The organism is Halalkalibacter sp. APA_J-10(15) (assembly GCF_023017105.1).
Lineage (GTDB): Bacteria > Bacillota > Bacilli > Bacillales > Bacillaceae_D > Halalkalibacter.
In genome coordinates, this window is the sequence record NZ_JALKEV010000009.1 from 173014 (window position 1) to 213452 (window position 40439).

At 36.7% G+C, this 40439-nt stretch carries 39 protein-coding genes and 1 riboswitch (1 of these 40 running past the window's edge); of the genes, 9 read left to right on the top strand and 30 right to left on the bottom strand.

Annotation, left to right across the window (positions count from 1 at the left end; genetic code table 11):
* A protein-coding gene (locus MW695_RS12510) for an alkaline phosphatase family protein (protein WP_247105685.1) crosses the window boundary here: on the top strand, positions 1-753 show its end. Its footprint begins 813 nt before the window's first position; 753 of the gene's 1566 nt are visible here — the last part of the coding sequence; its start codon lies beyond the left edge, outside the window; it ends in the stop codon at positions 751-753.
* A gap of 179 nt (positions 754-932) precedes the next feature.
* Here MW695_RS12510 and MW695_RS12515 read toward each other — a convergent pair whose 3' ends face one another.
* From MW695_RS12515 to MW695_RS12525, 3 genes are all read right to left on the bottom strand, one after another.
* Complete coding sequence (locus tag MW695_RS12515; protein ID WP_247105686.1) at positions 933-1829, bottom strand: superoxide dismutase; 897 nt, start codon at positions 1827-1829, stop codon at positions 933-935.
* Positions 1830-2041: 212 nt separating this feature from the next.
* On the bottom strand, positions 2042-2620 hold the full coding sequence (gene scpB / locus MW695_RS12520) for an SMC-Scp complex subunit ScpB (RefSeq protein ID WP_247105687.1): 579 nt from the start codon (positions 2618-2620) through the stop codon (positions 2042-2044).
* On the bottom strand, positions 2617-3378 hold the full coding sequence (locus tag MW695_RS12525) for a segregation/condensation protein A (RefSeq protein WP_247105688.1): 762 nt from the start codon (positions 3376-3378) through the stop codon (positions 2617-2619). The genes scpB and MW695_RS12525 overlap by 4 nt, the downstream gene beginning before the upstream one ends.
* 217 nt (positions 3379-3595) lie before the next feature.
* Between MW695_RS12525 and MW695_RS12530 the strand changes: the two genes are divergently transcribed.
* Positions 3596-4132, top strand: a complete 537-nt coding sequence (locus tag MW695_RS12530) for a DUF309 domain-containing protein (protein ID WP_247105689.1) — start codon at positions 3596-3598, stop codon at positions 4130-4132.
* Between the two features lie 270 nt (positions 4133-4402).
* On the opposite strand, the gene MW695_RS12535 is transcribed toward MW695_RS12530, so the two are convergent.
* The 6 genes from MW695_RS12535 to MW695_RS12560 form a co-directional block, all read right to left on the bottom strand.
* Entirely contained in the window at positions 4403-4750 is a 348-nt protein-coding gene (locus MW695_RS12535; RefSeq protein WP_247105690.1) for a GNAT family N-acetyltransferase, read from the bottom strand.
* 188 nt (positions 4751-4938) lie between these two features.
* Complete coding sequence (ribH, locus tag MW695_RS12540; protein ID WP_247105691.1) at positions 4939-5406, bottom strand: 6,7-dimethyl-8-ribityllumazine synthase; 468 nt, start codon at positions 5404-5406, stop codon at positions 4939-4941.
* A gap of 16 nt (positions 5407-5422) precedes the next feature.
* The gene (locus MW695_RS12545; protein ID WP_274169705.1) at positions 5423-6646 is read right to left on the bottom strand and encodes a bifunctional 3,4-dihydroxy-2-butanone-4-phosphate synthase/GTP cyclohydrolase II; all 1224 of its coding nucleotides are present in this window, start codon (positions 6644-6646) and stop codon (positions 5423-5425) included.
* Positions 6647-6665: 19 nt separating this feature from the next.
* Positions 6666-7316, bottom strand: coding sequence for a riboflavin synthase (gene ribE / locus MW695_RS12550; RefSeq protein WP_247105692.1), 651 nt, complete (start codon positions 7314-7316; stop codon positions 6666-6668).
* 1 nt (position 7317) lies between these two features.
* Positions 7318-8403: a bifunctional diaminohydroxyphosphoribosylaminopyrimidine deaminase/5-amino-6-(5-phosphoribosylamino)uracil reductase RibD gene (ribD, locus tag MW695_RS12555; RefSeq protein ID WP_247105726.1), complete on the bottom strand. Its 1086-nt coding sequence runs from the start codon at positions 8401-8403 to the stop codon at positions 7318-7320.
* Positions 8404-8602: 199 nt separating this feature from the next.
* A riboswitch (FMN riboswitch) is annotated at positions 8603-8756 on the bottom strand.
* Positions 8757-8872: 116 nt separating this feature from the next.
* On the bottom strand, positions 8873-9979 hold the full coding sequence (locus tag MW695_RS12560) for an MGDG synthase family glycosyltransferase (protein WP_247105693.1): 1107 nt from the start codon (positions 9977-9979) through the stop codon (positions 8873-8875).
* A gap of 184 nt (positions 9980-10163) precedes the next feature.
* On the opposite strand from MW695_RS12560, the gene MW695_RS12565 reads away from it, so the two are divergent.
* Positions 10164-10328, top strand: a complete 165-nt coding sequence (locus MW695_RS12565; RefSeq protein ID WP_247105694.1) for a hypothetical protein — start codon at positions 10164-10166, stop codon at positions 10326-10328.
* 146 nt (positions 10329-10474) lie between these two features.
* On the opposite strand, the gene MW695_RS12570 is transcribed toward MW695_RS12565, so the two are convergent.
* Positions 10475-11359 carry a diacylglycerol/lipid kinase family protein gene (locus tag MW695_RS12570; RefSeq protein ID WP_247105695.1) on the bottom strand — a complete coding sequence of 295 codons (885 nt, stop codon included), beginning with the start codon at positions 11357-11359 and terminating at the stop codon, positions 10475-10477.
* A gap of 108 nt (positions 11360-11467) precedes the next feature.
* On the opposite strand from MW695_RS12570, the gene MW695_RS12575 reads away from it, so the two are divergent.
* Together MW695_RS12575 and MW695_RS12580 are read left to right on the top strand one after the other, a co-directional pair.
* On the top strand, positions 11468-12559 hold the full coding sequence (locus MW695_RS12575; protein WP_247105696.1) for a class II aldolase/adducin family protein: 1092 nt from the start codon (positions 11468-11470) through the stop codon (positions 12557-12559).
* A gap of 37 nt (positions 12560-12596) precedes the next feature.
* A complete protein-coding gene (locus MW695_RS12580; RefSeq protein WP_247105697.1) occupies positions 12597-13826 on the top strand; it encodes a zinc-dependent alcohol dehydrogenase in 1230 nt (409 codons plus the stop codon).
* Positions 13827-14067: 241 nt separating this feature from the next.
* On the opposite strand, the gene MW695_RS12585 is transcribed toward MW695_RS12580, so the two are convergent.
* On the bottom strand, positions 14068-14364 hold the full coding sequence (locus MW695_RS12585) for a Dabb family protein (protein WP_247105698.1): 297 nt from the start codon (positions 14362-14364) through the stop codon (positions 14068-14070).
* A gap of 105 nt (positions 14365-14469) precedes the next feature.
* Positions 14470-14850: a hypothetical protein gene (locus tag MW695_RS12590; RefSeq protein WP_247105699.1), complete on the bottom strand. Its 381-nt coding sequence runs from the start codon at positions 14848-14850 to the stop codon at positions 14470-14472.
* A gap of 153 nt (positions 14851-15003) precedes the next feature.
* Between MW695_RS12590 and MW695_RS12595 the strand changes: the two genes are divergently transcribed.
* Complete coding sequence (locus tag MW695_RS12595) at positions 15004-16020, top strand: LLM class flavin-dependent oxidoreductase (RefSeq protein WP_247105700.1); 1017 nt, start codon at positions 15004-15006, stop codon at positions 16018-16020.
* Between the two features lie 60 nt (positions 16021-16080).
* Here MW695_RS12595 and MW695_RS12600 read toward each other — a convergent pair whose 3' ends face one another.
* From MW695_RS12600 to MW695_RS12650, 11 genes are all read right to left on the bottom strand, one after another.
* Positions 16081-16341 (bottom strand): YciI family protein, encoded by a 261-nt coding sequence (locus tag MW695_RS12600; RefSeq protein ID WP_247105701.1) that lies wholly within the window; start codon positions 16339-16341, stop codon positions 16081-16083.
* Positions 16342-16427: 86 nt separating this feature from the next.
* Positions 16428-17210: a TerC family protein gene (locus MW695_RS12605; protein WP_247105702.1), complete on the bottom strand. Its 783-nt coding sequence runs from the start codon at positions 17208-17210 to the stop codon at positions 16428-16430.
* Between the two features lie 19 nt (positions 17211-17229).
* Entirely contained in the window at positions 17230-17514 is a 285-nt protein-coding gene (locus tag MW695_RS12610; protein ID WP_247105703.1) for a DUF1232 domain-containing protein, read from the bottom strand.
* A gap of 459 nt (positions 17515-17973) precedes the next feature.
* A complete protein-coding gene (locus tag MW695_RS12615) occupies positions 17974-18897 on the bottom strand; it encodes a manganese-dependent inorganic pyrophosphatase (RefSeq protein ID WP_247105704.1) in 924 nt (307 codons plus the stop codon).
* A 279-nt stretch (positions 18898-19176) separates the two neighbouring features.
* Entirely contained in the window at positions 19177-20448 is a 1272-nt protein-coding gene (locus MW695_RS12620; protein ID WP_247105705.1) for a TraB/GumN family protein, read from the bottom strand.
* Between the two features lie 189 nt (positions 20449-20637).
* Positions 20638-23121 carry a beta-mannosidase gene (locus MW695_RS12625; RefSeq protein ID WP_247105706.1) on the bottom strand — a complete coding sequence of 828 codons (2484 nt, stop codon included), beginning with the start codon at positions 23119-23121 and terminating at the stop codon, positions 20638-20640.
* 339 nt (positions 23122-23460) lie between these two features.
* Positions 23461-23910, bottom strand: a complete 450-nt coding sequence (locus tag MW695_RS12630; RefSeq protein WP_247105707.1) for an SMI1/KNR4 family protein — start codon at positions 23908-23910, stop codon at positions 23461-23463.
* 2 nt (positions 23911-23912) lie between these two features.
* Positions 23913-24971 (bottom strand): FUSC family protein, encoded by a 1059-nt coding sequence (locus MW695_RS12635; protein ID WP_247105708.1) that lies wholly within the window; start codon positions 24969-24971, stop codon positions 23913-23915.
* A gap of 55 nt (positions 24972-25026) precedes the next feature.
* The gene (locus tag MW695_RS12640) at positions 25027-25653 is read right to left on the bottom strand and encodes a hypothetical protein (protein ID WP_247105709.1); all 627 of its coding nucleotides are present in this window, start codon (positions 25651-25653) and stop codon (positions 25027-25029) included.
* A gap of 130 nt (positions 25654-25783) precedes the next feature.
* Positions 25784-27205: an NAD-dependent succinate-semialdehyde dehydrogenase gene (locus tag MW695_RS12645; RefSeq protein WP_308446088.1), complete on the bottom strand. Its 1422-nt coding sequence runs from the start codon at positions 27203-27205 to the stop codon at positions 25784-25786.
* 151 nt (positions 27206-27356) lie between these two features.
* On the bottom strand, positions 27357-27701 hold the full coding sequence (locus MW695_RS12650; RefSeq protein WP_247105710.1) for a YolD-like family protein: 345 nt from the start codon (positions 27699-27701) through the stop codon (positions 27357-27359).
* Positions 27702-27855: 154 nt separating this feature from the next.
* On the opposite strand from MW695_RS12650, the gene MW695_RS12655 reads away from it, so the two are divergent.
* Positions 27856-27999, top strand: a complete 144-nt coding sequence (locus MW695_RS12655) for a hypothetical protein (RefSeq protein ID WP_247105711.1) — start codon at positions 27856-27858, stop codon at positions 27997-27999.
* Here MW695_RS12655 and MW695_RS12660 read toward each other — a convergent pair.
* Positions 27984-28631 (bottom strand): SIMPL domain-containing protein, encoded by a 648-nt coding sequence (locus MW695_RS12660; protein WP_247105712.1) that lies wholly within the window; start codon positions 28629-28631, stop codon positions 27984-27986. The genes MW695_RS12655 and MW695_RS12660 overlap by 16 nt on opposite strands.
* Before the next feature lie 161 nt (positions 28632-28792).
* Positions 28793-29641: a Cof-type HAD-IIB family hydrolase gene (locus tag MW695_RS12665; RefSeq protein ID WP_247105713.1), complete on the bottom strand. Its 849-nt coding sequence runs from the start codon at positions 29639-29641 to the stop codon at positions 28793-28795.
* Positions 29642-29784: 143 nt separating this feature from the next.
* Here MW695_RS12665 and MW695_RS12670 point away from each other — a divergent pair, with 143 nt between their 5' ends.
* Together MW695_RS12670 and MW695_RS12675 are read left to right on the top strand one after the other, a co-directional pair.
* Positions 29785-30543 (top strand): NADPH-dependent oxidoreductase, encoded by a 759-nt coding sequence (locus MW695_RS12670; protein ID WP_247105714.1) that lies wholly within the window; start codon positions 29785-29787, stop codon positions 30541-30543.
* An 80-nt stretch (positions 30544-30623) separates the two neighbouring features.
* Positions 30624-31376 carry a hypothetical protein gene (locus tag MW695_RS12675; RefSeq protein WP_247105715.1) on the top strand — a complete coding sequence of 251 codons (753 nt, stop codon included), beginning with the start codon at positions 30624-30626 and terminating at the stop codon, positions 31374-31376.
* Between the two features lie 411 nt (positions 31377-31787).
* On the opposite strand, the gene MW695_RS12680 is transcribed toward MW695_RS12675, so the two are convergent.
* The 5 genes from MW695_RS12680 to MW695_RS12700 all read right to left on the bottom strand — a co-directional run bounded on the left by MW695_RS12680 (position 31788) and on the right by MW695_RS12700 (position 40117).
* Positions 31788-32414, bottom strand: coding sequence for a spore coat protein (locus MW695_RS12680; RefSeq protein WP_247105728.1), 627 nt, complete (start codon positions 32412-32414; stop codon positions 31788-31790).
* Between the two features lie 429 nt (positions 32415-32843).
* Positions 32844-35600: a phosphoenolpyruvate carboxylase gene (gene ppc, locus MW695_RS12685; protein WP_247105716.1), complete on the bottom strand. Its 2757-nt coding sequence runs from the start codon at positions 35598-35600 to the stop codon at positions 32844-32846.
* Between the two features lie 323 nt (positions 35601-35923).
* Positions 35924-37438 carry a glycine betaine uptake BCCT transporter gene (locus MW695_RS12690; protein WP_247105717.1) on the bottom strand — a complete coding sequence of 505 codons (1515 nt, stop codon included), beginning with the start codon at positions 37436-37438 and terminating at the stop codon, positions 35924-35926.
* Between the two features lie 338 nt (positions 37439-37776).
* Positions 37777-38853: a sn-glycerol-1-phosphate dehydrogenase gene (locus MW695_RS12695; RefSeq protein ID WP_247105729.1), complete on the bottom strand. Its 1077-nt coding sequence runs from the start codon at positions 38851-38853 to the stop codon at positions 37777-37779.
* A gap of 301 nt (positions 38854-39154) precedes the next feature.
* Positions 39155-40117, bottom strand: coding sequence for a glycoside hydrolase family 43 protein (locus MW695_RS12700; protein WP_247105718.1), 963 nt, complete (start codon positions 40115-40117; stop codon positions 39155-39157).
* Between the last annotated feature and the right edge of the window lie 322 nt (positions 40118-40439).

Consider the following 40439-nt stretch of genomic DNA (forward strand, 5'->3'; position numbering starts at 1 on the left):
CCTTATGCAATTGACGACTTTATTAAAGTTGATCATGATGTACAAACGATTTTAAATGCATATGAAAGTTGGGAAGACGCTCTTACTAAAAATACTTTTATCGTATTAGGGGATCATGGACAAAGTGAACTCATTCATAATAAAGAGTCTGTAGGAATTGAACTCGAATCATTAGTATATCCATATTCAGTCGCTTCGTTATTTGAATCACCTAGTAGTGGGGACATCATTATAGCGAACAACCATCGCATGGCTTATTTTTATTTGAATAATGAAGAACTTACATTTTCCCGAGTCAGCGAACTGTTATTACAAGATGATCGTATTGATCATATCGCCTGGATAGAAAATGATGAAGTCGTTTTACAAAAACAAGGTATCAAAGGTTATTTACGATTTAAAGAAGGCGGAGTATTACAAGATGACTATGATCAAAACTGGACACTTAATGGGAATAGAAACATCGCTCATATTTCAGTAAAAGACAATTATATTAACTATAATGATTATCCGGATATCTTTCACCAGCTCGACTCAGCATTAAAAAGTCATGACAACACATTAATTGTTACAGCTAAGCCTGGGTACACGCTGAAAACGGAAGCTGCACCCGTTCACGTTGGTGGTGGTGAACACGGTGGTCTTCACAAGACAGATACATTAACGTCTATCATTGTTTCTAGCAAAGAAAACCTGCCTGAAAAACGAAGGATGGTCGATTTATTTGACTATTTCCACACTTTTTTTAATTAAATGTTCGTAACCGTTATGTGTTTTAAGAGGATTGATACGGTTGTTTAAATCAGGCGCAATGTTGCAAAGCAATCGCCACTCGAAACAAAGGTGATGAGAAAGCCGATTTGAATACGTTTACTTTAAACGTATTCATTGCCCCTTCTAAGAGTGGAGATTGCTTTCTCATTTATTGATCTCTAATATGGTGTCCACTTTACCTTCCGTGCTTCTTTAAAACGTTTTTCTACTTCTGGCCAATAAACAACGTTCCACCATTGCTCGATATATTTATTTCTCTCATTTTGATAGCGTAAGTAATAAGCATGTTCCCATACGTCTAATACTAATAACGGAATGACATCTTGCTGCGTTAGATTTTGGTGTTTTTCAGCTTGTAAAATTTCTAAACGATGTGCTCTCGGCGACCATACTAAAAGCGCCCATCCACCTCCCTCTACATGTTCAGCAGCCTGCGAAAATTGTTCCTTCATCTTGTTAAAGCTCCCAAAATCTTGTTCAATTTGTTTCTTTAACATACCTTCAGGTTGTCCGCCACCATTTGGATTCATCACTGTCCAAAATATCGTATGCAAATAATGACCAGCACCATGAAAAGCTAATTCTCTCTTCCAATGTTTAAGCAAATCATAATTCCCAGTTTCCCTTGCTTCTTTGACTTTTTTCTCAGCTTTATTCAATCCATCAACATAGCTTTGATGATGCTTCATATGATGTAACTTCATTGTTTGGCGATCAATGTATGGCTCCAAATCCTCGTAACGATATGGAAGAGGAGGTAATATATGCCCACCAATTGGAACAGAATGATCCCCTCTCTCTACCTCCTTTTCTCGTTGTAGATTATGCCAACTTTCGTAACAGTTCATTGCTAAAGTGTATAATTGCTGATTCTCATGGTCCTTAACGCCTGATTTACTTTTTTCTAACTCATTGATTAACTCGTTCATAGACGACGTAAATTCACCATCGTCTATCACTAATGTTTCATCTCTGTTATAACATATCCGTTTTAACTCTTCTGCCCATTTTAAAACATCGTTAACATACTGTGAATGAATAGTATGAGTTTCCATCTTCTCCTCCTTACCATTTAATCCATTCATTATATGATGATAAGAGGTTGGTTCATGTAAAAATACACGAATTTTTTATGATTCTTCCTTTTTTGTTTCAATTTAAGGGCTTCACCATTATACGTTTCGAAATAGATGTCGTTCTCCAATAACTTATAATCTAAAAAAAGATATGTCAAAGGCTCAATGAACCTTAGACACATCTTTACCTATTACTGAATTTCTTCAAATTGCTGTAAAAATAAATCTGCCTCATCTTCCAATGAACCGTCATCGACTTCATCAGGTAATGGCGGTAACTCTTCTAGAGACTTCAATCCAAAATGGTCAAGAAAAAAAGATGTCGTACCATACAGAATAGGTCGACCCGTACCTTGCGCTCGGCCAACTTCTTTTATAAGTAATTTCGCTGTTAATGATTGTAACGCCTTTTCTGATTTTACTCCTCGAACATCCTCTACTTCCATTCTTGTAATAGGTTGTTTGTAAGCAATAATAGCTAATGTTTCAAGAGCAGCTTGTGAAAGCTGTGATTGGATAGGCGATGTAGCAAGCCTTTTAAAATAAGGGGCATGCTCAGCTCTAGTAGCCATGCGAAAAGCACCAGCGACCTCAACAATTTGAATCCCTTTTTTTTCATCTTCATACTTAAATTGCAAACTAGTGACCGCTTCAGCCGCTACTGTTGTATCAAGCTCTAATACTTCTGCTAGTTGCTTAATTGTAATCCCTTCATCACCAACCACTAGCAATAATCCTTCTATAACCGCTTGGAGTTCACGAAAAATCAATGTAGATTCCCCCCCTCAACTCGGTAGATCATGATGCTTGTGAAATTTTCATCTTGTATGCAGCGAACCGATTTTGTTTTCATCAACTCCAAAACAGCTAAAAATGTCATGACGATTTGTCCTCTATCCTGTTCATAAAATAGCTCTTCAAAGTGAACCGGGCGATTTAATTGACTCATTCGGTTAAGTACAAATTCAATTTTTTCTTCGATAGAGTACTCTTGGCTTTTTACAGTTTTCGTCTTAGGAGCCTGTAAAGCTTTACGTTTCGTTAGCTTTTGATAAGCAGCAAGCATATCAAATAATGTGACTCCTTGAATCGCCAACTCTCTCTTTTCTGCTTCAGTTATAAATTGATCTAATTCATCAGGTGCACGAGTATAGGTAAGGCTTCTTTCTTTTTCCTTCTCCTTTAACTCATTTGCTGCTTCCTTATACTTTCGATATTCGATTAAACGAAGCATTAATTCCTCACGAGGATCCTCCTCTTCTTCCAATACCCACTCTTCCTCAAATAACTCCTCCTGTTTCGGGAGAAGCATTTGGCTCTTGATGGCTAATAATGTAGCAGCCATCACTAAGTATTCACTGGCGATGTCTAACTCCAATTCTTGCATTGTTTCAATATACGTCATGTATTGATCAGTTATTTGTGCAACAGGTATATCATAAATATCGACCTCTGCTTGATTAATTAGATGCAATAACAAGTCGAGCGGTCCTTCAAATGCATCAATCTTTACACTATATGAATTCAATATAACCACCACTAGCTTCTAGACTATCTACGAAATTATACCACACATTCAATAAATGGAGAACATATCTTCTAACCACACACTAAAATATACTCACTCTGTTCGATTCACTTTTTTGCATATGTTACAATATTCTAATATGGGGAGAATTACATGTATATAAAGTGAATCGTTATTTTGTTCCCATTTGTGATCCAACGATTAAAAGGAGACAATTATGTACCCTATTAAATATTTAGATTATTTAATTCATTATCATATTTATCGTGATTACTTTGAATGTCACGAGATTTTGGAAGATCATTGGAAAGAAGTGACAAATCCGTTAGTGCATAATCAATGGGTTGCGTTAATTCAATTGGCAGTTGGGCATTACCATCACCGACGAAGTAATGATAATGGCGCTAGACGACTGTATAAGAAATCCTACCATTTATGCTCTCTTTATTCTGATGAATTAAATCAACTAGGTTTAAATACAACTAAACTATTAAGAACTATTAAAGCAGTTGAAGCACAATTGAGAATGAATGAATTTCACGATGTTCATCTACCAATGTCACAAGATTTGTTAGCAGCTTGCAAAAAGCGTTGTGAGGAATTAGATGTTCAATGGAATTTGACTTCAGTCCCTTTTGTACCAAATTTTATTGTAAATAAGCATTCTTTACGAGATCGTAGGGAAGTCATAGATGAACGTGAGAAGCAATTAACGAGGAGAGTAAAAGACAGGGAACTTCCCTTTAATGAATAACTACTTTTCTTAATTGCGAAGTAAGTTGATCTGAATGTACTTTAAGGAAGAAACAACGTGTAACACACGAAGCCGACTCCGTCCTGGACCACTGAAAAAGGATAAATCAACTTTTTCAGTGCCATTAACTAGCAATGTCTTCATTCGTTGCTCGCTTAATACGAGAAACCCATTCGTATCAAGCTTTTAAAAATAAGAAACGGTTTCGTTTCACATAATTCTGAAAGGGCACCGAAAAGTTTGATTTCAACTTTTTCGGTGCCCTTGTTCTTAGGACTCCTCTTCTTCACAGGCGAGCATAAATGTTTTCGTTACATCAGTTGGCTTCAAGTCACAAGGAAGCATGAGTTTTAACTGTTCAAGCATCCTCTTTCCTATTCCTTCTTTACGGTGTGATGGATTAACAGAAATATGCCGCAAATACGCATCCCCATTCTCAATTGAAACACCTACTACGCCAACAATGTCAATCTCTTTCCAAACATACAATTTCCAACTCGAACTCTCTGCATACAAATCCATTGTCTGACGTAACTGTTTTAAATCTTTTTCGGTAGGCATGAAGGAGAGCAAACCCATTGCAATTTTTTGATGGCTTTTTTTATATGGTATTAGCATAATAAAACCTCTCAACACCTTATCTACTAAGCAATAAAAGTTGTATTCATTTTACTACATCTTGTAACAGTTTATCATAGTTATCTATGCTGCTACGCGGATCTTCCCGAAAAAAATGTTACAACTACATTACAGCCTATGCAAGAAAATTGAAAAAGGTAACACCAACCCTTTTTGAGAAACCTCTTTTATTCAAAGTTTTTCCCTAAATTGGCCATTTCAATTGCAGCTGTCGCAGCATCCCACCCTTTGTTACCTGCTTTCGTTCCAGCTCGTTCTACAGCTTGTTCAATTGTATCTGTCGTCAAAACTCCAAAGATAACTGGTTTACCTGTAGAAAGTGTTAATGACGATACTCCTTTTGCAACTTCACTGCAAACATAATCAAAGTGAGGCGTCGCACCTCTAATGACTGTCCCTAATGTAATAACGGCATCATAACGTTCTGAATCAAGCATCTTCTTTGCTGCAAATGGGATTTCAAATGCACCAGGTACCCAAGCAACATCAACATCTTCTTCTTTAACACCATGTCTCTTGAGAGCATCCTCTGCTCCACCTAATAATTTACTTGTAATAAACTCATTAAACCTTCCTACAACAATCCCTACTTTTAAACCAGTACCAACTAAATGTCCTTCAAATGTTTGTCCCATCTTGTATTCCCCCTCGTTACTTTTTAAAATGTAGCATATGTCCTAGTTTTTCAGATTTTGTCTTTAAATAACGTTCATTATCTTTGTTATGCGGTAATTGCAACGCCACACGTTCAACAACTTCTAAATCATACCCCTTTAAGCCCGTTATCTTACGTGGATTGTTCGTTAGAAGGCGCATTTGTCTAACGCCTAAATCACGTAAAATTTGTGCTCCAATACCGTAATCACGTAAATCCGGAGCAAAACCAAGCTTTTCATTTGCTTCGACCGTATCATAACCTTCTTCTTGTAATTTGTACGCTTTAAGTTTGTTTATCAAACCAATACCGCGTCCTTCCTGTCTCATATAAAGTAAGATTCCTTTTCCTTCTTCCTCTATTTGAGCAAGAGCTGCATGTAACTGTGGTCCGCAATCACAGCGATGAGAGCCAAACACATCGCCTGTTAAACATTCAGAGTGTACACGAACGAGCATAGGCTCTCCTTCAATAATGTCTCCTTTCACAATTGCAACACTTTCTTTCCCTTCAAGAACATCTGTGTAGCCAATTGCTTTGAAATCTCCAAAATCTGTCGGCAGCTTAATTTCAATTTCTCGTTTTACTAATTTATCTTTTTTACGACGATAACGAATTAAATCTTTGATCGTAATCATTTTTAACTGGTGCTCATCAGCAATAGCACGTAATTCAGGTACACGTGCCATCGTACCATCTGCATTCATAATTTCACAAATGACTCCTGCTGGTTTTGCACCTGCTAGACGAGCTAAATCGATCGCTGCTTCAGTATGACCTGCCCTTCGTAAAACGCCACCTTTTTTCGCTACTAGTGGGAAGATATGACCTGGTCGTTTGAAATGGTGCTTTTCTGCATGCTCATCAATAAGAGCTCTAACTGTAACCGCGCGTTCCTCAGCTGAAATGCCCGTTGTTGCTGTATAATGATCCACACTTACCGTAAATGCCGTACCGTGTGGATCTGTATTGTGATCAACCATCGAAACAAGATCAAGCGCTTGTGCTCGCTCCTCTGTAATTGGAGCACATACTAATCCACGACCATGAGTGACCATAAAATTAATAACTTCATCTGTTGTTTTTTCAGCAATTGCGACAAAATCACCTTCATTTTCTCGATCCTCATCATCACACACAATCACGACTCTACCCTGTTGTAAATCCTCTAATGCTACTTCTATAGAATCAAATATCATTTTCTCGTCAGCCTGACTCATTTATTCTCACACCCCTATCCTATTTGAAGCCATGTTCTACTAAGAAGCTGTCAGTTAATGATGAGTTGGGTCTTTTTGAATAACGTTTTGAAATAAAATGTTCAATATACTTTCCGACCATATCACACTCGATATTAACCATGTTGCCAACGTTTTTGCGACCTATTGTTGTTTCATCTAACGTATGTGGAATAATCGAGATCGTAAAACTACCTTCGTCTACTGCGAAAATTGTCAAGCTCGTACCGTCAACTGTGACTGAACCCTTTTCAATCATATATCTTCGTAAGTTCTCAGAAACACCAATACGATAATAAACTGCGTTGTGGTCCTGCTTCTTAGAAAGAATTGTACCAGTACCATCTACATGACCTGAGACGAAATGGCCACCAAAACGTCCATTAGCGCTCATAGCTCGCTCTAAATTTACTTTCGATCCATTCGTCATTCCTCTTAAACTTGTAGCTCTTACAGTCTCAGGCATTACGTCAACTTCGAATGATTGGTCTGTAAATTGAGTTACCGTTAAACAAACACCATTAACTGAAATACTGTCACCAAGCTGCACATCTTGCAAAACTGTTTTAGCTTGAATGGCCATCACCATCTCATCCCCTGATTGTCTAACATCTTTAATTGTTCCCACTTCTTCGATGATCCCTGTAAACATTTTAGTTTCCCTCCTTCAATCGAGAAATAATCTTAACATCGTCACCAACTCTAGAAACATCAATCATTTCAAGCACAAGTGCTTCCTCTACTTCTTGAAAGCCTTCTCCACCAATAGAGGTTGGAGCAAGTTTACCACCAAATAATTTAGGGGCAACATAAGTGATCACCTGATTGACAGCTCGCTCTTGCAAAAAGCTACCGTTAATCTCCGCACCACCTTCAACAAATACAGATAAAATTCCACGTTTCCCTAATTGCTGTAAGGTAGATTTAATAGAAAAATCTTTTATACAAATGACCGTTACGCCCTGTTCTTCTAACTCCTTGCGTTTTTCAATTGGTGCTTGTTCTGTCGTTACAACCCAAGTAGGTGCTTCTTTATCTGTAACAAGCTTTGAATGAATTGGAAGTCGCAAATTCCGGTCTAAAACAACCCGGATAGGATTAATACCACCGTTTGGTAGTCTTGTCGTTAAGGATGGGTCATCTGCCAAAACAGTTCCAATTCCTACAAGTATCGCATCATGAGTATGTCGATATGTATGAACATCTAACCTTGCCTCTTCACTCGTAATCCATTTGCTTTTACCAGTTACGGTTGCAATTTTACCATCTAACGTAATAGCTGATTTTAACGTCACAAACGGGACCGCATATTTCATAAAATGAAAAAAGACATCATTTAATTGAATAGCTTCCTGCTTACATACACCTGTTATGACTTTAATCCCAGCTTGTTCTAAACGTTTAATACCTCTTCCAGAAACAGCTGGGTTGGGATCTACAGTAGCAATCACAGCTCGTTTAACCTTCTTCTCAATAATCAAATTTGCACAAGGTGGGGTCTTACCATAATGACTACATGGCTCGAGTGTGACATATATTGTCGCACCTTCTGCTTTATCACCTGCCATGCTTAATGCCTGAACTTCAGCATGACCTTCTCCAGCTTTTAAATGTGCCCCCATACCGACAATCGCTCCATCTTTCACAACAACTGAGCCAACCATAGGATTAGGTGATGTTTGACCTTTTGTACTTTCAGCCAATTTCAAAGCTAATTTCATATAGTCCTGATCATTCAACATCAATTCACCTCTCTTTTATCAGGAACTGCTTCTTAATTCTTACATTCCTACTAAAAAAAGCCCTAAGCAACATTGCTCAGGGCTTTTTAAGAGATCACGAAATAAACGTCAAAATGTTTATTTTTTGACGAGGACAGTTAAAAAAAGGTATACCTCCCCCTCTATAAAAAAGGGGTATGAATCCTTTTCTACTGCTTCGCTCCTTCTCCCATCCAGACTTTCACTGTCGGTCCCGGATTTGCACCAGGTCCACCGACTTCAAATACATGAAGCCGGGTCACGGACTAAGAAGTGAATGATTCACTTTCATCACCGCCGGTAGGGATTTTCACCCTGCCCCGAAGGAATATTTATACAATTAGGAATTCAAACATAGTTTGAATAATCGAATCATACCACTTAAATTTCAAGAAATCAAGAAATTTAACTCGACGGTCTTCATATAAATCCTGCTCCTAATATGACGTTATTCTTCAAGTAAAGATAATATTCTCTGGACAATATTATTCGCAGCATTAGGCTGCTTCAATTTACGAGCACTGTCTCTCATTTCCATTGAAAACTCATTTTCATACAAGACTTGTTTTAGTATTGCGGGTATATCTTTCTTATTATTAGCCTTCTTTGCAGCACCTACGTTAATAAGAAATTCAGCATTTTGCTCTTCATGCCCTGGCACAGGGTTATAAATAACGATTGGTGTTTCACAAGCTAGCGATTCAGCCATTGTCAATCCTCCTGCTTTAGAAAATATCGCATCGCTTGCTTTTAAATACAGTAAAAAATCATCCGTAAATTCTATTATGTTAATGTCATGTTTACTTTCAATAACTTCTATTTCCTTTTTCATTCTTCTATTATGACCAATCATACATAACAATTGAATGGGCTCTTCCAATGTATTTAAGGATGTAATCGCTTCTGTGTAATTCGTTAACCCCATACCTCCTCCAGCGATTAATAACACCTTTCTATTCTCACATATGCCCAAACGCTGTCTGCTGTCATATTTAGTTTTGTTCAATGACATATGACTTTTTATAGGTATTCCCATCGTAAAAAAGAGGTCTTCCTTTACATTATGGCGTCTCGCAAACTCTGACACGTTAGGATCTATTGTGAAATAAGCATCTATCTCTGGTCGGATATAAGCAGGGTGCAAAACAAAATCTGTAATGACTGTATAAAAAGGTACCTTTAACTGTCTTTGTTTTTTTAGTTGAGCTAAAAAAGCTGTTACAAAAGGATGAGTTGAAATCATAAAAGAACAGGATGAATGTTTCACGATATGATGTAATTGTCTAATAAATAACCTAGCAAACTGGTCTAAAAACAAATATAGTGGTACTTTTTCAGCTCTAAAATAAATATTTTTCCATATTAGAGGCTTCTTTTTCAATAAATGAAGATAACTTTTCAGCATACAACTATGAAGTACCGGACTTATTGAATAAAATGTATCTATAATTTTCGGTTGAAATCCTTGTTTTTCAAGTTCGTGTTGGAGAGCCATGGCCGCTTGATTATGTCCATGCCCGATCGATGCAGAAAAGATTAGTGGTTGAGGCTTCATATTTATTTCCCCTCTTTCCAAGATGACTGACACTAGATGTATGATAGTTATTTTTTGAACGTTAGAGAGGAATCATTCATCGTTATGAAAAATGGTTCATTTAAACATCTGTTTTTAAAATAAATTACATATTATTTCAATCATTTACCATACTATCTTTAAAATCAATGGAAGGATGAATGAAATGCAAAAATCTATGCACACCTTCAAAGAAATTTTAAAGGAAATCATTCTAAATTTTGTTCAACAAGAGTATGAGCATTTATTTAGTCGAAATGTTAATAATAAAGAAGGGATAAACGAACCGATAGATGATAATTGTTTTCTTATTATTAAGACTCCGAGCTAAAACATCGATTCTCTCTATTCAATTCTTCGATTTAAGGTGAACGATGTTGAACAAAGCCGTAAGTGAGGTATCTTATGCTGATGCATGACAGAACCTCACTATTCGGATTTTTCTTTCATGAAACTCTTTTTTACCATTACCCTTGATTATACAATGTTCAATGCTCCCTCTTTAATTTCCATACGAATAGGACTTTCCGAAATAATTTCTCCATCACTTTGAACTAAAACAGGTTTATCCGAATGAATAAAAACTTCTTTACCGGTTAAGACTTGAACATTTCTATGTAGGACATGCGTTCCATTATAAGCTCGTACAAATAATCGTATCAATCCCCATTTACTTAGTCCATGAACGATACAAATATTTAAAAGGCCGTCATTATTAACCGCTTGTGGACAAATACTTATTCCTCCCGCATAATTTGGTGCATTGGCAACTGCTACAAGCCAAACATCAGAAAGAGCGAACTTCTCTCCATTAACGGTTAACGATATCTTCGTAGGTTGATACGTTCTTAGAACTTCTAACATACTAACTACATAAGAAAAACCACCTAATCCAAAATGATTCAACCAACTCTTATATTTAGCCTCATTTGCAGTCTGTGCGACTTTTCCGTCAAACCCAACTCCTGTAACGGTCAAACAATAACGTTGGCCTAAGTGAAGTAAATCGACTTTTTTTTGATCATGAGAGAAAACACGTAATAATGCTTTTCGATATTGTAAAGGAATACCTAAACAGCGTGCAAAATCATTTCCTGATCCTGCAGGAATAACACCTAAAGGAATTTGTGTATACGCAAGTGCCGTTGCTACCTCATTAATCGTACCATCGCCACCTATCACGACAACGGCTTGTAACGAATGAGCTAGGAGCTCTTTTGCAATCTCGGTCGCGTGTCTTGGCCCTTTTGTAAAACGAACAACAAATGGTTTATTTTCTTCAGTCAATACCCTTTCTACTTTCTTCCATACTCGATTCCCTCTTCCATTACCAGAAGCTTGATTCACAATGAATCCATACATGAGATGCTCCTCCTAAAAAAATCAAAGTCTAATCTAGTGTATATTTTCGGCTATTATTGAGAATATTATCCATATGGTAAGAAACTTAATAATGATGGAGGTTAAACATTGAATACATTCACTTTCAGTAATATACCTAAAGATATATTTTCTAATTGGCTCATAGAAGGAATAAAACAGACCTTTTCTGCTAGAGGTTATACATCCTTAACGTCAACAGAAGAACATACAAAGCTTGTGTTCAATTTCGCTGATCCAAAAATGCCCGTTCCTTTTCGTAGAAATTCGCAAGGAACATTTGTCGTCTCAATTATTCAAACGGATCAATATCCTAAAGATATCCATAAGGAAGCATATCCTTATTTAGTTCGCACTCTTTCTAATCATTTAATGTATATTGTTCATAGTCAAAAAAGGATACATCTATACTTTTTAACGCCTGAACAAGGTCTTTATACAATCACACACGATCGAAACGAATCAGAAGCTCGTTTTTTTCAGAAAGTATTCGATCGATTAGAACCATTAGCATCATCACAATTAATCATTAATAATGACTTTTATGAAAATCTACCCAAATCTTTATGGCATGGTGATGAAATAACCAATTCTTTAAGTCGTTCAGGAGAAAAGTTAGCGAAAATGAATCTCTTACCTGCCCCGTTCCCATTAGAGGAAGTGTTATCACACAGAGATATGAGGCATTTAAAGAAGTTATATGGGATTGGTGGCTTAAGCTACGGTAATTTAAGCGCGCGAAAAGACAGAGAAACATTTTGGATGAGTGCTAGTGGAATTGATAAGGCTAATATGAGAAATATTGGTCAAGACATTCTCTACATTTCCGGCTATGATCCAGAAAAAAAAGCAATGAAAGTTAGTATACCGCCAAACATTAAACCAAAGCGAGCATCAGTCGACGCCATTGAACATTGGATGATATATAAAGAGCACCCAAACGTAGGTGCTATCGTTCATATTCATGCTTGGATGGACGGTGTGCAAGCAACACAATTTAATTTCCCGTGTGGCACAATTGAGCTTGCGCAAACAGTAGCAGATCTCGTTAAACAATCAACTGATCCAACACGTGCAGTTATTGGATTAAAAAACCATGGTTTGACTATTACTGGGAGAAGCCTTGAAGATATATTCGAGCGAATTGAAGGTAAGGTGCTCCCGCAAGTACCAATGCTTTAACTATAACTAACTTTATATGAGAAAAGCAGGTGTGACCATGAAAGCACTACAATTCGATCTAAACATTCCAAAATACGTATTTTCTAAAGCGATCGGAAAAATGAACTCAGCGCTTTTTATTGATTCTCCCTTTTCCTGTCTCCAGCTGAAGGATTTAGAAAGACCCAAATTACCAAATAATGACTGGGTTGAAGTAAAAATAAAGTACGGAGGAATTTGTGGAAGCGACCTTAATTTAATCTATTTAAATGACAGTCCATCCACCTCACCATTCGTCTCCTTTCCTTTTACGATGGGACATGAGCTGGTCGGAACTATTTCTAAAGTTGGTACGAACGTTGAAAATATCTCGAATGGTCAACGTGTCGTTATTGACCCTGTTCTATCTTGTGAGGCGAGAAACATAGCACCAAGCTGTGAGGAATGCAGTAAAGGTAATTATAATCTGTGTGAGCATATGAATAATGGCATTATTTCTCCAGGGTTATTAACTGGCACTTGTAAAGATACTGGTGGTAGCTGGGGAGGTTATCTTGTCGCCCATAAAAGCCAAATTATTGCTCTGCCTGATACGATTAATGATGAGAATGGTATATTAATTGAACCATTCAGTTGCGCCTTACATGCGGTTCTACGTAATAAACCAAAAGTAACTGATACAGTAATCGTTATTGGCGCAGGAGTGATTGGATTATGTGTCATTGCTGCCATTCGAGCATTAAAGATTAACTGTAAAATAATCACGCTCGTTAAACATCCATTCCAAGCTGAATTAGCTAATCATTTCGGCTCAAATGAGGTAGTCTTTCTGTCACGTCAACATGATTACATTTATAAAGCTGCAAAGTCATGTGATGCGACTGTTTTAAAACCAATTATAGGTAGTCCCATTGTGAATGGTGGAGCTGATATAATATACGAATGCGCTGGAAACCCCAAAAGTTTACAGGATTCGTTTCGTTTCGCTCGAAAGGGAGGTAAAGTGGTTCTCATTGGCTTGGCTAGCTTCATAGAGAAATTAGATATGACGATGATTTGGCTCAATGAACTCGAAATAAAAGGGAGCTTTGCTTATAGTAGTGACTCTTTTCAAGGGAAACAACGGAAAACATTAGAGATCGCTGTAGAATTATTGAAAACGAATGAGTTAGATTTGTCTCCTTTACTTACCCACAAATTTCCTTTAGAGAACTACCGCGAAGCATTGTTCACCGCTGGGAATAAACATAAAGAAAAAGCGGTTAAAGTCGTATTTGAACCAAGTTAAACAAAAAAGTACATATTAAAAACACTGAAAAAGTTTGATTTTAAATTTTTTTGGTGTTCTTTCAGCAATGTACGAAACCGTTGTCTGTATTGAAAGCTTGATACGAGCGGGTTTCTCGTATCAAGCGAGCAATGAGTGAAGCCATTGCTAATCAAATCAAAAACACTGAAAAAGTTTATTTGTACTTTTTCAGTGGTCTCTAACATATTAGCTTATTTAGCAGCATGTACTGTTTTTCACCCTAATCCACTTCAATATCAACACCTATACTATCTATTTTACCAATTTCATTTATGTAAGATGCAACTGCTTTATGCTCAGCATTTATGGAATAAGCTTCTAATGATGCTTGATTTTGAAAACGCACATTTAATATCACTTGATACTCTTGATTTCTTGGTGAAATATTACGGCCAGCTTGTAGATCAACAATTCCATCAAGATGATCTTTTAATGATTTAAAACGTTTAATAACCTCATTAAGTTGCTCTTCCGTCGTTTTGTCTGAAAATTGTAATAATACAGTGCGATTAATCATATACATTCTCCTTTTTATCTTCAATACACTAAACATTTTACACAACTTTTTCAACAAGAGCTACAAAAAAGTACCGAACGATATGTTCAGCACTCTTTTCAATGGTTATCTAAAAATAGCAGACCCTAATTGGTAATACATCCATGGCCAAAAGCCAACGCCAGTACCTGGCTGACCTGGGAACCCTGGATATGGCGGGCGTGGTGGCTGTGGCTGCCACGGTCCCGGCGGGCGTCCTGGACGTGGTGGAACAGGTCCATAATAAGGGCTAACGCCAATCAAATCACTATTGTGAACTTGAATAAATTGCGGTTGATAACGAGGGGGAGCATACATAAACATCGACACCATGCCTGTACGGCGGTTGAAACCTGTAATATAGGCAACTACTTGGCCATATGTCGGAATAGAGGTTGTAACCCACTGATTGACATATTGCGAAATAACTGTTGGTGGTAAATACTGAACGGATGGTCCTTCAAACATTAAACTACCTCCCTTGAAAGCTTTTCACGTTAGTATATGGAAGTCATGAGGTATAGGTGAATACCTTTATCCTAATTCCTTAAGCATTTTATTTTGATATACGAAATATCCCTGCTAAAATGGTTTCAGATCTATAGAAAGAAGTGAACAAAAATGAGATATTCTATTCGCTATTCTGTGCTTGACTTAGCGCCGATAAATGAAGGACAAAGTGCAAGTGACTCTTTTAAACATTCAGTTGATTTAGCTAAACATACGGAAAAATGGGGCTACCACCGCTTTTGGTTAGCTGAACATCACAATATGCCTGGTATCGCAAGTGCCGCTACTTCCGTATTAATTGGCCATATTGCCCAAGTAACATCTTCCATTCGTGTTGGATCCGGAGGGATCATGCTTCCAAACCATTCACCACTCGTTATTGCTGAGCAATTTGGTACTTTAGAATCTTTATTTCCAGGTCGAATTGACCTCGGTTTAGGGAGAGCACCCGGAACAGATCAAATGACAGCTCAAGCACTTAGAAGAGGAAACCGGATAGGCGGTCAAGATTTCCCCGAGCTTTTAACTGAATTGCGATCATATTTTAATCCTTCAATAGAACCTGAGTACCGAAAAGTACGAGCATTTCCAGGAGAAGGACTAGACATTCCAATTTGGTTGTTAGGGTCTAGTGATTTTAGTGCAAGGCTTTCAGCTGAACTAGGCTTACCTTTTGCCTTTGCTAGCCATTTTTCACCTGAAAACACAGTGCCAGCATTGCGTTTATACAAAGATCACTTTACTCCTTCTAATAAACTTGACAAACCTTATGCAATGGTAGGTGTAAATATTATTGTTGCTGATACCGATAAAGAAGCAGATTTTTTAAGTTCGTCATTAGTCCGATCCTTTTTAAACCTTATTCGAAATAAACCATCTAAGCTCCAACCACCAGTTGAGGAAATTCGAGAATCCATCCAGCCTCATGAGGAAACCGTTTTAGAGCGGCAATTAGGTTCCTCCATTATAGGAAGTCCCGAGACCGTAAAAGAGAAGCTTCTTGACTTTATTAAAAAAACAGAAGCCGATGAAATCATTGTTCACACACAAATATATGATCATGCTGCAAGACTTCGATCATTTGAATTAACTGCTGACATCTTAAACGAGATTAATAATATTGGTTAAATCCATCAAAAAAAGTATGCCCTAAAGGCTGAGCGACCTTTAAGGGCATACCATTTTCATTTACCTTGTCATGTTCCATTCATGTAATTCAAGACGCCGAACACCTAACTTCACATATGGATCCTCATTTGCTAATAATTGCGCTTCGTCAAAATGATTAGCCTCATAAATAACCATACCACCATTTCCATCTACAAAAGGACCTTTTGCGAATACATTTCCTTGCTCTTCAAGTGTCTTTAAATAATCTAAATGACTTTGCCGGTGCTTCGCATTTAATTCTGGCTTTGCCATATGTAAAATCGCTGCAAAATAGGCCATCACATTCACTCCCACTATATCTATTTAAATTTGGATATGCTCACCTTTACGATGAGAACTTCTCTCTCTCAATCATAACATGCTCATTATGAGGCTGTTTGTTTTTTTTCTTCACTTACTTTCTTTTCTTTAGATAGAAACCAACCAGCCAAAGCAATAGCAATCAAAACGAGATAAAAAGTTATTTTCCACTCTGTTGACTCTGCGAATGTTTCAGGTAATACATCTAAGGCAGGGTGACAAAGCGTATAAACAGCAAGCTTCACTCCTACCCAGCCAACAATAACAAAAGCGGCAACTTCTAAACCAGGTCGTGCATGTAACAAATTCACAAATATGCCTGCTGCAAAACGCATGATAACTAACCCTATAAATCCCCCCAAGAATATGACAATGAATTTCCCTCCATCTATACCACCTATTGGCGGTAAAGCTGTATCTGGTAAAACCATCGCTAACGCAACAGCCGCCAATATAGAGTCTACTGCAAAGGCAATATCAGCAATTTCAACTTTTAATACTGTCACCCAAAATCCAGATTTTTTTGTTTTTACTTGCTGTATAGAATCTTCTTGTCTCTTTATCATAAATTTTCGAAATAAATGATTACTAGCAATAAATAGTAAGTAAAGAGCGCCGATTGCCTGCACCTGCCATACCCCTACTACAAATGAAATCATAAATAAAGAAGCTAAACGAAAAACAAAAGCACCAGCTAAACCATAGAACAAAGCTTTTTTACGTTGCTTTTCTGGCAAATGCTTCACCATAATCGCCAAAACTAAAGCATTATCGGCTGCCAACAAGCCTTCTAGTACGATTAGAACAAGCAACACCCAACTATATTCTAATAAAATGGACCACTCCATATGTAACCACTCCTCCTCATTAATTCGCTTTTAATAATCGATGCTTCTTTTTTAAAGTATCCGGTGCTACAGCGATCATTCGATTTATAATAAAAGTGATGATAATAAAATCATCTACAAAGCCAATGACTCCAAGATAATCTGGTATTAAATCAAAAGGAATAAATAGATACAATAGAATCGCTATCGTCCCTATGACCTTATAGGAATTCTTTACTTCATTTGATAAATAGAAATCTTTCATAAAAGGAATAAATCTCCACAGTTTTAACATAAATAGCATTTTTTTAAAGAAACGTTTCATTATGTGATCCACCTCCAAATCGTATATACTAAACCTCTTATCATAACTTCCACAGTCACTCTCTTTCCATTTCATCCAATCTCTTTAAGTTCTTTAAGCACAAAAAGAAAAGACCCTTACCATTAGGTAAAGGTCTAAAAAAGCACAGAAAAAGACCCTTACTGTAGCGTAAAGGTCTTGCTAACAACAAATATGCAAGTTGCCAATAATACCGAGAGTCTGCACTCTGTAATGACGACATTATTGTAAAAGCTACTCCCCTTTAGGAAGATATGTAATTTAATAGATATATCATACCGAAATAAGTATACAATGTCAATCCTATAATAAAACGGTAGGATTCGACCTAGAACTCGTTTACTAAAGCTCACTAAGAAAATCATGGAGTTGAGCCACCAAAAAATAAAAAATCAAACTTCTCACCTTTGCGAGCTTCTTCTTAGTGAGCACCATTGTCTCTTAGAATGCAGCCGTTAACACGGGTACAACTTGTTTCTTACGTGAAACTACACCTTCAAGTAATGCTTTATTATCTTGTAAAGAAACATTAAATGCTTTCTCAACGGCTGATTGAGCTTGTCCAACGGCTAAACCAACTGAGTCATTATTCAGAATATCCGTTACAACAAGTAAAAATAAATCTAAATTCTTTTCATTCACAACAGATTGAATTTCTGTTTCTAACTCAGCTTGACGTGCAAATACATCATCCGTATCTACTGTATTCACTTGTGCAATTTCAACCTTTTTGCCATTCATTTCAAATTCTTTTGCATCTAGTGTGATAAGATCTTTCGCCGATTTATCACTAGTGTCAGCACCCGCTTTTAACATGTCTAATCCGTAATTCTCTGTATTAACTCCTGCAATTTCAGCTAACTCACGAGCAGCTTTAACATCTTCTTCCGTACAAGTTGGTGATTTAAAAAGAAGAGAATCAGAAATAATCGCAGATAACATGAGGCCTGCAATTTCTTTCTTAACGTTCACACCATTTTCCTTATACAGTTTATTTAATATCGTTGCTGTACAACCAACCGGTTCTGCACGATAATATAGGGGATCGCTCGTTTCAAAATTTGCGATTCGATGATGATCAATGACTTCTAAGACACGAACCTGATCAATATCATTCGCACTTTGTTGTTTTTCGTTATGATCAACTAAAATAACTTCATCCACCTCACTGGATACATTCTCTACTAGACGAGGTGCTTCAACATTAAATTGTTTTAACGCATAATTCGTTTCACCATTTGTGTCTCCAAGCCTAACTGCCTCTACATCTAATCCTAATTGCTTCTTCAGTTCAGCATAGGCAATGGCAGAACAGATCGTATCTGTATCAGGATTCTTATGCCCAAAAATAAAAACTTTTCCCATAGTTCCACTCCTCAAATCGTAATATTTCAATCTTTTTCAGTTCCAAAATCATTTTATCGTAAAATTCCCAATAAGAAAAGTAGGATATTACGTTTTTCATACAACCCCAAACATAAAAAGGAAAAAGAAGCTAGGACATAAGCTTTCTCACACATGAGCAACATAACAAGTCATAGCGGCGCAAATAAGCCACTCCTGAAATATACTTACCTACCGTATTCGAGATGTTCGGATGCTCTGCTAAACACTTTTGTTGTGTCCTAGCCTCTTCTATAAAGTTTAGTCTACTAGCAAATGGTTAACGCGATAACCTTTGTCTTCTAACAATTCCGTTATATTCCCGTTACCAATTAAATGCAGGGTATTCACAACGACAAAAGTAGTCACTTCTTGCTCTTCCTTGAGAATTTCTTCTAATTTTTCTGTCATTTGTTGATCACGTTTTTCCACCAATGCTAATGAAAAAGGACTCGTATCTAGATCTCTATATTTTTGGCTATCTCGTAATCCAGCCAATTCTTCAGCTTGTGATGTCACCCACATCGTTTCCAAGTTAGAACGAACTTTTCCGGAGTCTTGAATACTATTCAATGTTTGCTCTAATAAACGTTCTTGTTGTTCTAAATCGATTTCATTACTTAAAATCATTTGATCTTTGAAATGCTCTAAGCTCATGACAGGCTTTTGTGCTTCTTCGGCCTTCATTAGAAAATATTGGTCAATACTTTTTCTATTTGAGTACCCATAATTTTCAATTAATATGGATTGAAGCATGTCAGCCACTGCCCAAGGCTTGAATCTCGTAATCGCTTCTTCTTCTAATTCATAGTTGCCTATAAATGAAATTAAATCATCATACAATTCTGCTGAAATATGGTTTTCTAATGAAGTACCATCATTATAGACTCCTAGCTCAACCATCGCTTGCATAATGGCTACTTCATCTTTTTCATTTACATTCACGACAAAAGCAACTTGATCTGATTGATTAAATGCATCTTCAATTTCAGGATGCAAAGGAAATAGCTCATCACTATTTATATGAATCGAGCCAAACAAATAAATTTTGCTGTTATTATTTTCTACTTCAAATAATAATCCTTTTGAAAAAATCTGCTCATCATCATCATCATAAAGCACTTCTACATCATTTTCTAGTAATGCTTGAATAACGCTTAGGTCATTGGAACCTTCAGAACGATCAATTGAAACTCCTTCCAAGTTAACAACTAAAAGGTTAGGTAACGCAAGTAATGGTTCTAAGCTCTCTAGTTCATTTCCAGTTAGAATGATTTCTTCCAAACCTTCAAGAACGTCAATCCCCTCAAGATTAGCAATTCCGTAATCTGACAAATCTAACTTTTTTATTGCATGTAATTCATTTTTGAATGAGCTATCCGTATTCGCTTCTTCACTGATCATCTTATCTATTAAATTTTCTAGCCTTTCATCTTGAAATGATAAATTAGGTTGTATGGTATTTATACTTTGACAGGCTACCAAACCTGACAAAACGAATAGAATCACCATTGATACGATGAGATTTCTCACGTTATCCTCCAGTTAATTAGAATACTTTTATTTCTAAGTCATTTTTTCACCACTTTTGATCATACCATTATTATGCTTGTTATAAAAGAGTCATACGAAATGATCATTAGTAACTAAAAACCACTGGAAAATGGTTGAATTTCCACCTTCCAATGGTCTTTTTAATGAACACTATCATCTCATCGTGTTTTATTTTATATGATCTAACATCGAACTCACATGAAGCGTGTCTAAGCGTTTCGGAACAAAGCTTTGTTTACCGAGCTCTTTAAACGTTATAACCTTTGTTTCACCTGGTAACAAATCAAAATAATTATCTGTAAATATACCTTCTTCCTCTGCTTCAAGGTATACATTTTTCGCCAATACGTTTGATGTTAATGCAAATTCCGAATCACTTAATCGTTTCACTTTAACTTCTGGATCAACTAACTGTAGATCTTTACTGTGTACAAAGTAATGCTCCTTCACATCAATAATTCCTTTGTCAGTTATAAGCTTCGCGACTAGAACAATATCATTTCGCTCATATTCTTTAATGAAATCTTCAATCGTTACTGAATATATATTTTGAGCTGTATTACCTTTAACCTTTACATCTCGCGTTGTTGAAAAGATAGTTTCCCCATCAAACTTCATTACGTGCAAGTCCAATGTACCAAGCACATCTTCAATGCTATCGGAAATTAAATGAATATGGACCTTTTCCTCATCCGTTCCATCTATCGATAACACTACATCTTTGAAGCTTTTCTTGACAAAATAATGTAATGCTTTCCATCGACCATAATAGTCCATACTAGACCAAGATGCGACAGGCCAACAGTCATTCATTTGCCAATATAATGTGCCCATACAAAATGGTTTATGACGACGATGTGCTTCAATCGCACTTTTAATTCCTTCGGCTTGCAAAACATGGCTCATATATAGAAAAGATGGGAAATCTTTAGGCTCTGGTAAATACATATCCATATATTGCTTAATCAGGAAATTTCCATCTCCATTTTTTTGATGGTGTAGCATTACGTCAGACTCCCACGCTAATTGATTATCAGGTGTATAGGACTTGACTGTTTTCAGTTCGGGAAATGATTGAAATCCATATTCACTCATATAGCGTCCAACATGTGTGTTATATTCGCTGAAAGGCTTTTGCATATGCCACACTTCCCAGTAGTGGATATCCCCCTTAGTTGATGTCGTCGTTGCATGCTGATCTTCATTGTTTGTAATAGCTTGCATCGGTGATGATGGCCAGTAAAATACATCGGGTGCTAAGCTTTCAACAACACTTGGAAGCAACTCATGAAAGATCGCTTCATAATCACTCCAAATTTTCTCACGTTGTTCATTCGTAAAATCTTGTTTCCATCCCCAACCTGCATCTTCAACAAAGTGTGCCCACGCTGAATCGATTTCATTGTTTCCACACCAAATCGCCATACATGGATGATTACGCAAGCGTTTTACTGTATCAATAGCCTCGGCTTTCACACTAGCTAAAAATTCAGTTTTCCCTGGGTACATACTACAAGCAAACATGAAATCTTGCCAAACTAAAATACCGTGTTCATCACAAAGTTCATAGAAAGCGTCATATTCATAAATACCCCCACCCCAAACTCGAAGCATGTTCATATTCGCCTCAGTAGCACTGACAATTTCATGTTTATAACGGTCATACGTTACTTCTGTTACAAAGCTATCATTCGGAATATGATTAGCTCCTTTTGTGAAAATGGGTACTCCGTTCAACTCAAAATAAAATGACTGACCACTTGCATCATTTTCTCTAATGACGTTGATCGTTCGTAATCCTGTTCTTACAGTTTTTTCTGCCACAATTTTTTCAGTTTGTTCGCATGATAGCGTAAAAAAGTAAAAATGCTGTTCCCCTAATCCTCTTGACCACCATAGCTTAGGATTCTCAATAGTTATAGGTATTTCTAATTGATTCAACCCTTTATAGAGTGTTACGTATTGTTCAATTGAAATTCCGTCAGTCGTTAATTTTAATGTTCCTTCCCATGAATCATTTGCTTCTATATCTATCATTGCCGTTACGCGAGCAGCGCTTTTACTTATCTCATCTTGGCGAATATATAAATCAGTTATGTGGAGTTCTTCCCACGCAACTAGCTTAACTTCTTTCCAAATACCACTTGTCACAAAACGTGGTCCCCAATCCCAGCCATAATGATAAGGTGCTTTACGAGCAAATATACTTACTCTTTTGTCGCCTAATTCACCATCTTCGGAATGGTCATTTGCTGCTGGCAATTGATAACCCAATTGTTCAAGCTTAGGAAGATCTTCTTTTATCGGCGAACGAAAATAAACACGTAATTTATTTTCACGTTCCTTCACATACTTTTTAACATCCACCTTCCATGTACGGAACATATTATCCGCAGACAAAATATGCTCATTGTTTAGGTATACTTCAGCATACGTATCCAATCCTGCAAACTCCAGTTCTACATGCTGAGCATTCACTAATTGTGGATCTAGATCAAATGTCGTAGCGTATTCCCAATCTTTTTTATCAATCCATTGAATACCTAGCTCATTCTTCCCATAAAAAGGGTCTTCTATCTTACCATTTTTTATTAAATCTGTATGAACACAGCCAGGGACATGAGCAGGCAGCCAGTACTTATCCTCGCTCATTTTAAATTTCCAATCAGTTAGCAGTTTTGAACTTCTCCTTATACTCAAGTAAAAATCGCTCCCTTTCAAACAAATGAATGCGAGTCTGTTGAAGTCGCAAGCTTGCTTGTTAGTTTAGTTATTTTATTGTTAGTTAATTATAAAATAATATCTTCACAATGTAAATAAATTAATAAAGTAATTATATCAATCTTATAACCTAACAAATTGTTAACAACTTCATTATTACTCTCACTAAAATATCGCAAGCTATTTTTTAGCTTATATAATACGAGAAACTGCCTCTAAGTTTTTCCTTAGAGGCAGTTTCTCTTCATTAATTTGTAAAGTATCTAATCGTTATTTTTTCATCAAACGATTAATAAATTTTGAGAATGATTGAGCTAATTCTATTTGTTCCCATATGCCATTTTCATCTTGTATTAAATAAACAATCGTCGGTTCTTCCTGTCGATAATCTAAGGCAATCCATGCATCCAAATCGCCCGTTAACAACACCAACTCCTCAGGTAAACCACATTGTTCTAAAAATATTGGTGACATCCCGACTCCACTCTCTTCATCTAATTCGAACAAATAAGGAACAATTATTGCTTCACCATCTTCAAATACAAAATAACGGTATACTAAATCACCACCATTTTGTTTTTTCATTAAATTGATATACGATTGAGGTAAGCTATACCCTAATTGTTGTTCTACCTTCTGTATGGTCGTTTCGTTAAGCTGCGAGCCTGGTTTGTATACACTTCTCCTTGACCAAAAGTGTACACCGTCATATATGTCCATTCCTATTTCATTCCCTTCATTTGCTTTTTCTTATTTTCCAGTTTAGTAATCTCTTTTAATTCATCATCAATAGACAAAAGAACGAACAGAATCATCTTTTCATTTGAAAATGGATGATTCTCTTCTCTTGTTTTAACGGAAGAGCTCGCCTCTTCTGATTCCCAAAAGGCTTGTTCAATATAGTGGATATGATTTAAGTAGCTATCCTTAACTCGTTCTGAAGGAAAATTTAACCTTTCTATGATTAATTTCATTACTGCTTTCAGTTCGATTAAATCGGCCTCATTCGTTCGAAATGATCCGTATGGTATCGTTAATAAATGACCAATATAATAATGAATCTGCTGGATATGCTCGAGCTTACTACGTTCGATAATATAGTATCGTTGTTCTTTGATCGAATGGCGATGATATTTCCATTCGTCTTTTTGATATTGACATAGCAACTCATTTCTTGATAATGATGCTGTCAATTCTCTGTAGGCCCCTTTTCTATTTGAGTTATGATATTTCCTCTGTTCGATAAGGTCATTTATTTGATGTTCCAATAAAATAGCTAAACGTTGCAATAATTCTTTGTTTCGTTTGCTTATATCTTTCAAAAAATGAGCAGGCAGGATTGTTAAATTGACTAGCGTTGAGACAAATAAGCCAATTGTTGTTGTACCCGCTCTTTCTACAAATGAAAGGAAATATTGATCATGACTAATCGGAATCATCGCAACAGCTGTAATCGTTGCAATCAGCGCACCGTCGTCTAGTTTTAATTTATGACAAACATAGATTGTGAAAAATGCCGCTAATGTATATGTAATTGGGGTTTGTCCGAATAAAAACGTGAATGTCATTGAAAGCGCAGCTCCAATTAACGCTGCTGGAAAGCGCACAGCTCCTTTTTTAATGGATGCCGCTGCCGTCGGTTCAATGGTGACAATCGCAATAATAACGGCAAACACATAAGGTAAATGAAGAAAATGACATACGGTAGCTGTTATAAAAACAGCTACCGCGGTTTTGATTATACGCTCACCTACTATTTTTTGCTTTTGAAAAACGTTCATATCATCTGCTCATTTCTATCTTTTCATTCCTTTTAGTATAGCATAATATGAAATTTTATTGAGTATTGCTTAAATAATTGACCACTTCTTGCTGTTGACGGTTCGTTCCGAACGCATTTGTAACTCCCCATACTCTATCGACTTGTCTTTCATTAATAGATGCATCTAAATCATGAAAAATTCGATGAATATAGCGAATCGACATTCGGTCACCCGCTTCAGCTACTCGAACAAATTGTTCTGCGCTCATCATGTCGTTCACAACTAAAGAATGATCAAACCCTTCTTCGTACAGCCATTGAATATCATCCTTCAATTGTAACCACTGCTTACTCTCAACCAGTTCTTCAAAACTTAACACTTCTGCATTTCCCCAACCTGCTAATTCATTTAAATATTCGTGCTGCTTAGCAATTAATTCGTTCGCTACTTCTTCTTGACCTTCTTGATAAGCAATTTGTACATCTGTTTCAATATAATCAATGTTTATATTTGTTAATTCAATATCATCTTTCTCCCTATCATCTTGAACAGCTTCTTCATCTTTTTTTGCATCTTCTTCAAGGTTGTTATTCGCCACTTCCACATCGGCTTCTTCTTCATTAAATAAAAAAAAGTAAAAAAACACAGAAGCAACTATAAAAAAAGTAAAAATAATGATATATTGCCATTGCCTTCTCACGTATCTCTCATCCTCTACTGATTATTTACATTTATTTAAAATATTACTAGTTCTATAAATATAATACAATTAGACCTATATATAATAACACACAATTCTCTTTAGCTTTTATTAATTTTGTATCATATATCTATATGCCTAATGAAATATATTTCGTTTCTAAATAAGTTTCAAGCCCTTCTGTCCCTCCTTCCCTTCCTATTCCGCTCTCTTTCATTCCACCAAACGGCGCTTCCGCCATCGATGGTGCTCCGTCATTCCAACCGATAATGCCATACTCCAATTCTTCTGCAATGTGAAGCCCTCTTGCCATACTTTCTGTAAAGAAATACGCAGCTAATCCATAACAGCTATGATTCGCCCGACTAATCGCTTCCTCATCTGATTGAAACGAAGTAACAGGAATGACAGGCCCAAAGGTTTCTTCTTTCATAATGAGCATATCATCGGTCACATCGATTAGAACTGTCGGTTGAAAGTAATATCCCTTATCTACATATCCGTCGCCACCTACTCTTACAGTCGCCCCTCTTCTCGTCGCATCATCAATATGTAATTTTACTTTTTCATACGCTTTCTTATTGATTAATGGTCCAACTTGTACCTGTTCATCTAAGCCTCGTCCTACTTTTAATTTCGCAACCTTTTGTATGAGTTTCGTAATAAATTCTTCATAAATAGTATGTTGAACGTATACACGGTTTACACATATACACGTTTGACCTGCATTTCTAAACTTTGAAGCGATCACCGCATTGACTGCTTCATCTATTTTCGCATCTTCACATACAATGGCAGGAGCATGTCCACCTAGTTCTAACGAAAGATTTTGCATTGTTTCTGCACTTTGTTGCATGAGTAGCTTTCCAACTTCCGTTGATCCAGTAAAGGTTAGCTTTCTCACAATCGAGTTAGTTGTTAATTCTTTTCCGATCGCTTCAGCATCTCCTGTGACTAAATTGATCACCCCATCTGAGATGCCAGCTTCCTTACTTAACTCTATTAATTTTATAGCTGTTAAAGGAGTTTCTTCAGCCGGTTTAACGACAATCGTACAACCAGATGCTAATGCAGGTGCCATTTTCCTTGTTAGCATAGCCGCAGGGAAGTTCCAAGGTGTAATCGCTGCAACGACGCCAATTGGCTGCTTCATCACTTGAATTCGTTTATTCCTAGCACGTGAGGGAATACTTCGACCATAGATACGTTTTGCCTCCTCAGCAAACCATGAAATAAATGAAGCCGCGTACTCAATTTCACCTATTGATTCCTTTATTGGTTTACCCATCTCTTCTGTAATTGTTTTTGCTAATGATTGCTTATTTTGAAGTATTAAATCATGCCATTCCATGAGTAAAGGAAATCGTTCATGAGGCGTTTTTTTCGACCATGTCCTAAATGCCTCATTCGCAGCTACAATGGCATTCTTAGTTTCACTTATCCCGGCTTGTTTGATCGTACCAATGCACTCATTTGTTGCCGGGTTCATTACTTTCAATTGCGGTAGCTGCTCACCTAACCATTCTCCATTAATATATATCTTTCCTTCCACTACAATCACTCCTCCATTAATGCCTATTTCCCTTTTTTAACATTTCTAATCATCCTTTAAGAACATTTGTACAAAAACACCAAAAAAAGTTAAAAAACAACTTTTTTGGTGCTCTTAAAATTAGACCTTTTGAATGACCTCTTTAAATAGATCATACATCAACTTGTTTCAGCTGTTCTATCTGAATGGCGAGAATCCCATCTTTATTTTTACAGCGTATTCGTTTTTGTTGATATTCAATTTGCATAATGACAGTGATCGTTTCATGTAAATAGCCATCTTCCCAGTAAACGATTTGCAACGGTTCATGATGATACAACGAATATATCAATTTCCTCTCGATTTCCAGTAGCTCTTGTTCATCTAATTGTGGACGTGAGACTTTATTTTGCTCTTCTTTCCAATTAACAAGCTCTTTCTTATGCTCTGGTAAAACAAACTTCATTTCCCACAACTTATTTCCTCGTTGTAGTAACTCATTTTGTTTCATATCCATAAAAACGCCCCCTAAATATCGAAAGTATGTTCTTATTTTAAACGAACATACTTTCGATCGCAAGAGGGCATCATTACTTTTTGTTTATAAAGAATGCATAGGCGAGAAAGATTGAACATAATGATAGGACAAAGATGCTAAATGAGGTGATAGAATGAAAATTATAAGTTGGTATGCTAGACAAGACCGTCCAAATACGAAACAAGACCCAACTCCTAATACCTACTTTCGTCCAAACAAAGAACAAACCAAAAAAGAACATACATCTAAAGATAAAAAGAATTATGAACGAAAATGATAATCGACTTCAACATTTGCATGTATAGACAAATCTCCTGTTTGGATAGGTGTTCCTTCACTATACGCTGCTAAAACAGCAGGTGATCGATAAGGTTGAACAGGAGATTCCACCACTTCCACAACACGAGACGGAAGAGGCTGGAGCGTCGCACCCATCGTCGTAGCCATAACTTCAGCCTTCCTTTTAGCATTTACAAGAGCGTTACTCAAAGCTTGTTCATAAAGGGTTGATGGATCGCTTAATAAAAATGAGATCGAAACAATGGAATTGGCACCTGCTTCAACTGCTACATCGATCGCCGTTCCGACTAAATCTATTGAATCAATATCTACTTTTAATAAATGAGTCACACGATATCCCCGAAATACTTGTTTTCCATCAATAAAGTCATACTCTGGAGAAACGCGATACGTATCAGTCTGTATGTTTTCTTTTGAGATACCGAGCATCTCTAATTGATAAACGATATTTGCTATTCTTTCACTGCTTTCTGCTTGCGCTACACGAACTTGTTCATTCTCCGTCACACTTCCTAACAATGCTTGTGCTTTATTAGGAGTTCCCGTCTCAGTTGCTTGACCAAAAACCGTTATTAGTTGACCGTTTGTGATTCTTTGTAAAGAGCTCATATTCACCCTCCTCATTCAGTCTATAACGCTTATACATATGCTTTGGGCAACGATTGTATTCGTTACACCCGAGGGGATTTACAGGCAGAGTCTACCCATACTACTAATGCTCATAGGGATCCCCACTTTAAATTTCCCGAGAAAATTAAGTGGAGGGTCGTTCAAGACAGAAAGGTTTCTTTAAGAAAATGATACAAGCCATCCTCTTCATTCGTAAAGCGTGTCACCTCTTTTGCCGCCCTCTGCACGACATGTGCTCCATTTTTCATCGCAACAGGATAACCGACATACTCAAATAAAGGTAAGTCGTTTTCTCCATCTCCAACCGCTATTACTTGATCTCGTTGAATTTCAACATATTCAAGCAATTTACGGACACCTGTCGCTTTCGATATATTAGCTACAGTCACTTCAACATTATGATTAGTAGATGAAAACATTGAAAAATCATTGTCCTTCTGTAGTACGGAAAGCTCCTCTTTCCACTCATCCATTCGTAATCGATCCCGACTAAAGAAATACATTTTTATGACGTTTGAATACAGCAATTCATCGACCCATTGAATTTCTTTATTAAATTCCTCATGTCGAGAAAACCATTCATTTTCTTCAACAGAAGCAGGCTTTGGCTCCACTAAATGATCAAATAGCATTTGATAATCTTTCTTAAGTACATATCTCTGCCCCTGCGTCGGATGAACTTCATAATAAACCTGTTTCTTTCTAGCAAGAGATGCTACCTCACTTACGACTTGTTTTGGGAGGACATGTTCAACTAATTGCTTCTCACCAATCGAAACACTCATCCCATTCGCTGTCACAAAGCCATCTACTTTAAAGTCGCGAGGCAGCACATCCTGTGCTTCTTTCATCGTTCTTCCTGTTGCAATAAAGACATAGATGCCTTGTTGACGTATTTGCTCAACTATGTCTTTTAACGGCTCCGTTATTTCATTTGCATTAGTTAGCAATGTTCCATCCATATCTAGAACAATAGCAGCACTATTCATTTATCCTCCACTCCTTTCTATACATTTTCATCATACACGGAATGCACGTTTCTTGAAATCATAAAGTACGTTTAGTACACTTATCATCGTTAAGAAATCCCATCGAATGTAACTAGTCACTACTTAGTAAAGGAGTTTTTTTCATGAATGAAGTTGTACAAACGCTCACAAACCATCGTTCATTCCGAGAATATTCAAATGAAATGATTAAAGAAGAAGAATTATCAGCGATTATAAAAGCAGCACAATCTGCTCCTACATGGATTCATGGGCAGCAAGTATCTGTGATCGCCGTTACAGATATCGAACGGAAAAATAAACTAGCAAAATTATGTGGAAATCAAGATCATATTCGTCAAGCCCCTGTATTCCTTGTTTTTTGCGCTGATTTTCACCGTGCGAAAATCGCAAGTGAACTTGAAGGAGTAGCTTTTGAAGCAGTAGAAGACATTGACAGTGTGATTGTGGGCGCAACAGATGTTGGGATTGCCTTAGGAAATGCGATAGTGGCAGCAGAATCCTATCATTTAGGAACGGTATGTATTGGTGGTATTCGTAAAAACCCACTAGACGTCATTGAATTTCTTCAATTACCTAAGTATGTCATTCCGATCTCAGGTCTTTGTATCGGATACGGGCAAAATGATCCAGGGAAGAATTTACGACTACCAATTGAAGCCTTTTATCATAAAGAAACATATCATGCTGACCAAACTGCAATGGTTGAACAATACAACAAAAATTATGAAGGATTTACTAAAGAGCGTTCAAATGGACAAAGACAAACAAGTTGGACGAAAAGAGTAGCAGGCTTTTACCAAAACCATCACTATAATGGTAACTTTCCTGATATAGCAAAAATGTTACATCAACAAGGGTTCAAGTGTAAGGATTTAAAGTAATAATTCATAAAAATATGAAATGTTTAAAACTTCTGCTTGCGGGAATGGTTTACTATACCATTAACGAGGAGAGGATTTAAATGATTATAAAAGCTAGTGAACTTGAATCATTTTCAATGAAGGCAACCGATGGTCAGTTAGGAAAAATTGATGATATTTATTTTGAAGCAAAAACATTTAATGTTAGATACCTTGTCGGAAACACACGCACTTGGATGTTTGGTGGAAAAGTATTACTTCACCCAGAGTCGTTCCGCGCAACAGATTTACATGAAAAGCATATAAGCGTACAATTAACAAAAGAAATGATTAAAAACAGTCCGAAGCCAAGTGATGACGGACCAATCACATCCGACTTTGAGGATAGACTGTTCACTCATTACGGCTGGCATGTTGCACGTCCAATGGCAGGCCATGGACCAATAGAGAGTCATCCAACTGGACAACGCCCAATACCTCTTGCACCAGTTATAGACGATTTACCAACCGAGAAAGACGAAGATGAACAACTGCGCAAAGAGGATTCTAATCCACTTCGAAGTGTCGATGAAACGAGAGGGTATACGGTTCATAGTAAAGAAGGAAAAATAGGAAAAGTCGAGGATATGCTTGTATGTCCTGAAACCTGGAAAGTGAAATATGTAGAAATAGATATGGAGCAAGAACAAGAATCCCGACTTGTGGCGATTGAGTCTATTACAGAATTGAATGTCTTTGATCAAGCGATAACCATTGATGTCGATAAAGATATGGTTAGAGAATCTCCTACTTTTGAAGATACGATCATCTCTAAAAAGACCGTCGCAGCGATTTACGAGCATTATAGGCAATAGACTATAAGCCTACTGAAGAAGCACTTATGCCTCAGTAGGCTTTTTTTATTTGTTTAAATAGTCTTAAACCGAATAACGTCTTTTCACAATAAATAAGACATATACCAACTTCCTTCGAAAACATACGTTATAGCAAACAGCTATCATCTCCAGTGAAGCTATGAAAAGTCTCTATACGAAATCATTTAAACCATTTAAAGAATTGGAAACGGATTTCCTACCTTGCATTTACTCAATTAATGCATGAAAAAATGGTATGGTGAAGCAAAAAATAAAGAGTCGGAGCAATTTTTTGGATGATACAAATACAAGTCCATCTTCATGTCCATTAAACATTTGTACGAAAAAAATAAAAAAGGTATCCTTTAAGAATTAGTCCTTAAAGGATACCTTCATCTTGACTGATAGTTGCTACTGCATCGTCATGCTCGACATTGTTTGTTGATTCATGACAGGCGTAAAGCTTTGAGTCATAGCACTCATATCTTGTGGAGATAATTGAGGAACTTGATATTGATGTTGCTTATTTTGATATAAGAAAACCTCATAAGCCATCTCAATATAATTCGGCACCGTATCTGCTAACACACGACGTACAACAGGGTTAGTAACTTCCAACGAACTCATCGTTAGTATAGAAGCGTTTGATTTAATTAAACCTAGCATATGCCCAGCTATACCTTGGTCATTTATTTCTGACATTGATTGCTTCGGCTTTTTCGGCTGAGCTGGCTTGATCCCGTATGCAATTTGATTACTTTGTCTCATCATATATTTTTTCGTATGATGAGATGGATCCTGCCCTGTTTGGAAACATTCACATGTTATATTATATTGGTCAAGAATAAATGTATACTGACGATCTAAAATATCCATTAATTCTTGATCCTTTACATGTGTCCGAAACATCATATAAGAATCCAACACATTAATCATCCCAGTTAAAACCTCATGCAAATCGAAAACTTCATGACCACCATGGTTCATTTGCGGACTCATTTGCTGAGATTGAGTAATCGAACCTTGGGATGAATTCATCATATTTGCATTCATATTCATCGGATTCATATTTCCACTCATCTGCTGCTGGTGCATTAACCATTCCCCCAACTGTGTTTGATATGGTACATAGTTATTATGATTCTTAGAAAAACGTTTATAACTGGTAATAAAAGTGAGCATCTAAGTAAGTATGAATAAAACCATCGGTACATGAAAAACTAAAAAACATAAACCATTATGCTTATCCTTTTGTACTCTTTTTTCTGAAAGATAACATTTTTGAAAATAATTGACCAAAGGAGCATAGTCTCTGCTGTAAATGGATATTATTCAACAACAATAAAAGTTGAGCTATCATATATATAATTCGTACAGTGACTTTACGTACTTTAGAAGGCAATGCAGACTCTCAAACAAAAAGAACTGTTAAAAGGATGCCCTTTAACAGTTCTTCGCATGAATGAATCAACCTGTATTCACTAGTCCAGCAGCTACACCAGAGATCGTTAACAGCACTTCTGTTAACAATTCATCAGGTGCATCATCCTCTAACTCACGCAACTTCTTAATAAGATCAACTTGTAAAAAATTAAGTGGATCAACATAAGGGTTACGGCGTTGAACGGATTCTTTGATCGCAGGTGTATGCTCAAGTAATTCTTTATTACCCGTTATCTCAAGCAACACATTTCGTGTACGGTGATATTCGTCCGAAATATCATTAAAAATCCGTTCACCCATTTCCTTATCTTGAACTAATTGTAGATATTCTCTCGCTGCTGTTAGGTCAGCTTTAACAAGAGCCATTTGTAAATTATTAATTGTCGATTGGAAAAATGGCCATTTCTTATACATCGTTTGCAATAAAGCTAGGTTGTCTTTGCTAGCTGATGTAAATGCTTCTAAACCAGTACCAGCTGCGTACCACGCAGGAATCATTTGACGTGATTGCGTCCATGCAAACACCCAAGGAATAGCTCGTAAATCCTCAAAGCGCTGACTATTTTTACGACTCATAGGCCGGGAGCCGATATTCAACGCACCTAATTCTTTTAAAGGTGTTGCTTGATTAAAATATGTTAAGAAATCTTTGTCACCAAATACTAATGACTGATATTTTGCTAAAGCTTTTTTAGAGACTTCCTCAAGCGCTTCTTCCCAAGACTTTTCTCGGAAATGTCCTTGCTCAGAATTCTTTGATACTTTCGCAGATGCTTCTAACAATGCAGATGCGGCTTGTTCTAGATTACGATAAGCGATATCTCTTAATAAGTAACGAGAAGACAGTACTTCACCTTGCTCGGTAATTTTGACACCATCATTCAACGTTTCAGCTGGCTGAGAAAGAATACTGCGATTCAACGGACCGCCACCACGGCCTAGTGACCCTCCACGACCATGGAAAAACTTCAAACCTATATTAAATTCTTTAGCCATGTCATGGATTTCTTGTTGTGCTTTAAACAATTTCCAATTAGCCGTTAACGTTCCTCCGTCTTTACTACCATCAGAATAGCCAAGCATAATTTCTTGATGATCGCCACGTTCGTTAATATGGTTACGATACACGTCCATTTCAAATAATGTTTTCATAATAGCTGGTCCAGCAATTAAATCATCGACGGTTTCAAGCAACGGAGCTACATTTAGACCACTTTCAACCTTACCATCGGCATAAAGACGGTAAATGCCGGCCTCCTTAGCAAGAACTAGTACTTCAAGCAAGTCGCTCGATGCTTGAGTCATACTTATAAGGTAAACTTGAATTGAACGAGTTCCAAACTCTTTATGAGCTTGCTTAATCATATTAAATACTTTTAATACTTCCCTCGTTTCTTTTGAGTAATCCTCTTCTAATAAAAGTACGGGACGAGGTTCTGTTAATACACTCTCAAGAATCTTTAACTTTTCTTCTTCTGGTAAGCTTTTGTAGTCTTCTGTTATATTAACAACTTTTAATAATTCAGCAATAGCTGATTCATGCTCACCACTATGATTCCGTATATCCAATGTCGCTAAATGGAAACCGAAAAGTTCTACTTGTCTAATTAATTTACGAACAAGACGAAGCTTTCGCCCTGAAGGTTGATGCTTTTCAGCGCTCTTCTTAATTAAAATTAAATCATCTAGTAATTCTTCGGCATTATTATAACCCTTATCAGATTTTCCTACTTCACGAATTCTTTTCAACACTATCGCAAATTTACGGCGATATACTTCTGATTCAACAGGCCATAATTCATCATCATTCAAATAAAGTGATTCTTCCAACTCAACTGACTTTGCTAAATCATCGTTAACTGCTACTCGATAAGTTGAATGACTGAAACGCTTCATGATATCAACAACAGACTGTTCATACTTTTTAAGTACGAGATCACGTTGTAACTTTAATGTCTCCCATGTAATTTCTGGTGTGACATTTGGATTCCCATCTCGATCTCCACCAATCCAAGAACCAAAGTGAAGGAAATTAGGCACAGACCATTTTGCATCTGGATAGTATTCCTCCAATTTATCTTCTAACTCTTGATGAATATCAGGTAATGCGTCAAATAACGTTTGATCAAAATAATAAAGACCATTCTTCACTTCATCAATAACCGTTGGCTTACGATGACGCAATTCGTCTGTTTGCCATAATGCCGTCACTTCATTATATAAATCTTCATCTAACGCTTCTCTTTCCTTCTGCGTTAAAGTAGGGTTGTCGAATTGTTGTAAAATATAAGAAATTCGTTTTTGAATCTCTAAGACCGTTCTCTTAGTCGCTTCAGTCGGATGAGCTGTAATGATAAGTTCAATAGATAGATCATCGATCACCTTTTGAACGTATTCTTCTGAAAACCCATGCTCTTTAATCGCCGCAACAGCACTTTCAATCGATACTGGTTGGATGACTCCATTTTCCTGTATTTGATATTGTCTACGTCTACGGATGCGGTGATTTTGTTCCGCAATGTTAACTAAGTGAAAATAAACTGAAAACGCACGAATGACATTTTGGCGTACAGGTGGCTGTAATGTTTGAATTTCTTCCTTTAGCTTTTTGTATAAATCCTCATCATGGTTTTTACGAAGATTTTTAGTCGAATCACGTATTAGTTCCACCTTATTAAATAAGTCTATCCCACCATGGTGAACTAGAATCTCTCCAAGGATATTACCTAACTTCTTTACATCATTTCTCAATTGTAAATGACTATCTGTAACATCAATCATCAAATCATCTCCTTATCCAAAAACTGTTCCCTTATTTTATGTATGCAAACCTAAAATTCAGGGACTCTCTCAGACCCACACGGACACATTAAGTCCCGTTGGTGACTACACTATGTAATCACACTACTATTGATAGTATCATAACTAGAAGAATTCAGGCAAATATTTTCTGACAATTCGACAAGATCCATCCGCTTCTCATTAGAAAAAAACAACTTCTCTCCTTTTGTATCTAGAAAGCAAAAAGTAGGTTTGTTCCAAAAGCTATCCGTTTTAGAACAAACCTAACATTTTCAACGTAAGTTGTATAGTTAAAACCTTTTTTATTTCTCAAGTTTTTTCTTACGAGGATTGAAAAATAAACCTAATTCTTTCTTTTCTCTTGCTAATGAACGGTACAAAGAAATCATCATCAATAGCATAATAAAAGAGAAGGGTAACGCTGCAATAATGAGGGCATTTTGTAGCGCTTGTAAACCGCCACTATATAACAAAATGACCGCTACCGCTGATTGAGCAACTCCCCATGTCAATTTAACTGAATTAGCTGGGGTTAAAGATCCATTAGTTGTTTGCATACCAAGAACAAATGTAGCTGAATCAGCAGAAGTGATAAAAAAGGTAGTAATTAATGTGATCGCAATAACTGATAAAGTTGTTGAAAGAGGCAATTCATTAAAGACTGCAAACAGAACTTCTTCAGTTGCAAATTGTGACAAGTCTACACCAACGCTTTGAATATTGATTGCGGCTGTACCAAACACCGAAAACCATAAAAAGCTTACAAGTGCTGGAAGCAACAGAACACCAATAATAAACTCTCGAATCGTTCTTCCTCTTGAAACACGTGCAATAAATATTCCGACAAATGGAGACCATGAAATCCACCAAGCCCAATAAAAGATCGTCCAACCATTGATCCAACCTCTATGCTCTTCATTTAAAGGCGCAATTCGAAAACTCATGCGCACTATACTCTGTAAATATGTTCCAATCGTATCGGTAAATATATTTAAGCTTAAAATTGTAGGACCTAGTATGAATACAAACAAAAATAAAAGAACAGCTAATAACATATTTGTGTTACTTAAATAACGAATCCCTCTGCTTATCCCTGTCCATGCAGAGAGCATAAAGAGAACAGTTACTATTGCAATTATAATAAATTGAATGAGTACACTATTTGGAATTCCAAATAAATAGGACAAACCACCATTTATTTGAGCAGCACCAAATCCTAGCGTTGTTGCAACTCCAACCACAGTAGCAAATACTGCTAATACATCAACTAAATTTCCTAACCAACCTTCCATGCTCTTTCCGAGTACCGGCTTTAATGTTGCGGAAATTAGACCTGGTTCATCCTTACGAAATTTATAATATCCTAAAGCAAGTGCTACAATGGCGTAAATGGCCCATGCGTGAACTCCCCAATGAAAAAAAGTATACCTCATCCCTTCTTTAAAAGCTTCATTAGTCGAGCCTTCTGCTAAAGGGGGTATCAAATAATGCGATAACGGTTCAGCAGTCCCCCAGAAAACTAACCCAATACCCATTCCTGCACTAAATAGCATAGCAAACCACGTTCTTTTTGAATATTCTGGTTGTTCATCCGCCTTCCCAAGCTTAATAGCTCCAACAGGACTAAAAATTAAAAAGATACAAAAAATCACAATGACTGTTACAAGTATTAAATAATACCAACCAAGCCCTGAAGTAATAATGGCCTGTACATTCCCTGTCAATTTCTCAAAACGATTTGGAGCCGCTACTCCAAATATAACGGCAGAAAATACAATTGCAATAGTTATCCAAAATACATTTGATATTTTATTCAAGTTACTTCCCCCTCGTTTATTTAACTTTTTTCCATAAAATTGATCAGCTTGCTTCATTTTCTTATCGCTGTACTAAGTAATTTGCCCAGTTTTTCCGAGACATACTACCTTATTTAAAAAGAATTCATCTTGATCCATCTTGCCTGTCGACAAAGTCTCACAAAAGAGAGACTATTTGGTGCTTAAAGAGCGTTCCCATGATAGTTCGCTTCAAATCCGCTCTATATTCCTCTGACAAAAAAAACAAGTATTGATTCAGCATCATAGAACTTTCAAACAAAAAAGAACTCGAATCCAAAATGATCCGAGTTCTTAGACAATACATACAGAAAAAGACATTATAGTGTTTCTTTTTTATAGACATTATTATAATAAAGTAAGGTATAACGCTCACGAAGGAGATGTGCTTCTTGAAGGCTATTATCAACTATACGTTGTGAAATCCCTAAATCAGCTGGTGTTGTTTTCCCACCTACTCGATTTATTAAGTCCTGCAATTTAGTTGGTTCTATTAATCCTTGCAAAAGCTTTTTAATTTTCGCTTCATTCTCACTTGCTATGATTCCATCTCCAGTAAAAGAATAATTCAAGTATTTCTTATATAAAGAAGCAATGACTATCGTTGCAGCTCCAACTTTTGCACCGTGAAGAAGCTGCTTCCTTCCCTCTTTCAAAAATTCCATTTCCCAATAATGTGAGAGGTGATGCTCAGCACCAGAAGCGGGATGCGACTTTCCGAAAAGAAGCATAGCAAGTCCAGAGAGAATTAATGCCTCCATTAATACCTTAATCCCCTTCTCCTGACCCTCAGCAATGAAATCGACATTCTCTACACAACTGATTAATGCTTGCTCAGTTGCCTCAAAAACAACCGGACAAAATGGTTCTCCTTTAACGATGTAACCAAACTGCCAATCAAAAAGGGACGTTACTTTACCAAGAACATCACCAAATCCAGCTGCTACCATAGATTTAGGTGCACTCATTAACACATCAATATCAGCAAAAACGGCTATAGGCGCTTGCGTTTGAAACGTTACTTTCACACCATTTTGAACAATAGGAGCACCCATAGAATTAAACCAATCAACAGAAGGTGCTGTAGGAATTGAGATGAATGGAGTTTTCATTTTATAACTGACAAAACGAGTTACATCATGAATGGTTCCAGCACCAATAGCAACAAAAGCTTCAACATCAATAGACGCTTCAATTAATAGCTGCCCTAGCACCTTTTCATCTGCGATTACATCGCCTTGATGATCGGCTTGCATTTTACAAGTTTCATACTGCACGTTCGTTTGATCAAGTAATTTCAGAAAAGCATCCCCTGCTACTGCTTTTGTTCTCTCATCATATACAATCATTACTTTCAAAAATCGATTTTCTATAAAAGTACGCTTTCTGAAAAACATCTTTTCCAATTTGAATATCCTCAATCGGAATATGATAATGGTTATTACCACAATCACATACTTTAGACTTATCACTTAATGTTTCCAACATCTTTTTCATTTCAAGCAGGCCTTGTAAGCCCTTCCACCTTTCATGAAAATTATGTAAATCTATAACTCCCAATTCAAAAAGACCACAAAAAAGAAAGGAATCGATGGCACTGAAAACGTTAGGTTATAACTTTTTCTGTGCCATCCGTAATGTCTCTTTTTAAGCGGCCTTTACACAATGGTTACTTTTAAAAAACGACAAACCTAATAACTATCTTTCATCATCACGAACTGGGACATTGAAATGAGGAAAGCCATTCTTATCATAACTAAACACTTGGGCGCGAGTATGACGATTAGGGTCATACAGAGGGTCCCCTTCAATCTCCTTATAATTTCTCGCATGATAAATTAGTACGTCATTTTTTCCATCTTCTGAAGTTGTAAAGCTGTTATGTCCTGGACCATACTGTCCAGTTTCTTCATTTGTTTTAAAGACTGGTTCAGGTAGCTTAAGCCAGGATTTCGGATCAAGTAAATCACTGTCTTCATCTGCAACTAACAAACCCATACAATAATTATAATCTGTTGCACTTCCAGAAAAGGTCATAAATATCTTGCCATTTCGTTTTAAAACAGCTGCCCCTTCATTTACAAGAAAGCCAATTTTCTCCCATTCGTATTCAGGAGTGGCAATCATGACTTGCTCCCCTTTTAACGTCCAAGCATTTTCCATTTCTGAAATATATAAATTAGAATTTCCTTCAATGTCAGGATCTTTTTGTGCCCAAACGTAATACCGTACTCCTTTATGTTCAAAAGATGTAGCATCTAAGGCAAAGCTTTCCCATTTCGTCTTCACTTGTCCCTTTTCGATCCACTCACCCTCAAGTGGGTTTTTAGCTTCATTTTCTAGAGCGAACATACGGTGATCGAACAATCCTTCTTTCGTTTCAGTTGTTCGAGCTGCTGCAAAATAAATATACCATTTTCCATCAATATAATGAATTTCTGGAGCCCAAATGTTCGCACTCATCATTCCTGTTTCATGCTTTCTCCAAGCTACAACAGGCTCTGCTTCTCTCAATCCATTAATCGTTTTAGCTCTACGAAGCTCAATGCGGTCATACTCTGGAACAGAAGCAGTAAAATAATAATAACCGTCCTCATGCTTATATACCCATGGATCGGCACGCTGTTCAACTAGTGGATTTTTATAATGTTGTGTTTTCATTTCCCTTCATCCTCCTACAAGTCATTAAATATTAATTAAATTACTAAAACATTAATCATACGAACAAAAAAATATATTGTTAACTAATATTCATTGTTGTACGTACAATAATAGTTTATACGTTTTTTTGCTTATTTACAAGATAATCAGTAAAAAAATTACTATGCTCAGTTCTCTTTATAACAAGTCTTGAAAAGTAACTATCCGCCGGTAGAACCGGCGGTTTTAATTTCGCCCTATAAGGGCACTTTACTGACTGCCCCCTAAAGGGGACTCTAAACTGACCGTCAACCGTTCACTTCTATTACTTATCTTTAAATGG

Bases quoted from the DNA above. Each gene is read 5' to 3' on its own strand.
- MW695_RS12515 (WP_247105686.1), bottom strand. From the start codon at position 1,829: ATGGAAACTCATACTATTCATTCACAGTATGTTAACGATGTTTTAAAA.
- MW695_RS12530 (WP_247105689.1), top strand. From the start codon at position 3,596: ATGTACCCTATTAAATATTTAGATTATTTAATTCATTATCATATTTAT.
- MW695_RS12535 (WP_247105690.1), bottom strand. From the start codon at position 4,750: ATGCTAATACCATATAAAAAAAGCCATCAAAAAATTGCAATGGGTTTG.
- ribH (WP_247105691.1), bottom strand. From the start codon at position 5,406: ATGGGACAAACATTTGAAGGACATTTAGTTGGTACTGGTTTAAAAGTA.
- MW695_RS12545 (WP_274169705.1), bottom strand. From the start codon at position 6,646: ATGAGTCAGGCTGACGAGAAAATGATATTTGATTCTATAGAAGTAGCA.
- ribE (WP_247105692.1), bottom strand. From the start codon at position 7,316: ATGTTTACAGGGATCATCGAAGAAGTGGGAACAATTAAAGATGTTAGA.
- MW695_RS12560 (WP_247105693.1), bottom strand. From the start codon at position 9,979: ATGAAGCCTCAACCACTAATCTTTTCTGCATCGATCGGGCATGGACAT.
- MW695_RS12565 (WP_247105694.1), top strand. From the start codon at position 10,164: ATGCAAAAATCTATGCACACCTTCAAAGAAATTTTAAAGGAAATCATT.
- MW695_RS12570 (WP_247105695.1), bottom strand. From the start codon at position 11,359: ATGTATGGATTCATTGTGAATCAAGCTTCTGGTAATGGAAGAGGGAAT.
- MW695_RS12580 (WP_247105697.1), top strand. From the start codon at position 12,597: ATGAAAGCACTACAATTCGATCTAAACATTCCAAAATACGTATTTTCT.
- MW695_RS12585 (WP_247105698.1), bottom strand. From the start codon at position 14,364: ATGATTAATCGCACTGTATTATTACAATTTTCAGACAAAACGACGGAA.
- MW695_RS12590 (WP_247105699.1), bottom strand. From the start codon at position 14,850: ATGTTTGAAGGACCATCCGTTCAGTATTTACCACCAACAGTTATTTCG.
- MW695_RS12595 (WP_247105700.1), top strand. From the start codon at position 15,004: ATGAGATATTCTATTCGCTATTCTGTGCTTGACTTAGCGCCGATAAAT.
- MW695_RS12600 (WP_247105701.1), bottom strand. From the start codon at position 16,341: ATGGCCTATTTTGCAGCGATTTTACATATGGCAAAGCCAGAATTAAAT.
- MW695_RS12605 (WP_247105702.1), bottom strand. From the start codon at position 17,210: ATGGAGTGGTCCATTTTATTAGAATATAGTTGGGTGTTGCTTGTTCTA.
- MW695_RS12610 (WP_247105703.1), bottom strand. From the start codon at position 17,514: ATGAAACGTTTCTTTAAAAAAATGCTATTTATGTTAAAACTGTGGAGA.
- MW695_RS12615 (WP_247105704.1), bottom strand. From the start codon at position 18,897: ATGGGAAAAGTTTTTATTTTTGGGCATAAGAATCCTGATACAGATACG.
- MW695_RS12625 (WP_247105706.1), bottom strand. From the start codon at position 23,121: ATGAGCGAGGATAAGTACTGGCTGCCTGCTCATGTCCCTGGCTGTGTT.
- MW695_RS12630 (WP_247105707.1), bottom strand. From the start codon at position 23,910: ATGGACATATATGACGGTGTACACTTTTGGTCAAGGAGAAGTGTATAC.
- MW695_RS12635 (WP_247105708.1), bottom strand. From the start codon at position 24,971: ATGAACGTTTTTCAAAAGCAAAAAATAGTAGGTGAGCGTATAATCAAA.
- MW695_RS12650 (WP_247105710.1), bottom strand. From the start codon at position 27,701: ATGGATATGAAACAAAATGAGTTACTACAACGAGGAAATAAGTTGTGG.
- MW695_RS12655 (WP_247105711.1), top strand. From the start codon at position 27,856: ATGAAAATTATAAGTTGGTATGCTAGACAAGACCGTCCAAATACGAAA.
- MW695_RS12660 (WP_247105712.1), bottom strand. From the start codon at position 28,631: ATGAGCTCTTTACAAAGAATCACAAACGGTCAACTAATAACGGTTTTT.
- MW695_RS12665 (WP_247105713.1), bottom strand. From the start codon at position 29,641: ATGAATAGTGCTGCTATTGTTCTAGATATGGATGGAACATTGCTAACT.
- MW695_RS12670 (WP_247105714.1), top strand. From the start codon at position 29,785: ATGAATGAAGTTGTACAAACGCTCACAAACCATCGTTCATTCCGAGAA.
- MW695_RS12675 (WP_247105715.1), top strand. From the start codon at position 30,624: ATGATTATAAAAGCTAGTGAACTTGAATCATTTTCAATGAAGGCAACC.
- MW695_RS12680 (WP_247105728.1), bottom strand. From the start codon at position 32,414: ATGAATTCATCCCAAGGTTCGATTACTCAATCTCAGCAAATGAGTCCG.
- ppc (WP_247105716.1), bottom strand. From the start codon at position 35,600: ATGATTGATGTTACAGATAGTCATTTACAATTGAGAAATGATGTAAAG.
- MW695_RS12695 (WP_247105729.1), bottom strand. From the start codon at position 38,853: ATGTTTTTCAGAAAGCGTACTTTTATAGAAAATCGATTTTTGAAAGTA.
- MW695_RS12700 (WP_247105718.1), bottom strand. From the start codon at position 40,117: ATGAAAACACAACATTATAAAAATCCACTAGTTGAACAGCGTGCCGAT.